This window comes from Pseudomonas sp. YuFO20, from assembly GCF_035064975.1.
In the GTDB taxonomy this organism is placed as follows: Bacteria; Pseudomonadota; Gammaproteobacteria; order Pseudomonadales; family Pseudomonadaceae; genus Aquipseudomonas; species Aquipseudomonas putida_AE.
The window spans coordinates 55,203-112,873 of the sequence record NZ_JAXDEO010000015.1 but is presented as its reverse complement, the minus strand read 5'-3'; the positions used below and the strand labels follow the sequence as shown (position 1 = coordinate 112,873).

The 57,671-nt window shown below is 60.6% G+C and carries 47 protein-coding genes and 4 tRNA genes (2 of these 51 cut by a window edge); 28 read left to right on the top strand and 23 right to left on the bottom strand.

Annotated features, from left to right (window positions below):
* Positions 1–1,570: the 5' portion of an N-acetylglutaminylglutamine synthetase gene (gene ngg / locus SOP85_RS10905; RefSeq protein ID WP_323626945.1), read on the bottom strand. Its footprint begins 179 nt before the window's first position; 1,570 of the gene's 1,749 nt are visible here — the first part of the coding sequence; it begins with the start codon at positions 1,568–1,570; its stop codon lies beyond the left edge, outside the window.
* Positions 1,571–1,573: 3 nt separating this feature from the next.
* Positions 1,574–3,346: an N-acetylglutaminylglutamine amidotransferase gene (locus tag SOP85_RS10900; RefSeq protein ID WP_323626944.1), complete on the bottom strand. Its 1,773-nt coding sequence runs from the start codon at positions 3,344–3,346 to the stop codon at positions 1,574–1,576.
* 295 nt (positions 3,347–3,641) lie between these two features.
* Between SOP85_RS10900 and SOP85_RS10895 the strand changes: the two genes are divergently transcribed.
* Positions 3,642–8,462 carry an NEL-type E3 ubiquitin ligase domain-containing protein gene (locus SOP85_RS10895; RefSeq protein WP_323626942.1) on the top strand — a complete coding sequence of 1,607 codons (4,821 nt, stop codon included), beginning with the start codon at positions 3,642–3,644 and terminating at the stop codon, positions 8,460–8,462.
* A 5-nt stretch (positions 8,463–8,467) separates the two neighbouring features.
* Here the strand turns inward: SOP85_RS10895 and mnmC are convergent, their stop codons facing one another.
* Positions 8,468–10,450 (bottom strand): bifunctional tRNA (5-methylaminomethyl-2-thiouridine)(34)-methyltransferase MnmD/FAD-dependent 5-carboxymethylaminomethyl-2-thiouridine(34) oxidoreductase MnmC, encoded by a 1,983-nt coding sequence (gene mnmC, locus SOP85_RS10890; RefSeq protein ID WP_323626941.1) that lies wholly within the window; start codon positions 10,448–10,450, stop codon positions 8,468–8,470.
* Between the two features lie 160 nt (positions 10,451–10,610).
* On the opposite strand from mnmC, the gene pap reads away from it, so the two are divergent.
* The 3 genes from pap (at position 10,611) to SOP85_RS10875 (ending at position 14,602) form a co-directional block, all read left to right on the top strand.
* Positions 10,611–12,116, top strand: a complete 1,506-nt coding sequence (pap, locus tag SOP85_RS10885; RefSeq protein WP_323626939.1) for a polyphosphate:AMP phosphotransferase — start codon at positions 10,611–10,613, stop codon at positions 12,114–12,116.
* 105 nt (positions 12,117–12,221) lie between these two features.
* Positions 12,222–13,406, top strand: coding sequence for a thiolase family protein (locus SOP85_RS10880; RefSeq protein WP_323626938.1), 1,185 nt, complete (start codon positions 12,222–12,224; stop codon positions 13,404–13,406).
* Positions 13,407–13,642: 236 nt separating this feature from the next.
* Positions 13,643–14,602, top strand: coding sequence for a DMT family transporter (locus tag SOP85_RS10875; RefSeq protein ID WP_323609068.1), 960 nt, complete (start codon positions 13,643–13,645; stop codon positions 14,600–14,602).
* Between the two features lie 121 nt (positions 14,603–14,723).
* On the opposite strand, the gene SOP85_RS10870 is transcribed toward SOP85_RS10875, so the two are convergent.
* Positions 14,724–16,118, bottom strand: a complete 1,395-nt coding sequence (locus SOP85_RS10870; protein WP_323609067.1) for a class II fumarate hydratase — start codon at positions 16,116–16,118, stop codon at positions 14,724–14,726.
* A gap of 192 nt (positions 16,119–16,310) precedes the next feature.
* On the opposite strand from SOP85_RS10870, the gene SOP85_RS10865 reads away from it, so the two are divergent.
* The 7 genes from SOP85_RS10865 (at position 16,311) to SOP85_RS10835 (ending at position 24,182) form a co-directional block, all read left to right on the top strand.
* Positions 16,311–16,835 (top strand): DUF2059 domain-containing protein, encoded by a 525-nt coding sequence (locus SOP85_RS10865; RefSeq protein ID WP_274073013.1) that lies wholly within the window; start codon positions 16,311–16,313, stop codon positions 16,833–16,835.
* 12 nt (positions 16,836–16,847) lie between these two features.
* Positions 16,848–17,147, top strand: coding sequence for a BolA family protein (locus SOP85_RS10860; protein ID WP_323626937.1), 300 nt, complete (start codon positions 16,848–16,850; stop codon positions 17,145–17,147).
* Positions 17,148–17,355: 208 nt separating this feature from the next.
* Positions 17,356–18,297 carry an oxygen-dependent tRNA uridine(34) hydroxylase TrhO gene (gene trhO, locus SOP85_RS10855; protein WP_323626936.1) on the top strand — a complete coding sequence of 314 codons (942 nt, stop codon included), beginning with the start codon at positions 17,356–17,358 and terminating at the stop codon, positions 18,295–18,297.
* 3 nt (positions 18,298–18,300) lie between these two features.
* The gene (locus SOP85_RS10850; protein WP_274073016.1) at positions 18,301–18,936 is read left to right on the top strand and encodes a DsbA family protein; all 636 of its coding nucleotides are present in this window, start codon (positions 18,301–18,303) and stop codon (positions 18,934–18,936) included.
* Positions 18,929–20,746, top strand: coding sequence for an ABC transporter ATP-binding protein (locus SOP85_RS10845; protein ID WP_274073017.1), 1,818 nt, complete (start codon positions 18,929–18,931; stop codon positions 20,744–20,746). The genes SOP85_RS10850 and SOP85_RS10845 overlap by 8 nt, the downstream gene beginning before the upstream one ends.
* 136 nt (positions 20,747–20,882) lie before the next feature.
* A complete protein-coding gene (locus tag SOP85_RS10840; protein ID WP_274073018.1) occupies positions 20,883–23,342 on the top strand; it encodes an EAL domain-containing protein in 2,460 nt (819 codons plus the stop codon).
* Between the two features lie 45 nt (positions 23,343–23,387).
* Positions 23,388–24,182, top strand: coding sequence for a TenA family transcriptional regulator (locus SOP85_RS10835; RefSeq protein ID WP_274073019.1), 795 nt, complete (start codon positions 23,388–23,390; stop codon positions 24,180–24,182).
* A 72-nt stretch (positions 24,183–24,254) separates the two neighbouring features.
* Here SOP85_RS10835 and sugE read toward each other — a convergent pair whose 3' ends face one another.
* From sugE to rdgC, 3 genes are all read right to left on the bottom strand, one after another.
* Positions 24,255–24,569, bottom strand: coding sequence for a quaternary ammonium compound efflux SMR transporter SugE (sugE, locus tag SOP85_RS10830; RefSeq protein WP_128608063.1), 315 nt, complete (start codon positions 24,567–24,569; stop codon positions 24,255–24,257).
* A 122-nt stretch (positions 24,570–24,691) separates the two neighbouring features.
* Complete coding sequence (locus SOP85_RS10825) at positions 24,692–25,657, bottom strand: bile acid:sodium symporter family protein (protein WP_274073020.1); 966 nt, start codon at positions 25,655–25,657, stop codon at positions 24,692–24,694.
* A 157-nt stretch (positions 25,658–25,814) separates the two neighbouring features.
* Positions 25,815–26,735 carry a recombination-associated protein RdgC gene (rdgC, locus tag SOP85_RS10820; protein WP_008060875.1) on the bottom strand — a complete coding sequence of 307 codons (921 nt, stop codon included), beginning with the start codon at positions 26,733–26,735 and terminating at the stop codon, positions 25,815–25,817.
* A gap of 159 nt (positions 26,736–26,894) precedes the next feature.
* Between rdgC and SOP85_RS10815 the strand changes: the two genes are divergently transcribed.
* From SOP85_RS10815 to SOP85_RS10800, 4 genes are all read left to right on the top strand, one after another.
* Positions 26,895–26,970, top strand: a tRNA-Val gene (locus SOP85_RS10815).
* Positions 26,971–26,989: 19 nt separating this feature from the next.
* Positions 26,990–27,066 (top strand) — tRNA-Asp (locus SOP85_RS10810).
* Positions 27,067–27,264: 198 nt separating this feature from the next.
* Positions 27,265–27,340: transfer RNA gene (locus SOP85_RS10805), tRNA-Val, on the top strand.
* 19 nt (positions 27,341–27,359) lie between these two features.
* A tRNA-Asp gene (locus tag SOP85_RS10800) sits at positions 27,360–27,436 on the top strand.
* An 83-nt stretch (positions 27,437–27,519) separates the two neighbouring features.
* Here SOP85_RS10800 and SOP85_RS10795 read toward each other — a convergent pair.
* Positions 27,520–28,662, bottom strand: coding sequence for a catalase family protein (locus SOP85_RS10795; RefSeq protein WP_323626935.1), 1,143 nt, complete (start codon positions 28,660–28,662; stop codon positions 27,520–27,522).
* On the bottom strand, positions 28,659–30,467 hold the full coding sequence (locus SOP85_RS10790; protein WP_323626934.1) for a di-heme-cytochrome C peroxidase: 1,809 nt from the start codon (positions 30,465–30,467) through the stop codon (positions 28,659–28,661). The genes SOP85_RS10795 and SOP85_RS10790 overlap by 4 nt, the downstream gene beginning before the upstream one ends.
* A gap of 255 nt (positions 30,468–30,722) precedes the next feature.
* On the opposite strand from SOP85_RS10790, the gene SOP85_RS10785 reads away from it, so the two are divergent.
* The 5 genes from SOP85_RS10785 to SOP85_RS10765 all read left to right on the top strand — a co-directional run bounded on the left by SOP85_RS10785 (position 30,723) and on the right by SOP85_RS10765 (position 33,415).
* Positions 30,723–31,436: an FKBP-type peptidyl-prolyl cis-trans isomerase gene (locus tag SOP85_RS10785; RefSeq protein ID WP_008060887.1), complete on the top strand. Its 714-nt coding sequence runs from the start codon at positions 30,723–30,725 to the stop codon at positions 31,434–31,436.
* Positions 31,437–31,727: 291 nt separating this feature from the next.
* Positions 31,728–32,183 (top strand): YkvA family protein, encoded by a 456-nt coding sequence (locus SOP85_RS10780; protein ID WP_274073023.1) that lies wholly within the window; start codon positions 31,728–31,730, stop codon positions 32,181–32,183.
* 114 nt (positions 32,184–32,297) lie between these two features.
* Positions 32,298–32,639, top strand: coding sequence for a helix-turn-helix domain-containing protein (locus tag SOP85_RS10775; protein WP_323607015.1), 342 nt, complete (start codon positions 32,298–32,300; stop codon positions 32,637–32,639).
* Complete coding sequence (locus SOP85_RS10770; protein ID WP_003223109.1) at positions 32,636–33,007, top strand: hypothetical protein; 372 nt, start codon at positions 32,636–32,638, stop codon at positions 33,005–33,007. The genes SOP85_RS10775 and SOP85_RS10770 overlap by 4 nt, the downstream gene beginning before the upstream one ends.
* Positions 33,008–33,415, top strand: a complete 408-nt coding sequence (locus SOP85_RS10765; RefSeq protein ID WP_323626933.1) for a sel1 repeat family protein — start codon at positions 33,008–33,010, stop codon at positions 33,413–33,415. It abuts the gene before it with no gap.
* Positions 33,416–33,793: 378 nt separating this feature from the next.
* Here the strand turns inward: SOP85_RS10765 and SOP85_RS10760 are convergent, their stop codons facing one another.
* From SOP85_RS10760 to SOP85_RS10750, 3 genes are all read right to left on the bottom strand, one after another.
* Positions 33,794–34,468, bottom strand: coding sequence for a DUF3313 domain-containing protein (locus SOP85_RS10760; protein WP_274073027.1), 675 nt, complete (start codon positions 34,466–34,468; stop codon positions 33,794–33,796).
* A gap of 196 nt (positions 34,469–34,664) precedes the next feature.
* Positions 34,665–36,440 (bottom strand): bifunctional diguanylate cyclase/phosphodiesterase, encoded by a 1,776-nt coding sequence (locus SOP85_RS10755; protein ID WP_323626932.1) that lies wholly within the window; start codon positions 36,438–36,440, stop codon positions 34,665–34,667.
* A 131-nt stretch (positions 36,441–36,571) separates the two neighbouring features.
* Positions 36,572–38,653 carry a carboxy terminal-processing peptidase gene (locus SOP85_RS10750; protein WP_274073029.1) on the bottom strand — a complete coding sequence of 694 codons (2,082 nt, stop codon included), beginning with the start codon at positions 38,651–38,653 and terminating at the stop codon, positions 36,572–36,574.
* Positions 38,654–38,791: 138 nt separating this feature from the next.
* On the opposite strand from SOP85_RS10750, the gene SOP85_RS10745 reads away from it, so the two are divergent.
* A complete protein-coding gene (locus SOP85_RS10745) occupies positions 38,792–39,754 on the top strand; it encodes an NAD(P)H-quinone oxidoreductase (RefSeq protein ID WP_274073030.1) in 963 nt (320 codons plus the stop codon).
* Between the two features lie 96 nt (positions 39,755–39,850).
* On the opposite strand, the gene SOP85_RS10740 is transcribed toward SOP85_RS10745, so the two are convergent.
* The 6 genes from SOP85_RS10740 to SOP85_RS10715 form a co-directional block, all read right to left on the bottom strand.
* Positions 39,851–40,504 (bottom strand): HAD family hydrolase, encoded by a 654-nt coding sequence (locus tag SOP85_RS10740; RefSeq protein WP_323626931.1) that lies wholly within the window; start codon positions 40,502–40,504, stop codon positions 39,851–39,853.
* A gap of 34 nt (positions 40,505–40,538) precedes the next feature.
* Positions 40,539–41,528 (bottom strand): ABC transporter ATP-binding protein, encoded by a 990-nt coding sequence (locus tag SOP85_RS10735; protein ID WP_323626930.1) that lies wholly within the window; start codon positions 41,526–41,528, stop codon positions 40,539–40,541.
* On the bottom strand, positions 41,525–42,325 hold the full coding sequence (locus SOP85_RS10730; protein WP_274073033.1) for an ABC transporter permease: 801 nt from the start codon (positions 42,323–42,325) through the stop codon (positions 41,525–41,527). Before SOP85_RS10730 ends, SOP85_RS10735 begins: the two co-directional genes overlap by 4 nt.
* Positions 42,312–43,148 (bottom strand): ABC transporter permease, encoded by an 837-nt coding sequence (locus SOP85_RS10725; RefSeq protein WP_274073283.1) that lies wholly within the window; start codon positions 43,146–43,148, stop codon positions 42,312–42,314. Before SOP85_RS10725 ends, SOP85_RS10730 begins: the two co-directional genes overlap by 14 nt.
* 5 nt (positions 43,149–43,153) lie before the next feature.
* Positions 43,154–43,960 (bottom strand): alkaline phosphatase family protein, encoded by an 807-nt coding sequence (locus SOP85_RS10720; protein ID WP_323626929.1) that lies wholly within the window; start codon positions 43,958–43,960, stop codon positions 43,154–43,156.
* A 177-nt stretch (positions 43,961–44,137) separates the two neighbouring features.
* Complete coding sequence (locus SOP85_RS10715; protein WP_323626928.1) at positions 44,138–45,202, bottom strand: ABC transporter substrate-binding protein; 1,065 nt, start codon at positions 45,200–45,202, stop codon at positions 44,138–44,140.
* Between the two features lie 351 nt (positions 45,203–45,553).
* Between SOP85_RS10715 and phnR the strand changes: the two genes are divergently transcribed.
* Entirely contained in the window at positions 45,554–46,267 is a 714-nt protein-coding gene (gene phnR / locus SOP85_RS10710) for a phosphonate utilization transcriptional regulator PhnR (protein WP_274073036.1), read from the top strand.
* A 26-nt stretch (positions 46,268–46,293) separates the two neighbouring features.
* On the opposite strand, the gene SOP85_RS10705 is transcribed toward phnR, so the two are convergent.
* Positions 46,294–47,061 carry a DODA-type extradiol aromatic ring-opening family dioxygenase gene (locus tag SOP85_RS10705; RefSeq protein ID WP_323626926.1) on the bottom strand — a complete coding sequence of 256 codons (768 nt, stop codon included), beginning with the start codon at positions 47,059–47,061 and terminating at the stop codon, positions 46,294–46,296.
* 103 nt (positions 47,062–47,164) lie between these two features.
* On the opposite strand from SOP85_RS10705, the gene SOP85_RS10700 reads away from it, so the two are divergent.
* The gene (locus SOP85_RS10700; RefSeq protein ID WP_323626925.1) at positions 47,165–47,818 is read left to right on the top strand and encodes a thiopurine S-methyltransferase; all 654 of its coding nucleotides are present in this window, start codon (positions 47,165–47,167) and stop codon (positions 47,816–47,818) included.
* Positions 47,819–48,008: 190 nt separating this feature from the next.
* On the opposite strand, the gene htpX is transcribed toward SOP85_RS10700, so the two are convergent.
* Both htpX and SOP85_RS10690 read right to left on the bottom strand, forming a co-directional pair.
* Positions 48,009–48,899 carry a protease HtpX gene (gene htpX / locus SOP85_RS10695; RefSeq protein WP_008059113.1) on the bottom strand — a complete coding sequence of 297 codons (891 nt, stop codon included), beginning with the start codon at positions 48,897–48,899 and terminating at the stop codon, positions 48,009–48,011.
* A gap of 316 nt (positions 48,900–49,215) precedes the next feature.
* The gene (locus tag SOP85_RS10690) at positions 49,216–50,427 is read right to left on the bottom strand and encodes a pyridoxal phosphate-dependent aminotransferase (protein ID WP_034151309.1); all 1,212 of its coding nucleotides are present in this window, start codon (positions 50,425–50,427) and stop codon (positions 49,216–49,218) included.
* Between the two features lie 226 nt (positions 50,428–50,653).
* Here SOP85_RS10690 and msrB point away from each other — a divergent pair, with 226 nt between their 5' ends.
* The 3 genes from msrB (at position 50,654) to SOP85_RS10675 (ending at position 52,173) form a co-directional block, all read left to right on the top strand.
* Positions 50,654–51,049, top strand: coding sequence for a peptide-methionine (R)-S-oxide reductase MsrB (msrB, locus tag SOP85_RS10685; protein ID WP_323607032.1), 396 nt, complete (start codon positions 50,654–50,656; stop codon positions 51,047–51,049).
* A 180-nt stretch (positions 51,050–51,229) separates the two neighbouring features.
* Entirely contained in the window at positions 51,230–51,715 is a 486-nt protein-coding gene (locus SOP85_RS10680) for a glutathione peroxidase (protein WP_323607034.1), read from the top strand.
* On the top strand, positions 51,712–52,173 hold the full coding sequence (locus SOP85_RS10675; RefSeq protein WP_274073041.1) for a MarR family winged helix-turn-helix transcriptional regulator: 462 nt from the start codon (positions 51,712–51,714) through the stop codon (positions 52,171–52,173). The genes SOP85_RS10680 and SOP85_RS10675 overlap by 4 nt, the downstream gene beginning before the upstream one ends.
* Here the strand turns inward: SOP85_RS10675 and SOP85_RS10670 are convergent.
* Entirely contained in the window at positions 52,157–54,520 is a 2,364-nt protein-coding gene (locus SOP85_RS10670; protein ID WP_442967902.1) for a response regulator, read from the bottom strand. The two genes, SOP85_RS10675 and SOP85_RS10670, sit on opposite strands and share 17 nt — an antisense overlap.
* A gap of 117 nt (positions 54,521–54,637) precedes the next feature.
* On the opposite strand from SOP85_RS10670, the gene SOP85_RS10665 reads away from it, so the two are divergent.
* Entirely contained in the window at positions 54,638–55,528 is an 891-nt protein-coding gene (locus SOP85_RS10665; RefSeq protein ID WP_274073043.1) for an ATP-binding protein, read from the top strand.
* Positions 55,525–56,007: a GAF domain-containing protein gene (locus SOP85_RS10660; RefSeq protein ID WP_323626924.1), complete on the top strand. Its 483-nt coding sequence runs from the start codon at positions 55,525–55,527 to the stop codon at positions 56,005–56,007. Before SOP85_RS10665 ends, SOP85_RS10660 begins: the two co-directional genes overlap by 4 nt.
* On the opposite strand, the gene SOP85_RS10655 is transcribed toward SOP85_RS10660, so the two are convergent.
* On the bottom strand, positions 56,008–57,671 hold the 3' portion of the coding sequence (locus tag SOP85_RS10655; RefSeq protein ID WP_323626923.1) for an HD domain-containing phosphohydrolase. It continues 1,282 nt past the right edge of the window; the window shows 1,664 of its 2,946 coding nt (coding positions 1,283–2,946); the start codon falls outside the window, past its right edge; the stop codon is at positions 56,008–56,010.

The following is a 57,671-nucleotide window of genomic DNA, read 5'->3' as shown; positions in this document are numbered from 1 at the left end:
CCGCGCGCACCGCGGCGTCCACCAGCGTGGGATGCAGGATCGCGGTGACGTCTTCGAGAATCCCGCCTGTGTGAAGATTCGCTGTACGACGTACGAACAGATGCTCGCCCGCGGGCAGAATGCTGCCGAAGTCATAGCCCGCGGCGTGAACGGTGCGTTCGGTCTCATGATCCAGCGGGATCTTGCTTTCGCCGCTCGTGGCTGCCTGCCGCCGCCGACTCTGGGCTTCGATCAGCGCGCCGATGGAGTGCTGGCCATCGCCCACCACCTCAGCCGGCCGACGAATAGCCGCGGCCACCACTTCAAAGCCGATCACCAGGATCCGCAGGTCGAGGCCTTCGTGAAAGCTTTCCAGCAGCACTCGAGTGTCGAATTGGCGGGCCGCTTCGATGGCTTGCTGGACCTCTTCGATGGCCTGTAGATCTACCGCCACCCCTTGTCCCTGTTCACCGTCCAGCGGTTTGACCACCACCCGATGGTGTTCGTCGAGAAACGCCAGGTTGTCATCGGCGTTACCTGCCAGTTGCTGCGCCGGCAGGTTCAGGCCGGCGGCCGTGAGCACTTTATGGGTCAGGCTCTTGTCCTGGCACAGGCTCATGCTGATGGCGCTGGTCAGGTCGCTGAGGGACTCGCGACAGCGTACCCGGCGGCCACCATGGCTGAGGGTGAACAGGCCGGCTTCGGCATCGTCGACCTGGACATCAATGCCGCGCCGGTGTGCTTCTTCGACGATGATCCGCGCATACGGATTGAAATTCGCTTCAGGACCCGGGCCGAGAAACAGCGACTGGTTGATGCCGTTCTTGCGCTTGATGGCGAACGTCGAGAGGTTGCGAAAGCCGAGCTTGGCGTACAGGTTTTTCGCCTGGCGATTGTCGTGCAGCACGGACAGGTCAAGGTAACTCAGCCCGCGACTCATGAAATGTTCAATCAGATGCCGCACCAGCACCTCGCCGACGCCGGGCCGTGAACAGCACGGATCGACCGCCAGGCACCACAGGCTGCTACCGTTTTCCGGATCGTTGAAGGCCTTGTGATGATTGAGGCCCATGACGCTGCCGATGACCGCGCCGCTGTCCTCGTCTTCCGCCAGCCAGTACACCGGCCCCCCCAGGTGCCTGGGGGTCAGCAGGCTGGCATCGATCGGCAGCATGCCCCGTGCGTGGTAAAGCTGATTGATCGCATTCCAGTCGGCGTCGCTCTGGGCGCGGCGGATGCGAAAACCGCGAAACACCCGGGTGGCCTGACGGTAATCGCTGAACCACAGGCGCAAGGTGTCGGACGGATCGAGGAACAGCTGGGTCGGCTCGAGTCCCAATACTTGCTGGGGCGCGGCGACGTAGAGGGCGATATCCCGTTCGCCCGGCTGCTCGTTGAGCAACTCCCGGGCGAGGCTGGCGGCATCGGCGAAGGTATGGCCGATCAGCAAGCGGCCCCAGCCGCAATGCACGGCAATCGGCTCGGCTCCCAGTGCGCTGCCGTCTTCGGCCAGGCGCGCCTGCAAGCGTTCGTAGGAGGGCGCCTGACCGCGCAACAAGCGCTGACTGAAAGCCGTGGCGTGAGGTTTCATCGGTCAGATTCCTTGTTCGCTGAGCCACAGGTTCAGGGCCGCCAGTTGCCACAGCTTGGAGCCGCGCAACGGCGTCAGTTGACCTTGTGGGTCCGTCAGCAGGCGGTCGAGCATCGCGGGTTTGAACAGGCCGCGATCCTGGCTTGGATCGAGCAGCAGTTCGCGCACCCAGTTCAGCGTGTCGCCCTGCAAGTGCTTGAGGCCGGGTACCGGAAAGTAACCCTTCTTGCGGTCGATCACTTCACTGGGGATCACCAGGCGCGCCGCTTCCTTCAGGACTTGCTTGCCACCGTCGGGCAGTTTGAATTTGCCGGGCACCCGGGCCGACAATTCCACCAGGCGATAGTCGAGAAACGGCGTGCGCGCTTCCAGGCCCCAGGCCATGGTCATGTTGTCGACGCGCTTGACCGGGTCGTCCACCAGCATCACCGTGCTGTCCAGGCGCAAGGCCTTGTCCACCGCGGCATCGGCACCCGGCTGTGCGAAATGTTCCTTCACGAAGTCGCCGGCAGCGTCATTGGCCGTCAGCCATTTCGGTTGCACGGTGGCGGCGTAGTCGTCGTAGCTGCGGTCGAAAAACGCTTCGCGATAGGCCGCGTACGGATCGCTGGCACCGTCGACCTGGGGATACCAGTGATAACCGGCAAACAGTTCGTCGGCACCCTGGCCGCTTTGCACCACTTTGCAATGCTTGGCCACTTCCCTGGACAGCAGGTAAAAGGCGATGCAGTCGTGGCTGACCATCGGCTCGCTCATGGCACGGAACGCGGCGGGCAGTTGTTCGATGATCTCGCTTTCGTCGATGCGCAGCTGGTGGTGCTGGGTGCCGTAGTGCTTGGCGATCAGGTCCGAGTACTGGAACTCGTCGCCGCGCTCGCCACCGGCATCCTGGAAACCGATGGAGAAGGTCGACAGGTTTTCCACGCCGACCTCCCGCAACAGCCCGACCAGCAGGCTCGAATCGACTCCGCCGGACAGCAACACGCCGACATCGACTGCGGCACGTTGGCGGATGGCTACCGCCTCGCGCGTACTGTCGAGTACGCGGTCACGCCAGTCCTCAAGTGTCAGATTTTTCTCATCGTCGTGTGGGCCATAGGGCAGGGTCCACCAGGTTTTCTGCTCGGTACGGCCATCCGCTTCAATGCGCATCCAGGTCGCCGGCGGCAGTTTTTCGATGCCGGCCAGCAAGGTGCGCGGCGCCGGGACCACGGCATGGAAATTCAGGTAATGATTGAGCGCCACCGGATCGAGGATCGGGTTGATGTCGCCGCCCTTGAGCAACGCCGGCAACGCCGAGGCAAAACGCAGGCGCTGGCCGGTGCGCGACAGGTACAGCGGCTTGACGCCGAGGCGGTCGCGGGCGATGAACAGGCGTTGGCTGTCGCGCTCCCAGATGGCGAAGGCAAACATGCCGTTGAGTTTCGGCAGCAGTGCTTCGCCCCAGGCATGGAAACCCTTGAGCAGCACTTCGGTGTCACCGCCGGAATAGAAGGCATAACCCAGGCTTTCAAGTTCGCTGCGCAGTTCCGGGAAGTTGTAGATCGCGCCGTTGAAGGCCAGGGACAGTCCCAGTTGATTGTCGATCATCGGCTGCGCCGAACCGTCCGACAGGTCCATGATTTTCAGGCGGCGATGGCCCAGGGCAATCGGCCCCTGGCTGTGAAAACCCCAGGCGTCGGGGCCTCGAGGTGCCAGGTGATGGGTGATTCGCTCAATGGCTGCAAGGTCTGCAGGTTGATTGTCAAAACGTAACTCGCCAGCTAATCCGCACATAAATTCCTTACCGGTTTTTCCGTTGGGGAGGGGCAATCGATACCGCGCCAAAACGACGGGTACTCAGAAACTGACCCGTCTCGGTAGTTGGAGTTTTAGAACGATGGGTTATAAGCAGGCGTGTACTGGCTAATGCCGGGGGTACACAAGTGTGCAGTGCCAGGGTGGTAATTAATGCTGGGATGCATAGGAGAAGCTGTTAGGACGGTGCCAGATTCGTTCCGCTTTTCGAATTATCAATTGCCCATTGAGCTTCATAAACTGAGGGTCTCCCCATGCAATAAGGATATTGCTCATGCCAGCCACAACACCCAAGGCCGCCCCCGCGGCAGTCCCCTTGACCCCCGCAGAACGTCTCGAGGCTCTAGTGGAGCACACAGGCGACCTGGACAAGGCTGAAGCCCTGCAAGCGTCGATTCCGCCATGGTTGGCCACTGCGGATCTGCCAGTGGTGCAGGCGTTGAACGCTGCATTCGAGCAGTCGTTTCCAGCCCAAGGCAAGGTGGCGACGGCGCTTGAACAACTCAAGCCGCTGAACGAGTTCTGCAAAGAGCAACTGACTGACCTCTTGAAAGAAAAATGGGCGATCGAGGTCGACGTCGAGCGGGACACACTGGAAATCGAAAAAAAAACCTGCGAAGCAATGGGGCTGGCCCCGTTCTGTCGCCTGATTGAAGAAAAAACCATTGCACGCAGCCTGCTCCAGGCGGCCATGGAAAACTTCACCTTTGGGGAAGCAACGAGCGGCGGCGTTCTGAAGGGCGCGGTGATTCGAATCGATGCAAAGGCTCAATCAGGAACTGAAGTTACCGCTGAAAAATTCGCAACGCTCTGTCGTGAGCTCGATCTCGGTGCCCGCTATCAACGTCACATCACTGAAGCCCTGGCCTTGCCGGCCAAGCCTGCAGACGATGCGCCCATCGATGATCGGGCGGGTACCGCGGACATCCGGCGGCTGAAAGCGCTGGACATGCAGGTCGCGGTGCACATGGCCTACCTGAAAAAGGACATTACCCACGCCGTTTATACGATGCTGCTGAGTGTGCTTGAGCAGGATGTCCCGGCGGCTCAAACCAAGGACGCCCTGTTGGATGGCGCACCGGTGCGTTGGCAAGGGCTGAGAATTCATGACGCCTGCATGTGTGGAGTCCTGGTGTTCAGCAAGGTCTCCATCGAGACCGACGCGAAGGCCAGGTGCGTGGTCTACATGCCGAACGAACCGCGTCGACCGCTGTTTGAATACGCCTCGCGGGAGGAATTCGAGAGCTACCTCACCCTTCATCTGCAAAGCAAAAGCTACAGGAAGTTTTTCGGTGGGCAATACCTGCACGGCCATGACAGGACCGGTTTTTTTACCGGGTTCGACAAGGACAAGAACCTGGGAACGCTGACTGCCACACCCGCCGACACCTGCCTTGCCGATTTTTTCTTCAGTTCGTTTGTCAGCAAGATTGAAGAAGACACACGAATCCTTGCTGTCCCGACCGAAGACGTCGATGCACAACAAAGAGAAAAAACCTATCAGGTATTGGAGGGTGCGGGTCTTGTGCTATTGACCGCATTCTCGTTTTTCGTCCCGGTGATCGGTCATCTGATGCTGGCGGCGGCTGCAGTCGATATCGTCAGCGAGGTGTTCGAAGGTGTGCAGGATTGGACACACGGTGAGCGAAAACAGGCGTTGTCGCATTTGCTCAACGTCGTGGAAAACCTCGGGCAGATGGCGGCATTCGCAGCGGGCGGCAAAGTGATCACGTCAGCCGTTAAAGGCGTGAAAGAGCAAGTGGCATTCTTCGACGGTTTCGAGGCCGTCACGCGCACGGATGGCAAGGCAAGGTTATGGAAGCCCGACCTCGAACCCTATAAACGGACCACGACACTGCCAGCCGACGTGCAAGCGGATTCGCAAGGGCTTTACCGGCATGCCGGGCAGACGTCGATCGTCATGGATGGAGCACCCTATGGCGTGACCCGCAATGCTGCGGACTCGGCATGGATCATCAACCACCCGGCGCGAACGGATGCCTACCAGCCTGCCGCCCTGCGCAACGTGCACGGTGGCTGGCGGCATGTCCATGAGCACGCGCACGAGTGGCGCGATGGTGCTTACGCATTGGAACGCACGGATCAGCACCTGAGTGATTTGGGCAGTGATCTGGAAGCGATTGCCGAAATCACCGACATAACCCCTGAAAATTTGCACCCTTTGCATGAAAGCAACCTCAAGTTACCGCAGCGGCTGTATGACTGTGTCCAGCGTTTCAGGATCGAGCGGCGCATTACCAGGCTGGTCGCAGCGATGGCGCGGGGAGAGACCTCGAATACGGACTTCATCCAGGAGCAATTGCATACGCTGCCGAGGCTGCCCGGCTGGCCGAAGGAACGCTTCATCGAAGTGCGCAACGAACAAGGCGGGGTCGTGTCCCGCTTCCCCGAGACTGCACCACAGGACGACGACGTCAACAGCGTGCAAGTCAGTCAGAAACAACTGGATTCGGGGCAACTGCTCGATACCGTTATCAAAGGCCTCTATCCGAACGAAGTGGAAAACATCGTCGGTAAAGCATCGACTGAATCGGACTCGCATCTGTTGGCAAAGAAGATCGCGACAAGCCTCGAGGGCGATCGTCAGTCGCTGTTCGAGTGGCTGTATAAAACCTGGGACGGCAGCGCTACCGGCGACGTCGCGATACTGCGCGAACACGCCGCTGACCTTCCCGTCCGAGTGGGTCAGGAGTTGCTGGAAAACGCCTCTGGCAGGGATCGAAGTTTTCTGGGTGATCGCAAGATAGCTGGCGTCGACCTCGCCCGGCAGGTTCGTGAGGCGCAGGCCATGATCAGGCAGGACCGTGCACTCACGGGGCTGCATCTGCCGCCACTGGCCAATGCCGATACCGACAAACTGGCGCTCGGACTGATGAACCGGGTGCAAGGCTGGAATGGCGACGTTCGACTCGAAGTGCGACAGGGATCGACAACCGGCACCTTGCTCGACAGCGTGGGCAAGGCAGAGGCGAAGTCGTGTGGAGTGATCGTCAAGATACCCACCGGCTATCAGGTCATCCAAGGCACTGGCAATGTGGTCTCCACGCTGACGAGCGAAACGCTGCTGCAGTCGATACTGGATGCACTGCCTGCTTCACAACGCTCCGCCATGGGCTTGACTGGCAGCGATACCCTGGATGTCCCGACACTGCGATCACGCCTGTCGAGGGCCGCCACGGCTGACCCGGCGCACACCGGGCGGCTGCTGCGGGGTGAGCGCAATGAAACACCGGAACACCTGTCTGCCTGTGTCCAGGCCGATCCTCCCGCTGCCAGTGCTTATGCAAGAGGCATGATTCGTAAAGTCAAAAAGCTCTACCCGCTGTTCACCGAGATCCAGGTCTTGGCGTTCCTGGACGCGGCCGGCAGTACGCAGATGCAGCGGGGAAATCGAATCAGGGTTTTGGAACAGCAATTGAAGAAACTGCGCCAGGTGCTGCACGATTGGCGTGACGATGAAATGCAAATGAAGTCACTTGGGGGGCAACTTGATGTTATCCGGGTCAACCGTCGTCAGGTGGCCATGACCATCGAGAACTGCTGGCGCCGGATAACGCCTGCAGGTTGGCCGCCACATGACCCCTTCACCTCGCTCACGCTGATTCGCAACCCGGTGGGCCCATTACCGACCCTGACCGAGGACGATGTCGCCCATGTGCGCAGCCTTTCCATCATGGACATGCAGGCCGGCGATGAACTGGAGTATTTTCTCAAGCCGTTCAAAGGCCTTGTCAGCCTGGAACTGGACCGCAATCGACTCACACGATTGCCTGAAGTGCTGTCACACATGCCTAACCTTCAACATTTGAGGCTGGACGGTAATGGGATAGCGCTGACCGAGCACACGTTGCGCAAACTGGCCGACATTCGCACATTGCGTACCTTGGGGCTCAGCGGCAATCGGTTGGGTGCCACCATCGATGTCAGCAAGATGCTGGATCTCAGAGACCTGTTCCTGCGCGATACCCATGCCACGGAACTGCCCGTCGGTCTTAACCGTTTGCCGTATCTGAATTTCCTCGACCTGCGTGGTAATCAGATAATGGAATTGCCCGCCTGGCTGTTCCAGGTCCCTCGGCGTTTCGCCGAAGCGATCAATCTGCGTGATAACCCGATATCCGAGACAAGCCGTACGCTGCTGGAAACCTATCGCAACAATAGGGGGGTCGGGATGGGGTTGCTGGATGATAAAGCCGTGGTGATCAGTGAACAAAGGGCTAGAGACCTGTGGCTGCCAGAAAATTCTGAAGAGACCTATACCCGTCGTAATCGTCAATGGCTGGCGCTGACGAACGAACCCGGCGCGAATGGATTCTTTGAACTGCTGGCAGAACTGGGTGGCAGCGCAGATAACCGCTTTGTCCACGAAGACATGACCCGTCGGGTGTGGAGTGTCATTGATGCGATCCAGACTGATTCGGCGTTGCGCGACCAATTGCTGGCGATGGCAGTGAGAGCCAATTGCGCTGATGCGGCGGCCACGATCTTCAGTAACCTTGAGGTGGCCGTGAATATCGATACGGTGGTTCGCCAGTCCGCCAATGCCCATGATCGGGCTGCTCGGCTGTTGAGTCTTGGGCGCCGCTTGTTCCGCCTGGATTGCCTGACCAGGCTCGCCCGGGAACATGCCCGGCCCCATCCCGACCTCGAACCGCTGGAAGTGGAGTTGGCCTATCGCACCGGCCTGGCAGACAGGCTCGACATTTTCGGTCAGCCCCGGCATATGCGCTATGCGTCCAATAGCGGCGTTACAGCCAAGGACCTGGAAACCGCCTACAGCAAGGTCATCACCGCCGAAACATCCCCCGAATTATCGACTTACATACAGGGCCGCACGTTTTGGAGTGAATTTTTGCGACAGCATCATGGCAAGGACTTCACTGATGTGGCCGCGCCTTTTCAAGAGCAAATGCAGGCGGCCATTGATAGCGAGAAGGAGTTTGGCGCGGACTATCTCGCCACGGTCGACGGCATCGTCGCTAACATGAAGACAGAGGAGAGCAGGTTGTTGAAGCGCCTGACCGAGGCGGCCATGAAGGCCGTCGAGTCAGAGACTTGTTTTGCCCTGGATTGAACGCCTCAGGCCTTGCCGCGTATCAAGCGCCGCAAAGCGAAGCGGTTGGGATGGCAGGCCTCGGCCACGGCCCTGGGCAGCGGCAGCGGTTCGTCATCCAGCCAGGCGGCGATCAATTCGCCTGACAATGGCGCGGTGATCAGCCCTCGCGAACCGTGGCCGCTGTTGACGTACAAGCCATCCAGCCAGGGGCAGGGGATGTCCGGGGTTTGCCGGGCATCCTTGCTCAATACGCTGTAGGCGTCGGCGAAGGCCTGGCTGTCCGCCAATGGACCGACAATCGGCAAGTAATCCGGGCTGGTGCAGCGAAACGCTGCGCGGCCTTCAAGTTCATCGGCCTGCAAGGCGTGTGCGCCGAGACGGGCGACCAGATCCAGGGAGATTTCTTCGAGCAACTGCAAGTTGCCCAGATGTTCGGCAGTGGTAGGGGTCAGGTCGTCGTTGTTGAAGTCGAAACTCGCCCCCAGGGTATGTTCGCCCAGGCGTGCTGGCGCGACATAACCTTCAGCGCACACCACGGTACTCAGTGACTGGCTTGCAGGGGTTTGCGGCAGGCGGGTGATTTGTCCGCGAATGCGCTTGAGCGGCAACTCGCGGCTGTAGGTGAATCGCTTGATCTCGGCAGCGCCGGCGAGCACCACGGTGGGGGCGTCGGCCAGCAGCCTGTCGCCATCCCAGGCTTGCCAGCCGCCATCCACGCGGCGCAGCTCCAGCACATCGTGATGGCTCAGCAGCTCTATGTTCGATTGCGTTGCCTGCCATTGGCACAACGCGGGTGGATGCACCCAACCGCCTTCGGGGTAGAACAGGCCCCCCGATGGCAGCGCGATACCAGCACGAGCTTCGGCGTGGGTTTGATCGAGTACATGCAGCAAGCCTTCGGGAAACGCTATGGCCAATTGCGCCTGACGCTCGGCTTCCTTGGCATTGAAGGCCAGCTGCAACACCCCGCAATCGTCCCAGTCGACGCCCCGTTGCAAATGCTCTAGCAAGCGCCGGGTGTAACCGAATCCACTGATGATCAACTGCGACAACGCGGTGCCATGGGCGGAAAGCTTGAGGTACAGCACGCCCTGGGGATTGCCCGAGGCTTCCTGCGCCAGCCCGGCGTGACGCTCCAGCAGACTCACCTGCCAACCGCGAGCCGCCAGGCTCGCGGCCGTCGCACAACCGGCCAGCCCGGCGCCGATCACCAGGGCGCGGCGTTCGCCGGTTGCCGGTGTCGGGCGAGCGAACCAGGGTTTGGTTACAGCGGGCATCGGGACTTCTTCGGGCCAGCCGAGAAACGTACCGCGCAGGATTTCCCATTTGTGGCCAATGCCTGGCGTACGTTTCATCTTGAAGCCCGCGGCATTGAGCAGCCGGCGCACCCAGCCGGTACTGGTGAAGGTGCTGATGGTCGAACCGGGTGCCGCCAGACGGGCCAGTTCGGCAAACAGTTCGGCGGTCCACATGTCGGGGTTTTTCGCCGGGGCAAAGCCGTCGAGAAACCAGGCGTCGATCTGCGCGTCCAGTTGCGGCAGTTGCTCCAGGGCATCGCCGATCAGCAAGGTGAGCGTGACGCGGCCGCTATCCAGGACCAGGCGCTGGAAACCCGGGTGGATCGCCCGGTATTGCGCCAGCAGTTGATCGGCGAACGGCTTGAGTTCGGGCCATAACGCCAGCGCTCGTTGCAGGTCGGGCAGGCTCAGCGGGTATTTCTCGACACTGACAAAATGCAATCGCGCACCGGCCTGCGCATGCTGTTCGAACAACTGCCAGGCACAGAGGAAATTCAATCCGGTGCCGAAACCGGTCTCGCCAATCACCAGTCGCCCGCCCACCGGCAACGCGGCAAAGCGTTCACGCAAGGCGTTCTGTTCGAGGAACACGTAGCGGGTTTCATCCAGCCCCGACAGGTCGGAAAAATACACATCGTCGAACACCCGCGAGCGCGGGAGGCCTTGGTCGTCCCAGTCGATCTGGGCGTGGGGCATTACAGGTTTCATGGCAGGCTCGGTCACGGCAAGGCGCACATTCTATCCGATCGCGGCCGGGGTGCTTGATCCACGGCAAGGCCGGCAACGGCCCCGGCGATGAAAATGGGATTTCTCCCCCGCAGGAGAGGTCAATCCACTAGTCTTGCTCACATCTGCCAGGGAGCTGCCCATGTTCGAATCCGCTGAAATCGATCACGCCATCGACAAAGAAACCTACGACGCCGAGGTCCCGGCCTTGCGTGAAGCCTTGCTCGACGCGCAATTCGAACTGCGCCAGCAGGGCCGGTTTCCGGTGATCATCCTGATCAATGGCATCGAAGGCGCCGGTAAGGGCGAGACGGTGAAATTGCTCAACGAATGGATGGACCCGCGCCTGATCGAGGTGCGCACCTTCGATCAGCAAACCGACGAAGAACTGGCACGGCCACCGGCTTGGCGCTACTGGCGGATGCTCCCGGCCCGGGGTCGCATGGGCATCTTTTTCGGCAACTGGTACAGCCAGATGCTGCAGGCCCGGGTCCACGGCGTGATCAAGGACCCAAGGCTCGATCAAAGTATCAACGCCGCCGAACGCCTGGAAAAAATGCTCTGCGACGAAGGCGCGCTGATCTTCAAGTTCTGGTTCCACCTGTCCAAGAAACAGATGAAGGCACGCCTCAAGGCGTTGGCCGACGACCCGCTGCACAGCTGGCGCATCAGCCCGCTGGACTGGCAACAGTCCGAAACCTACGACCGCTTTGTGAAATACGGTGAGCGCGTCTTGCGGCGCACCAGTCGCGACTATGCGCCGTGGCATGTGATCGCGGGCATGGATGCGCATTATCGCAGCCTGGTGGTGGGGAAGATTCTGCTCGAAGGCCTGCAGGGCGCCCTGAAACGCCCGAAAATCCGCCCGGAAAAAGTCAACGCCGCCCCCGTGTTCCCCAGTGTTGATCAATTGAACCTGCTGGACAGCCTCGACCACACCTTGCATCTGGCCAAGGACGATTATGAAGAGCAACTGATCACCGAGCAGGCCAGGTTTTCCGGTTTGATGCGCGACAAACGCATGCGCCGCCACGCACTGATTGCTGTGTTCGAAGGCAATGACGCGGCAGGCAAGGGTGGGGCGATTCGCCGGGTTGCCGCTGCCCTGGACCCGCGCCAGTACAACATCGTGCCGATTGCCGCGCCCACCGAAGAGGAGCGGGCGCAGCCGTATCTCTGGCGTTTTTGGCGGCACGTGCCCGCGCGGGGCAAATTCACCATGTTCGACCGCTCCTGGTATGGCCGGGTGCTGGTGGAACGTATCGAGGGATTCTGCACCCCGGCGGACTGGCTGCGCGCCTACAGCGAAATCAACGACTTTGAGGAACAGTTGACCGACGCCGGGATGATCGTGGTGAAATTCTGGCTGTCCATCGACAAACAGACTCAACTGGAGCGCTTCCAGGAGCGCGAAAATATTCCGTTCAAACGCTTCAAGATCACCGAGGACGATTGGCGCAACCGCGACAAGTGGGACGACTATCGCACCGCTGTCGGTGACATGGTCGACCGCACCAGCACGGAGATCTCGCCCTGGACCCTGGTGGAGGCCAATGACAAACGCTGGGCGCGGGTCAAGGTGTTGCGCACCATCAACCACGCCCTGGAAGAGGCGTTCGAAAAGTCGGGCAAGCGCAAGGGCAAATAGTCAGGCGATGGTTACGCATACGCGGGGTGAATGATTGTCGCGGTCGGTAATTGAGTGGGCTTATGCTCGGTTCACTCTCAACTGACAACAACAATGAGGTATGCCATGCGTGAAGTGGTGATCGTCGACAGCGTGCGGACCGGCCTGGCCAAATCCTTTCGCGGCAAGTTCAACATGACCCGTCCCGACGACATGGCGGCGCATTGTGTCGACGCCTTGCTGGCGCGCACCGGCATCGACCCGGCCAGCGTCGAGGACTGCATCGTCGGTGCCGGCTCCAACGAAGGCTCCCAGGGCTATAACATCGGGCGCAACGTCGCGGTCTTGTCGCGCCTGGGCATCGGCGTCGCCGGCATGACCCTCAACCGCTTCTGCTCGTCGGGCTTGCAGGCGATCGCCATTGCCGCCAACCAGATCGCCTCCGGTTGCAGCGACATCATCGTCGCCGGTGGCGTCGAGTCCATCAGCTTGACGATGAAAAGCATCAACACCGATCACCTGATCAATCCGCTGCTCAAGGAGCAGGTGCCGGGGATCTACTTCCCGATGGGCCAGACCGCCGAAATCGTCGCGCGTCGATACGACGTCAGCCGCGAAGAACAGGACCTGTACGCCCTGCAAAGCCAGCAGCGCACTGCCCAGGCACAGGCCGCCGGATTGTTCGACGATGAAATCGTGCCGATGGCGGTGAAGTACCGGGTGGAAGACAAGGCCAGCGGCCAGGTGCAGATTCTTGAGGGGGTCGTCGATCACGACGACTGCAACCGTCCCGAGACCACCTTGCAAAGCCTGGCCGGATTGAAGCCGGTGTTTGCCGAGGGTGGCTCGGTCACCGCCGGTAACTCGTCACAGCTGTCCGACGGCGCCTCCATGACCCTGGTGATGAGCCTGGAAAAAGCCCTGGCGCTGGGCTTGAAGCCCAAAGCGTTCTTCCGCGGATTCACCGTGGCGGGCTGCGAACCGGACGAGATGGGCATCGGCCCGGTGTTCTCGGTGCCGAAACTGCTCAAGGCCAAGGGCTTGCACATCAACGATATCGATTTGTGGGAACTCAACGAAGCCTTCGCCTCGCAATGCCTGTACGCGCGTAACCGGCTGGAGATCGACAACGAGCGGTACAACGTCAATGGCGGCTCGATTTCCATCGGCCACCCGTTCGGCATGACCGGTTCGCGCCAGGTCGGGCACATCGTTCGCGAGTTGCAGCGACGCAACCTGCGTTACGGCATCGTCACCATGTGCGTGGGGGGCGGGATGGGGGCGACCGGGTTGTTTGAGGCGGTGCGTTAGGTCTTCAGGATTTGTATTGATTGTCAGATAGCTTTCGCGAGCAAGCCCGCTCCCACACTGGATCAGCGTCACATAGATCCCTGTGGGAGCGGGCTTGCTCGCGAAGGGGCCGCTGGGCCATTAGATAACTGCTGCGACCTGCACAGTTTCATTCGCGGCCAGTCCTTAACTGTCCCTGTGTCCGAAGCGACTCAGCGCCTAGAATGGCGCTACTTGTTTTCCGGATTGGGGTTCGCATGCACATTTCATCGGGTCGCTGGGTTTATGGGCTGTTCCTGGCCTTGCTGACCGCGCTGTTGTGGGGAATCCTGCCGATCAAGCTCAAGCAGGTGCTGCTGGTGATGGACCCGGTCACCGTGACCTGGTTTCGCCTGATGGTCTCCGGTGGCTGCCTGTTCATTTACCTGGCGGCGACCCGGCGCCTGCCGAGCCGCAAGGTGCTCGGCCCGCGTGGTGGCTGGCTGGTGCTGATGGCGGTGCTCGGCCTGGTGGGCAATTACGTGCTGTATCTGATGGGGTTGAACCTGCTCAGCCCCGGCACCGCGCAACTGGTGGTGCAGATGGGACCGATCATGTTGCTGATCGCCAGTGTGTTCGTGTTCAAGGAGCGCTTCAGCCTGGGGCAGGGGATTGGCTTGCTGGTGTTGCTGGTCGGTTTCGTGCTGTTTTTCAACCAGCGCCTGAGTGAACTGCTGACCTCGTTGAGCGACTACACCGCCGGTGTCCTGCTGGTGTTGCTGGCCTCCACGGTCTGGACATTTTATGCGCTGGGGCAGAAGCAGTTGCTGACCGTGTGGAATTCGTTGCAGGTAATGATGGTGATCTACCTGTTTTGCGGGCTGTTGCTGACGCCGTGGGTGCATCCGCTGGAGGCGCTGCAATTGACCCCCGTGCAAGGCTGGCTGCTGCTGGCGTGCTGCATGAACACCCTGATTGCCTATGGCGCATTCGCCGAGGCGCTGGCGCATTGGGAGGCATCGCGGGTCAGCGCGACCCTGGCGATCACGCCGCTGGTGACCTTGGCCGCCGTGGCCGTGGCTGCCTGGTGGTGGCCGGAGTATGTGCATGCCGAGACCATCAATGGCCTGGGATATGGCGGGGCGGTGTTGGTGGTGTTGGGGTCGGCGTTGGTGGCGTTGGGGCCGTCGTTGATTGCAGGGTTGAAGGCGCGAAAAGCCCGAATGGCGGTCAGTTAGACCGCGTTATCGTTTTTCGTCGGAACGCCGCCCGGAGCAAGCCCGCTCCCACATGATCCGTGCATGGTCCATTGTGGGAGCGGGCTTGCTCGCGAAGGCGAACTGTCGGGCGCTACAGAACTCAGCCCTTGGCCCCAGCCTCCAGCATATTCTCCGGCCTCACCCAGGCATCGAACTCTTCATCCGTCAGATACCCCAACTGCAACGCCGCCGCCCGCAGGGTCAACCCCTCGGCATAGGCTTTCTTGGCGATCTCCGCCGATTTGTCATAACCAATATGCGGGTTCAGCGCCGTCACCAGCATCAACCCTTGTTCCAGGTGCTCGGCCATTTTCCCGGCATCCGGTTCCAGGCCGGCGATGCAATGCTGCTGGAAGTTGCTGCAGCCATCGGCCAGCAGGCGGATCGATTGCAGCAGGTTGTGGATGATCACCGGCTTGAACACGTTCAACTGCAGGTGCCCCTGGCTCGCCGCGAAGCCGATGGTCACGTCGTTGCCCAGGACCTGGCAGGCCAGCATCGACAGCGCTTCGCACTGGGTCGGGTTGACCTTGCCCGGCATGATCGAACTGCCCGGTTCGTTGGCCGGCAGTTTCACTTCGGCAAAGCCGGCGCGGGGGCCGGAGCCGAGCAAGCGCAAGTCATTGGCGATTTTCATCAAGGTCACGGCGAGGGTTTTCAGCGCGCCGGACAAAGTGGTCAGCGGCTCGTGGCCGGCCAGGGCCGCAAACTTGTTCGGCGCGGTGATGAACGGCAAGCCGGAAAGGGCGGCCAGTTCCGCGGCGATGGCTTCGCCGAAGCCGTGGGGCGAATTCAGCCCGGTACCGACCGCCGTGCCGCCCTGGGCCAGTTCACAGACCGCCGGCAGCGCACTGCGGATCGCCCGTTCGGCGTAGTCGAGCTGGGCGATGAACGCCGAGACTTCCTGGCCAAAGGTGATCGGCGTGGCGTCCATCATGTGGGTGCGGCCGGTCTTCACCAGCTTCATGTGGCGGGCCGAGAGCTCGGCCAGGCCGCCGGACAGTTCGCTGATCGCCGGCAGCAGGCGCTGTTGCACGGCCTGGGCGGCGGCGATGTGCATGGCCGTGGGGAAGCAGTCGTTGGAGCTCTGGGAGCGGTTGACGTGATCGTTGGGATGCACCGGAGACTTGCCGCCACGGGGGTTGCCGGCCAGTTCGTTGGCGCGTCCGGCGATCACTTCGTTGACGTTCATGTTGCTCTGGGTGCCGCTGCCGGTCTGCCAGACCACCAGCGGGAACTGATCGTCATGCTCGCCGTCGAGCACTTCGTCGGCCGCCTGCTCGATCAGCCTGGCGATGTCGGCGGGCAAATCGCCGTTGCGGTCGTTGACCCGTGCCGCGGCTTTCTTGATCAGCGCCAGGCCGTGCAGTACCGCCAGCGGCATGCGTTCTTCGCCGATGGCGAAGTTGACCAGCGAGCGTTGCGTCTGAGCACCCCAATAGGCCTCTTCCGGGACTTCAACCTGGCCCAGGCTGTCGGTTTCGATTCGGCTCATCATGCACACTCCTGTAGGTCTGGTTGCGCAGTTTAGGCCGTGATCGACGGCCGTGGTTCCATCAGTCTCGATTCTGCCCATTCAACCCCTCTAAATCAGGCGCGACAAGGCTTGGGGTTGAGCGACACACTTTTTTAGGCGCAGAATGGTCGTCCTTGGGGTTTTACCTCGCCTGCTAGAAAAGGAAACTCGATGACTCGTCTTCGTGCCATCTGTACCGCGGTTGCACTGGTCTGCGCCAGCGGCCCTGTTTTTGCCGATACCGCCAGCCACAACGCCAGTGCCGAGGCTTTCCTGACCCTGGCGCACGCTGACAAACTGGGCACTCCGGTGTACATGCAAGTACAGCAGATGTTCGCCCAGCGCTTCCAGCAAACCAAAGCCCCCGAGTCGAAAAAAGCCGTACTGGAAACCTACCAGGCCAAGGCCAACGCCGCTCTGGACCAGGCCATTGGCTGGAACAAGCTGAAACCGGACATGGTCAAGCTCTACACCACCAACTTCACCGAGTCGGAGCTCAAGGACCTGGTCGCGTTCTACCAGTCGCCACTGGGCAAGAAAGTCCTGGAGAAAATGCCGCAGCTGACCCAGCAATCGGCCCAGATGACCCAGGCCAAGCTGGAAAGCGCGGTGCCTGTGGTCAACAAGCTGCTGGCTGACATGACGGCCGAGCTGGATCCGAAAGGCGCCGCCGCTCCAGCCAAGAAAAAGCCTTAAGCGGAGTTCGGCATGACCATGCAACAACGTATCGAATCGACGCTGGGCCTGTTACAGCCCGAGCATTTGCAGGTGCTGGACGAAAGCCACATGCACAGCCGTGGGCTTTCAACCCACTTCAAGGCCGTGGTGGTCAGTGCGCAGTTCGAAGGCCTGAACCGGGTCAAGCGCCACCAGAAGGTCTACGGCACGCTGGGCGAGCTGATGAGCGAATTCCATGCGTTGGCGTTGCACACCTACACGCCTGAGGAATGGGCGCAGATCGACGCGGCGCCGGCTTCGCCGACCTGTGCCGGTGGCAGTAAATCCTGAATCACCTTGTGGCGCTGGCTTGTTGGAGCTGGCTTGCCAGCGAGGGCGTCCATGAGATCGCTTTCGCTGGCAAGCCAGCTCCTACACAAGCCAGCTCCTACAGGGATCGTGTAATTTTTGTTAGAATGTCCAACGCGCCGCTCCTGCGGCGCGTTTTTTTTCGCATCCGGTTCACCCCTTACGAGGGTAGCCACCTGGAGATTTACCCATGACACAACAGATTGTCGTGGCGGCACTGTATAAGTTCGTCACCCTGCAAGATTACGTCGCCCTGCGCGAGCCACTGCTGCAAGCGATGGTCGACAACGGCATCAAAGGCACGCTGCTGATCGCCGAAGAAGGCATCAACGGCACCGTGTCCGGCAGCCGCGAAGGCATCGACGGGCTGATGGCCTGGCTCAAGAACGACCCGCGCATGGACGACATCGACCATAAAGAGTCGTACTGCGACGAGCAGCCGTTCTACCGCACCAAGGTCAAGCTCAAGAAAGAGATCGTGACCCTGGGCGTCGAGGGCGTGGACCCGAACAAAAAGGTCGGCACCTACGTCGACCCACAGGACTGGAACGCGCTGATCAACGACCCGGAAGTCCTGTTGATCGATACCCGCAACGACTACGAAGTCTCGATCGGCACCTTTGAAGGCGCGATCGACCCGAAAACCACCAGTTTTCGCGAATTCCCCGACTACATCAAAGCCAACTTCGACCCGGCCGTGCACAAGAAGGTGGCGATGTTCTGCACCGGCGGCATTCGCTGTGAAAAAGCCTCGAGCTACATGCTCAGCGAGGGCTTCGATGAGGTCTACCACCTCAAGGGTGGCATCCTGAAATACCTCGAAGAGGTGCCTCAGGAAGAAACCAAGTGGCAGGGCGACTGCTTCGTGTTCGACAACCGCGTGACCGTGCGCCACGACCTGAGCGAAGGCGACTACGATCAATGTCATGCCTGCCGCACACCGGTCAGCGTGGACGACCGTGCGTCCGAGCATTATGTGCCCGGCATCAGTTGCCCGCATTGCTGGAATACGCTGAGCGAGAAGACCCGTCGCAGCGCCATCGACCGGCAAAAGCAGATCGAACTGGCCAAGGCGCGCAACATGCCGCACCCGATCGGCTACAACTACAAGCAAACATCCACCGAGGCCTGAACCATGTCTGCACGCCTGCTCTATGTGATGGACCCGATGTGTTCCTGGTGCTGGGGCTTCGCGCCGGTTGCCAACGCATTGGTCGAGCAGGCGCAAGCCGCCGGCGTGGACGTACACCTGGTGGTGGGTGGTTTGCGCACTGGCAGTGGTTCGGCGCTGGAGCCGACCACCCGCCGCTACATTCTCGAGCACTGGCAGGCGGTCACCGAGGCCACGGGCCAACCCTTCAAGCTTGAAGGTGCTTTGCCCGACGGCTTTGTCTATGACACCGAACCCGCTTGCCGGGCGCTGGTGACGGCACGTGGGCTGGCGCCGGATTGCGCCTGGAAGCTGCTCGGGTTGATCCAGCATGCGTTTTACGCCGAAGGTCGCGATGTCACCCACGCCAGCGTTCTGGTGGAACTGGCGGAGCAGGCCGGGGTGCCGCGCATCGAGTTCGCCGCCGCTTTCGACCGTGCCGATACGCACGTCGCGACGGCTGCCGATTTCACCTGGGTCCAGGACCTCGGCATCGCTGGCTTTCCGACCTTGCTGGCTGAGCGTAATGGTCAATTGGCGTTGCTGACCAATGGCTATCAGCCCCTCAGTGTCCTGTCCCCGTTGCTCGGCCGCTGGCTGGAGCGCGCTGCCTGTGCATGACCAGCCCGACGACACCCCAGCCGTAAAGCGTGTCGACCGACTGAGCTGGGCAGAAATCCGTCGCCTGGCCCTGCATCACAAGAAATCCCTGTGGATCGCCAACGGCGTGGCCGTGCTGGCGACCCTGTGCAGCGTGCCGATTCCCTTGCTGCTGCCGTTGCTGGTGGACGAAGTGTTGCTGGGGCACGGTGACGCCGCGCTGAAAATCATGAACCTCGCGCTGCCAGAGGCTTGGCAGAAAGCTGCGGGTTACATCGGCCTGATGCTGGTGGTGACCCTGGCCCTGCGTTGCGCGGCCTTGCTGTTCAACGTGGTGCAGGCGCGCCTGTTCGCCGCCCTGGCCAAGGACATCGTCTACCGCATTCGCATCCGCCTGATCGAGCGCCTCAAGCGTATTTCGCTGGGGGAATACGAAAGCCTGGGTAGCGGCACGGTGACCACGCACCTGGTGACCGATCTCGACACCCTGGACAAATTCGTCGGCGAAACCCTCAGTCGTTTCCTCGTGGCCATGCTGACGCTGGTGGGCACCGCCGCCATCCTGGTGTGGATGCACTGGCAACTGGCGCTGCTGATCCTGTTGTTCAATCCGCTGGTGATCTACGCCACGGTGCAACTGGGCAAGCGGGTCAAGCACCTGAAGAAACTCGAGAACGACAGCACCTCGCGCTTCACCCAGGCATTGACCGAAACCCTGGACGCGATCCAGGAAGTGCGTGCCGGTAACCGCCAGGGCTTTTTCCTCGGTCGTTTGGGGCAGCGCGCCCGGGACGTACGGGATTACGCGGTGAACTCGCAATGGAAAACCGATGCCTCGAACCGGGCCAGCGGTTTGCTGTTCCAGTTCGGCATCGATATTTTTCGGGCGGCGGCCATGCTCACCGTGCTGTTTTCCGACCTGTCCATCGGCCAGATGCTCGCGGTATTCAGCTACCTGTGGTTCATGATCGGTCCGGTCGAGCAACTGCTCAACCTGCAATATGCCTACTACGCCGCCGGCGGCGCGCTGTCGCGCATCAATGAGCTGCTGTCGCGCGCCGATGAGCCACAGTACCCGAACGGCGTCGACCCGTTCATCGGGCGCCAGACCGTGGGCATCGAGGTTCAGGGCCTGAGTTTCGGCTACGGTGACGAGCTGGTCTTGAACCAGATGAACCTGTCGATCGCCCCCGGTGAAAAGGTCGCGATCGTCGGCGCCAGCGGCGGCGGCAAGAGCACCCTGGTGCAATTGCTGCTGGGCTTGTACACGCCGTTGGCCGGGACCATTCGCTTTGGCGGCTCGACCCAGCAGGAGATTGGCCTGGAGACCGTGCGGGAAAACGTCGCGGTGGTCCTGCAACACCCGGCGCTGTTCAACGACACGGTGCGGGCGAACCTGACCATGGGCCGCGAACGCAGCGACGAGGCCTGCTGGAGCGCCCTGGAAATCGCCCAATTGCACAACACCGTGCGCGAGTTGCCCAATGGCCTGGACAGTGTTGTCGGGCGTTCCGGCGTGCGCCTGTCGGGCGGCCAGCGCCAACGCCTGGCCATCGCGCGGATGGTGCTGGCCGATCCCAAGGTGGTGATTCTCGACGAGGCCACCTCGGCGCTGGATGCCGCCACCGAATACAACCTGCACCAGGCGCTGGCGCGATTCCTCAGCCACCGCACTACCCTGATCATCGCCCATCGCCTGTCGGCGGTGAAGCAGGCTGACCGGGTCCTGGTGTTCGACGGTGGGCAGATTGCCGAAGATGGCGACCATCAGCAGCTGATTGCCGAGGGTGGTCTTTACGCCAAGCTTTATGGGCATTTGCAGCAGCACTGAGGCAATGCCAAGGCAGGTCGCGTGGACTTTCCCGCATTGGCAGGAGGCTCTAGCTTGCCGGGATGCAGAAGGCCCCCTAGTCTAGCGGTAGCGATCACGTGGATGATGATCTGGCAGTGCTAAAACAAGGGACCCCATGAATCAAACCCGGACTCTCGGAACGCCGCGGCTATTGGGCATCGTCTGGCCTTTTATCGCCGTCGTGTTATTTCAGGCCCTGTTGGGGGGCGTCAGCCTTTATGTACTGTCGGCGGTTCGCGGCTATGTTGCCGGTGAAAGCCTGTGGTCCAAGGGCCAGAAAGACGCCATCTATTACCTCAACCTTTATGCCGACGGCCGCGACGAGAGCAAATTCCTCAAATACCAGGAAGCCATTGCCGTCCCTCAGGGAGGACACGAGTTGCGAGTGGCACTGGATCAGCAGCCACCCGATCTCGAGGCGGCCAGGCAGGCGATCCTCAAGGGTGGCAACCACCCCGATGACGTTCCCAGCCTGATTTGGCTGTACCTCAATTTCCGCCATTTCAGCTTCCTCGAAAAAGCCATCGACCTGTGGACCGTGGGTGACGGGTACCTGGTGCAACTCGATGACGTCGCCAGGGACATGCATCAGCACATCAGCGTCAGGCAGACCACCCCGGCTGACATCCAGCGCTGGAAGGAACAGATATTCGCCATCAACGACGAGGTGACGCCGGCGGCCAAGGCCTTCAGCGATGCGCTGGGCGAGGGCTCGCGGATGATCCTGCGGCTGCTGCTGGCGACAAACCTGGCCACCGCCCTCGGCCTGATCGCCTTGGCGCTGCTGCGCACGCATAAATTGCTCAAGCAGCGGCATGCGTTCGCCGACGCCCTGCAACTGGAGAAAGAGCGGGCGCAAATCACCCTGCAATCGATCGGCGATGCAGTGATCACCACCAATGTCGAGGGCGCGATCGCCTACATGAATCCGGCCGCCGAAGCCTTGACCCACTGGAAAGCCGACCAGGCGACCGGCTTGCCGCTGGCGGCGCTGTTCAATCTGCTGGACGACAACGCCCAGGCCGATGGCTTCACCTTGATCGAGCACATCCTGAGCGGTCAGCTCAGTGGTGGCAGCGAACACTCCAAGCTGATTCAGCGCCTCGATGGCAGCACGGTGTCGGTCACCCTGGTCGGGGCGCCGATCCACAATGCCGGCAAGGTCAGCGGCACCGTGCTGGTGTTGCATGACATGACCCAGGAGCGGCAATACATTGCCAACCTGTCCTGGCAGGCGACCCATGATGCCTTGACCGGGCTCGCCAACCGCCGCGAGTTCGAATTTCGCCTGGAACAGGCATTGCAGGCCCTGACGCGACAATCGGGGCGCCACGCCTTGATGTTCCTCGACCTGGATCAGTTCAAGCTGGTCAACGATACCTGCGGTCACGCGGCGGGTGACGAGTTGCTGCGGCACATTTGTGCGCTGTTGCAGTCCGGGTTGCGCGAGGGCGACACCCTGGCCCGGTTGGGCGGTGACGAGTTCGGCATCCTGCTGGAGAACTGTGGGCCGGAGGCGGCCGAGAAAATTGCCGAGGGGTTGCGCCAGACCGTGCAGAACCTGCACTTCGTCTGGAAGGGCCGGCCGTTCGTGACCACCGTGAGTATCGGGCTGGTGCATATCGCGCAAAATCCGACCACCCTCGAAGTCTCCCTGCGTGCTGCCGACATGGCCTGCTACATGGCCAAGGAAAAGGGCCGTAACCGGGTTCAGGTGTATCACCCGGACGACTCGGAGCTGTCCCTGCGCTTTGGCGAAATGGCCTGGGTGCAGCGCCTGCACATGGCCCTGGAAGAAGACCGCTTTTGTCTGTACGCCCAGGAAATTGCCCCGCTCGGACATGTCGAACAGGGTGGCGGGCATATCGAGATCCTGCTGCGCCTGCATGACGAAGCCGGACGCATGATATTGCCCGACAGTTTTATTCCGGCAGCCGAACGTTATGGGCTGATGACTTCGTTGGATCGTTGGGTTGTACAGAACGTATTCAAGATCATTGCCCAATGTATTGCCGAAGAGCACAAAGGGCCTTTAGCGATGTGTGCGATTAATCTGTCAGGCACAACTATAGGAGATGACGCGTTCCTCGACTTCCTGCGTCAACAGTTCATTACTTACCAAATACCACCTGAAATAATTTGTTTTGAAATCACTGAAACCAGCGCTATTTCAAATCTTGGTAGTGCAATTAGATTTATCAATGAACTCAAAAGCTTAGGTTGCCTGTTTTCCCTGGACGACTTTTGCGCCGGTATGTCCTCATTCGCCTACTTGAAACATTTACCTGTAGACTTCCTGAAGATCGACGGAAGTTTCGTAAAGGATATGCTGGACGACCCGATTAACCGCGCCATGGTCGAAGTGATCAACCACATCGGTCATGTCATGGGTAAGCGTACGATTGCCGAGTTTGTTGAAACACCCCAGATCGAGCAGGCATTGCTGGAGATCGGGGTTGATTACGCTCAAGGGTATGTTATTGAACGCCCGCATCTGTTTACCTGCGATAGTTTGCAAAGTCGTCCAGCCAGACCGCAGCCCTTGTTGTTCAAGGCGCCCGGTACGTTCCGTTGAAGTCTCTCGTCGATCAGAACAATCACAATCAAAAGGAGCCCGACAGTGATCGAGACTTTCAACCGCACCGGACCACTCATGGAAGCTGCAAGTTATCCCGCCTGGGCCCAGCGCCTGATTCAGGATTGCAGCGCGAGTAAGCGCCGGGTTGTCGAACACGAACTGTATCAACGCATGCGAGATAACAAACTCAGCGCCAAGACCATGCGCCAGTACCTGATCGGTGGCTGGCCCGTAGTCGAACAGTTCGCTTTATACATGGCACAGAACCTGACCAAGACCCGTTTTGCCCGCCACCCCGGCGAGGACATGGCGCGTCGCTGGTTGATGCGCAATATTCGTGTCGAATTGAACCATGCCGACTACTGGGTGAACTGGAGCCGTGCCCACGGCGTCAGCCTGGAAGATCTGCAGGCGCAGCAGGTGGCCCCTGAACTTCACGCACTGAGCCATTGGTGCTGGCACACCAGTTCTTCCGACTCGTTGATCGTGGCCATTGCCGCCACCAACTATGCCATTGAGGGCGCGACCGGTGAGTGGTCGGCGCTGGTCTGTTCCAATGGCCTCTACGCGGCGGCGTTCCCTGAAGAGGATCGCAAGCGGGCCATGAAGTGGCTGAAGATGCATGCCCAGTACGACGATGCCCATCCGTGGGAAGCGCTGGAAATCATCTGCACGCTGGCCGGGATGAACCCGAGCCAGGCATTGCAGGTGGAATTGCGCCAGGCCGTGTGCAAGAGCTACGACTATATGTTCCTGTTCCTCGAGCGTTGTATGCAGCTCGAACACGCCGAAAAAGCCCCGGTGGCGCGTGAGCGCATGGCACTGGCCGAAACCTGATCGGAAGACGCCCATCAAAAAGCCCGCCCCCTGATGCCAGGGGGCGGGCTTTTTCGTAAGGGCAGCAAAGGATCAGGCGCTGACTTTCAGCCCCACCAGCCCGGCAATGATCAATGCCACGCTGGCCAGCCGGATCAACGCCATGGATTCACCAAACAGAATGATCCCGGCGATCACCGTGCCGACGGCACCGACACCGGTCCAGATCGCATAGGCAGTGCCCAGCGGCAATTCCTTCATCGCAAGGCCAAGCAAGCCGAGGCTGACGGCCATGGCGGCAACGGTCAATGCAGTGGGAAGAGGGCGGCTGAACCCGTCGGTGTATTTCAGGCCGACGGCCCAGCCCACTTCGAACAGGCCGGCGAAAAACAGAATGATCCAGGACAAGGAAAACCTCCATCGATTGACGGGGTCGTCCCCAGGTTAATGACTCGATCGAGCCGCGAGGTCGTCCTCGCGTTTGCGCAATATAGTGCCCAGCATTAACCCGGGGATCAAGTTTTCACGTATCAGTCAGTCGCTTGCCGAGCCGCGGTGCGCCCATCTTCTTTCTCGCTCATGCGGCGGAAATAGGTCGAGAGCAGCGCCCCGGAAATGTTGTGCCATACACTGAACAGCGCACTCGGCACCGCCGCCAGCGGCGAGAAGTGCGCGCTGGCCAGGGCCGCGCCCAGACCGGAGTTCTGCATGCCGACTTCCAGCGCCAGGGATTTGCGCTGGGCCAACGGCAACTTGAACAGGCGCCCGGTGAAGTAACCCAGCAGGTAACCGAAGCTGTTGTGCAGCATGACCACGGCCATGATCAACAGGCCCGACTCGGCGATCTTCGCCTGGCTGGCGGCCACCACCGCCGTGACGATAATCACGATGCTCACCACCGATACAAGTGGCAACACCTCCACCGCGTGACGAACCTTGTCGCCGAGCACCCGCTGGGCAACCACACCCAGCACGATCGGCAGCAGCACTACTTGCAGGATCGACCAGAACAGCTCCATGAACGACACCGGCAGCCAGGCCGAAGCCAGCAGCCAGATCAAGGCCGGCGTCAGCAGTGGAGCGAGGAGGGTGGTCACGGCGGCGATGGCCACCGACAGTGCCAGGTCCCCGCGGGCCAGCCAGGTCATCACGTTCGACGAAGTGCCGCTTGGGCAGCAGCCGACCAGGATCACCCCGACGGCAATTTCCGGCGGCAAATGGAACGCCTGGCAGAGTAACCACGCCACGCCGGGCATGATCACGAAATGCGCGACTACGCCCAAGGCCACGCGCCACGGATGGCGGGCGACTTCGGCGAAGTCCTCGAGCTTGAGGGTCAGGCCCATGCCGAACATCACCAACCCCAGCAACGGCACGATGGCGCCCTTGAGGCCGATGAACCACGCCGGTTGCAGGAACGCCACGACGGCGAAAATCAGTACCCAGTAGGCAAAGGTATTACCGACAAAACGACTTAATGCAGCCAGTGCGCGCATGGCCTGATCCTTATTGTATGAAAGCGTTAGGGAGCTAAGCATACGCTGACTGCAAAAAAAGATCGCAGCCTACGGCAACTCCTAGATTTGGAATGTGATCCCCTGTAGGAGCTGCCGCAGGCTGCGATCTTTTTTCAAACGCCGCCGATTCAGATAATCAAATGCCCTGCGGAGTCTCTTCCCCACCCAACGCCTCAACCAGCGCCGGCAGGAAGTCACCGAACGTCAGCATCATCAGGGTGAAGCTGGCATCCAGTTGGCCGAGGGCTTCGTCGCCACCGTCCTGTTCCGCCTGGTCTTGCAGCAGGTCTTCGAACTTCAGGCGCTTGACCACCATCTTGTCGTCGAGGACGAACGACAGTTTGTCCTGCCAGGCCAGCGACAGCTGGGTGACCACTTTGCCGGTGCTCAGGTGCAGCTGGATTTCTTCGCTGGTCAGGTCCTGGCGCTTGCAACGCACGATGCCGCCGTCTTCGTGGGTGTCGCGCAGTTCGCACTCGTCCAGCACAAAGAAGTCGTCCGCGGCTTTCTGGGTGGTGACCCACTCGGTCATGGTCGCGGTCGGCGACATTTTTACGGTCAGTGGGCGCACCGGCAGGGTGCCGATCACTTCGCGCAGGGTCGACAGCAGGTCTTCGGCGCGTTTCGGGCTGGCCGAGTTCACCAGGATCAGGCCCTGTTTCGGCGCGATGGCGGCGAAGGTCGACGAGCGACGGATAAAGGCACGCGGCAGGAAGGCCTGGATGATTTCATCCTTGATCTGGTCGCGTTCCTTTTTATAGACCTTGCGCATTTGCTCGGCTTCGATCTCTTCGACCTTTTCCTTCACGGCATCGCGCACGACGCTGCCCGGCAGGATGCGTTCTTCCTTGCGCGCGCTGATCAGCAGGAAATCACCGCTGACGTGCACCAGCGGGGCATCTTCGCCCTTGCCGAACGGCGCGACGAAACCGTAGGTGGTCAACTCCTGGCTTGCACATGGACGCGCCAGCTTGGTGGCCAGTGCAGTCTCCAACGCCTCGGCATCAACAGGCAGATCTTGGGTCAGGCGATAGATAAGCAGGTTTTTGAACCACATGGGGTGAGTCTCTCCTTTATACAAAGGGGGGCATTATTGTCTTCGCCGGGTCATAGGCCAACCCTTCTCTAAGCCTTTGGAAGGCATCAGAAAATTAATTAAAAAAGTGCTTGCCAGAGGTAGGGCTGCTCCGTAGAATGCGCGCCACACCGAAGCGAAGGGTGATTAGCTCAGCTGGGAGAGCGTCTGCCTTACAAGCAGAATGTCGGCGGTTCGATCCCGTCATCACCCACCATTCGTTTCAAGTGTTTAGCGCAGCGGTAGTTCAGTCGGTTAGAATACCGGCCTGTCACGCCGGGGGTCGCGGGTTCGAGTCCCGTCCGCTGCGCCATATTCGGTAACCTGGAACACTGAACGCCAGGTCACCACGGAAAAGCCCGCTGAAGCGGGCTTTTTTCTGCCTCAAGTTTGTACCTTGTTCCATCGGGTTGTGTCGTTTCACCGGTTTTCAGATTTATTTGAAAAAAACTTCAAATAAATCAACACATTACGAAAACCTGTGGCATAATGCGTCCCGTAACGAAGCGAAGGGTGATTAGCTCAGCTGGGAGAGCGTCTGCCTTACAAGCAGAATGTCGGCGGTTCGATCCCGTCATCACCCACCATTCGTTTCAAGCGTTTCGCGCAGCGGTAGTTCAGTCGGTTAGAATACCGGCCTGTCACGCCGGGGGTCGCGGGTTCGAGTCCCGTCCGCTGCGCCATATTCGGTCACCTGGAACACTGAACGCCAGGTCACCACGGAAAGCCCGCTTAGTGCGGGCTTTTTGCTGTCTGGCGTTTGGGTTTAGCGCCGGTCTTCCCCGGCATTCCGGTCGTGACGGTAATCGCTGACAGCCTCGTAAACGGCCTTGCGCAAGCGGTTGATGCCGCCGATGGGGCGATGCGCTTCAATTCCGAACCATGGGTTGAAAGACAGGTTGTCGCATTGCAGGTTCTGCGCCGGCGTGTCGAAGTCCTGGGCCGGTACCCTGACCCGCGCTACCGTCTGGAACGGCGCGTCACTCTCTTGCCATTCAATGCTGGTGTCTTCGATCGGCATGTACTTGCTCGCGTCCTGGCGCTGGATCTGCAGGACGAAGCAGGCGGGCATCCGATCGGTCGACAGCTGCTGGTACAGTGCGCTGCGCAGGAAATTCGGCAACTTCTGATTCTGCGCGGGCAGGGTGTAGGCCGGGCAGCTGTCAGGGTCGGGCATCACGCGAAACTTGGCATTGGCCTCGCCAAACTTGTAGGGCGAAACCGAAAAGTAGGTCGTGCGCGTCGGGCTTTCCGGGGCAGGGGAGAGTGTCGCCAGGGCAATGAACAGATGGCGCACCTGCCAGCTGCGCGGGTCCCAGGACGGGAAGAAGGCCATGGCCTTCTTCCCGTCCGCCTGGGCGGCCACATTCTGACGGTACTCGGCGACATCGCTGACAAAGAAGTTCGGGTGGCTGAACATCACGAAGTCCTGTTCAGCTCGGCCCGCTTGATCGCCGAGTAGCTGTTTGTCCGGCACATCGTGCAGCTTGATCGCCATGCCCCGGGCATCACGGATGCTGTCGAATTGCGGGTAAGCGTTGCCATTGGACAGGCGCATCGTCGCTTGCCAAGTCTTGCCGGGTTCGCTGAACACACCTTGACGCAGTTCGCCCGCCAGTTCCGGCAACACCTGCACTTCGGCATGCACGCAGCCGTGCGCCTTGGCATGGGCGTCACGCAGGTAACGGGTGCTTTCGCGGTGCTGGTCGACGATGCGCACCGCGGTCTGGATGATGGCCTGGGTCATCGCGGCTTCACCAGCGGGGACCAGCTCCTGATTTGAGACCGGTCCACGGTGTTGCCAGGCGAACCACGCCGTGGCCACTGCCCAGCCGAGCAAGCCCAGGCCGAGCAGCCAGAGCAGGGTTTTGCCGAGAAAGGCGCCCAGGCGCATCCACAGAATTTTCATGGCAATTGCGTCTCCAGAGGGCCGCCCAGGACTTTCAAATACTCCAGCAACGCCCAGCGCTCTTCGGGTTGCAGCAAGCGCCCGATCACGCCGTTGCCTCTTTTGCCGGCGCGGAATTCATGGCCGCTGTTGTGATTACCGGTGATGCGCGTGTCGAACACAAAACCATTTTCGAAGGCTTCGATGCGATAGCCCAGGTGCCTCGGGTCGTACTCGAAGGTGCCTTTGTAAAAGGTCGTGGCGCGTTCGTCCTGGGGCGAAAGCAATTGGTAGATGCTCGGCACCGAACCGTTGTGCAGGAAGGGCGGCGTCGCCCAGATGCCCGCCAGCGGTCGGGCCTTGTAGGCGCGCAATTCCTGGACCCCGATCGGCAGGCCGAAGCCATCCATGTCCGCGCGCTCGGCGGGCGTGATGGCGGCCTCGCGATAGGCGCGGTTGCCAACGAAAGCGGTGACGTAGGCCAGGCCCTTGGCGACCGACAGCTGGCTCAGGTCCAGGGGTTCGCTGGGGGTGGGATGCAGTTGTACGTCCAGTTGCGCCAGCTCGGCCGGGTCCCACCGCAAGGCCGTCAGGTCGAAGCGATGATCGGCGATATTGTTGGCGGCGCCAGGGTCGGTGCCGATCACGTGCACGGGCAGCATTTTCAGCTGTTGCACCGGCCGCCCCTCGCTGGGGATGACCTGCGGTACGTGGCAACCGGCGCAGTTCTGCGTGAACAGCACGCGACCTTTGGCGGCCAGCGGTTTGTCGATCACGCCTAGCAAGTCTTCCGGCCAGGCTGGCGGCTTGAGTCGTTGCAGGGTTTCTTCGATCAGGTGCAAGTCACGCACCCGGACGCTGGAGGGATAACGATCGTCGCCCTTGAGTGGCTGCCCGTTGCCATCGAAAAAGTTCAGCGTGGCGCCCACGCCTAGGGCTTCGCCGATATTGCGCGCCATGGGCTGCTGCGCCGATCCATTCCACTGCACCCAGTCGAACGTCCACATGTCCCACAACTGTGGGTAGTCGACGGGGGCGTTGGCCACGCGGTAGTTGGCCGGGGAAATGGCGTCACCGAAGCTGGCATTGGCAATGCGCCCGAACGCATCGGTGCGCCCGGGACCTTCTTCGGTCGGGTACAGCCCGCGATGGGTGTCGTTCCAGGCCACCTTGAGGAAGGTATCGAGGGAGCCCTTGAAGGCCTCGCGCAGAGGCTGCTTGCCGGCCTCATAGTCGGGGCCCAGGACCTTGCGGGCGAAACGTTCAAACTTCCATGGGTTGTAGTAGGTGGACACCAGGCTCGCCACCAGGGCCTGTCCGAAACTGCCGCCTTGCAGGGTGGGCACGCTGGAGGGCAACACATGCTGCGCGGCGCCGCCGTCGATACGCACGGCTTGACCCTTCAGGTGCAGCTCACCGGTATGACAGGCAGCGCAGGTAATATCCAGAAATGTATCCGCACTGCCCGGATTCTGATGCCGGGCGAAACCCGCGGGCAGGTTGCCGGGGTTGTCCGATGTGGCTTTCTGCGCGGGATCGATCAGGAAACCGAAGCGTGCGAGGTACTCGGGGGCGGCGAATCGTTGCTGCGAAAAGGGCAGTTCCAGGGCGGTGAACCAGTCGTAGCGCAAACCCTTGACCTGGGTCCCCTGGGGCGTGAAATAGTAGCGCTGGCGCTCTTCGGCGCTCCATTGATCCAGGTAGTGCACCTGTTGCGCGGCCGCGTGGCGCGGCAGTTTCGGGTTGGCGACGTAGTACAGGACCACGGCCAGGGCGAGGGCCACCAGGGCCACAATCAGGCCCAACAAACGGAGCAAGAGGCGCACGTAGACCATCCTTGTCGATCTTTTCTTCCGTTATGCCTCAGCCCCACGTAGGCGGCAAGAGGCCATTACGCCATATGTTCGGCCTCCCTGAACGCAAGATGACAGAAGTTTCATCGTCAGCAGGTCCAAATGCGTTTAAACACCTGAACTTATCGCCAGTTTGTGGCTCTCATGCCGGTAGCCATTGGTCGTGGCCGCCTGATAAGCTCGCGACTTTACTCGATTGCCCTTTAGGCGCATGAACAAGGAAATAGCATGAAACAGCATCGGTTGGCGGCGGCGGTGGCCCTGGTTAGCCTGGTACTTGCGGGTTGCGACTCGCAAACCAGCGTAGAGCTGAAAACCCCGGCGCAAAAAGCTTCCTACGGAATTGGCCTGAACATGGGCAAGAGCCTGGCTCAGGAAGGCATGGACGATCTGGACTCCAAAGCCGTCGCCCAGGGCATCGAAGATGCGGTCGGCAAGAAAGAGCAGAAGCTCAAGGATGAAGAATTGGTCGAAGCCTTCGCCGCGCTGCAAAAGCGTGCCGAAGAGCGCATGGCCAAGATGAGCGAAGAGTCGGCAGCCGCCGGCAAGAAATTCCTCGAAGAAAACGCCAAGAAAGCTGGCGTCGTGACCACCGCTTCCGGCCTGCAATACGAAGTGGAAAAGAAAGCTGATGGCGCCCAGCCTAAGCCGACTGACGTAGTGACCGTTCACTACACCGGCAAGCTGACCAACGGCACCGTTTTCGACAGCTCCGTCGAGCGCGGCAGCCCGATCGATCTGCCGGTCAGCGGTGTGATCCCGGGTTGGGTCGAAGGCCTGCAACTGATGCACGTCGGCGAGAAGTACAAGCTGTACATTCCTAGCGAACTGGCTTACGGCGCGCAAAGCCCAAGCCCGGCGATCCCGGCCAACTCGGTACTGGTGTTCGACCTGGAACTGCTGGCCATCAAGGATCCAGCAAAAGAAGACGCCGCCAAGTAATTCGCGTCTGCTTTGACAACAACGCCTCGCTCATGCGGGGCGTTGTTGCATCTGGTGCTGCATGGTAAACAAAGCGAACAGTTGCCGCATGCTGAAGTCATAGACAGTGTGGGGGCCGGCCCTAACCTTCGGCAGACCTCCAAGTCAATGAAATATTAGGATTTTTTAGATGGGCAAAAAACGCCCGATCTGAGTTAAGCCCTTATGAAACGGGCCTTTCAGCCATGAAAAGTGGCTCTGTTCACAAGGTTATCCACAATTTGTGTGGATAACATTCTTGCCGGAGGCATCATGAAAGCACCCTGGAATTTTGCTCGTTTCCTGCCCCTGGCCGGACGCCTGCTCGCCCGTGGGCGCTTGCCGACCTTGCTGTTCGCGGTGGCCAGTAAAAGTGCCAGCCAAGGCAACCGGCTCGGCAAACTCAAAGACGATCTGCGCCTGTTGCAGGCACTGTGCCTGGCCTATTGGCGCGGTGAATACCGCGCCATAAGTCCCAAGGCACTGATCTCGGTCGTCGCCGGCCTGATGTACTTTCTCAGCCCGGTCGATGCCATTCCGGATTTTCTGCCGCTGTTCGGCATGATCGACGACATCGCCGTGCTGGCCTGGCTGATGAAAGTCCTCGACGATGAACTCAACGCCTTCCGCGCCTGGCGCAAACGCCAGGTGCCGGAAAAGCTCGCCGTGGTCGAGCGCCTGCCCGATACCCCTGAGAAACTGAAACTTCAAGGACCGAAAAAGTCCTGATTTGGTCCAGTCTGCGCCGCAGATAGATAGCCCCCGCGACCTTAGCGGCTGTTAGGATTACACTTCTAGGGAAAAGTGCCGACTCGCTAAGTGTTTTTGTCCTACGGGGTAGTCATGGATATTCAGATAATTACACGCGAAGGCGAGCCCGAATATGCGGTTCTGCCATGGGCTCAGTATCAGGCTTTACTCAAAGCAGCAGGCATCAACGAAGCACCGTCGCGTCCGGCCCCGGCGCCGCTCGCGACCACCCCGGACCCCATTCTTCCAGGTCTGGATCAACTCCGCAGTTTGCGCGAAGGGAAGGGCATCGCCATCGAGGCGCTGGCCCGCACGGTAGGCATCAGCCCGTCATACCTGGCCATGATCGAAAGTGGCGAGCGTCTGCCCGACGCCGCGATTCGCCGCAGCCTGGCCTGGGAATTGACGGTGCCAGGGTGGAGGGATGAATCGTGAGCGTACGCATCAGTCGTCAACATTGGGACGGTCTGTTAGGCGAACTGGACCAGGCGCGCCGACAGCGCCATCTCCTGACCTACCGCGCCTTGCTGGAGCGCTTGCAGCTGCCGACGCCCGCCATGCAAACCCTCACCGCCGCGCTCGAACACCTGGCCGCACTGGACGCCAAGGCCGAACAGCCACTGCGCAGCTCGTTGGTGATCAGCCAGGGCGCCAGCCGCTTGCCACGCACCGGTTTCTTTGAATGCGTCGAGCGCCTGGGCCGTTTCTCCGGCCCCTCCGACGGCGTCGCCGCCGCCTCCTGGCACGCCTCGGAAGTGGTTCGCGTGTTCGAATACGAGTACCCCGAATCGGCGGAGGCCTGAGTGTTCCTGAAGCTCAAGGCACGGGCCGGCTACTGGCTGGCCCGCCGGTTGTTCCACTGGCCCTGGTTCGTGCGCCAGCCCCGCGGCTGGAGCTGGATGGAGGGGCAGTTCGCACGCATGGCGAACCTGGGCGATGTCGGCGCGCAGAGTTTCTATGGTCACATCCTGACCTTTCGTGGCGTCGGCTTCGGAGCGCGGGAAGAGGGTGTCCGCCTGTTACGTCTGGCCGCATTGGCCGGTGATGGCAAGGCAGCCTACCAAGTGGGTGTGATCAGCCTGGCTGGGAGCCCGAGCAAGGCGCCGGACCCGGCGGAAGCGGCGCGGTTCTGGGAGATGGCTGCCAAGGCCGGGCATCCGTTGGCCGAGATCAAACTTAAAGAGTTGGATGCTGGCGGTTCTTCGCAGTAATTCGTTTATTTTTCGATACACACAGGTGGCGTGAGGGAAACCTCGTGCCTCGTTGCTTTTTATTGGGCGAATTTTCTGGGTAAGGTCCTCGGAAATTTCCTTCAAGTTGTGGCGGTCTTCGTGAACTGGACGAAAAAGCGAAAAAGCGAAAAAGGCGAAAAAGGGGACGGATTTATTTTTCCAACAAAGGGATGGGAAAATAAATCCGTCCCCTTATCACTTATCAGTCGTCCCCTTATCAGTCCATGTAAACCTGATGGCTGACTAGGCTGCCGTATTCACGTTTCTGGCCTGAGTGGGCGTTTCTAGTGTGTTGCTGGAGCTAGCGGCCAGGTGGTCCTGCCCGACCACCGCCGTGATGCGCAAACTTTTTAAGTACTAATGAACGAACGCACTCAAGTCGGCGCCCAATCCATTGATTGCTTGCGTAAAATCCTCAGCCTTGATTGGCGTTGAAGCATTTTCCAGTTTGTTTCCAAATACCTTGCGCACGACTCTGGCTACCGGTTCGTTGGTCGCCGGGTCGAGCAAGACTGCCTCTACATACAACTCGGTGTCTTGATCGCGGTGCCCGGTGACGGCACCCACGCCTCCTACCACTGCCGCTACGGGAATGATTTCATACCACTTCATGCCTTCGTTGGAGGCGTTCACGCCGGTAATGGCAGCTCTCATGACCAAAGGACGTGCATTGGGGGGCAGGGGCTGCAAGGTATTGGATACCCTGTATCGCTTTGACAATGCGCTAACAACAGCCTGGTTGGTCGTCTGTTGAAGTTGCGTGAATGCCTGCATGTTTATGCGATCCGTCGCCGTGGGCGCAGGAAACAATTCCAACCCATCGAAGTTCACCGTATCAAATGCCGCAGGACTAAAGCCTGGGGAAACCCAGCGCAGTGTCGACGCGCCTGTGGCAGAAACCGACGGCTGCAAAACATCATAACGATCCAGGTACCCAGAGTACTGGTCTACTTCAGTGACCTTGGAAGCGCAGCCATTGAGCATCATTGCGCTCATGACCAAACCAGAAAGCCAATAGCGTGATTTATCCATGTTGAGTCCTGTATTGATAAGCAGGATTGACCCTTGAAGCAGGCCTGTCCTAGATTTCGCCGTTGGCCGGAACATCAAAATGACCGTTATTCAGCATAGTCAGGTAGGGGCGCTGCAACCGATTCATTTCTCCATGGTTTGTAGAGAGAGGGGGTAAATAACCAGGCGACACATGATGAACCGATGAAATCGGTGGTCAGTTCGAATGCAATCGCCCCGTCCCCGCCATGCTATCAATCACATGCACGCTATACCCCTGCACATTCTTCGCATGATGCTTCGCCTGCGAAGCCATCTCCGCCAACTGGCTCGCATCGAGCTGCCCACAAGCCTCCGGGTGTAAATGCACCACCCCAATCGACAGCGACAACAAGGGAAACTCTTGGCGCACGCCCTGGCGGTTGGGGGCGGTGAAGCAGCCGGCTTCCAGGTGTTCGCTGCGGTAGAAGCGTCGGCATTGGCTGTGGAAGTCGTCGAGCAGTTGGTTTAAACGTTTACGCCAATCGTCCGGGCCCAGCACCAGCAGGAAGTCGTCGCCGCCGATATGGCCGACGAAGTCGCGGGAGGGGTCGATGCGGTCGTTCAGGCATTGCGCCAGGCACAGCAGGACTTCGTCGCCACGGCCGTAGCCATAGATGTCGTTGAAGGGTTTGAAGCTGTCGATGTCGACGTAGCAGATTATCGATTCGCGCTGTTGTTGCAGCAGGCGTGTGAGGCATTGCTGGATGGGCACGTTGCCCGGCAGCAGGGTCAGGGGGTTGGCGTAGCGTGCTTGCTGGATTTTCAGTTCGGTGATCAGCTTGAGCACGTCGATCACCCGGCCCAGGCCCAGGTAATGGCCGTTGAGGGTGATGATGAAGTCTTCTTCGATGCGTTGCCGGGCGCGGCTGGTGATCAGTCGGCTGACCTGTTGCAGTGACTGGCTGATCTCGACGGCCAGGAAGTCGTCGCTCATCAGGCGGCTGATGGGTTTGCGGGCGAACAGGTCGGTGGCGAACGGCTTGAGCAGGGCGTCCGAGAGCGAGTGCCGATGGACGATGCCGCAGGGCTGGTCGTGCTCGTCCAGCACCGCCAGGGAGTTCAGGTTGGCTTGGCGGCGGAAGGCTTCGAGCACGGTGGCGGTCGGGGTGTCGCGGGGCACGGCGGGCTGGTCGTTGAGCAGGGCGCTGAGGTCGCTGCCGTCGTCGCCCAGCACCACGGCGCTGCTGTCGCGCCGGGGCATCAAGGTGCGGGCATCGCGCGGTGGATGCTCCTGGGGACGGCAGAGGAGATAGCCCTGGACCAGGTCGATGCCCATTTCGGTCAATACCGCCAGTTCCTCCGGCAACTCGATGCCTTCGGCGATCACTTGGGCCCGGGAGGCTTTGGCGATCTGCAGGATTGAGCCGACGAATTCACGCTTGAGGGCATCCTGGTGGATGCCGTCGATGAAGTGTCGGTCGATTTTCACGTAGTCGGGGCGCAGTTCGGACCACAGGCGCAAGCTTGAGTAACCCGCGCCCAGGTCGTCCAGGGCAATGGAAAAGCCCATGGCCCGATAATGATGCAAGGCGGTGTGCAGCAGCTGGAAGTCGTCGGTCGGGGTCTGCTCGGTGAGTTCGATCACCACCTGGTTCGGTGCGATGCCGAAATCCTGCAGCAGCTGCAAGGTCCGACCCGGCTGGTGGGCCGCTTCGAGCAATGATTCCGGGGAGACGTTGAGGAACAGTTTGCCGGGCAGCTTCTGTTCGTTGAAACGCCGGCAAGCGCTCTGCCGGCAGGCGATTTCCAGTTCGCTCAGGCGACCCGCCTGGCGGGCGACGGCGAACAGGGCGACAGGAGAGTGTAACGGGCTGTTGGAGGGGCCGCGGCTCAGGGCTTCGTAGCCTAGGATGCGTCGTTCAGAGAGGCAGATGATGGGTTGGAACAGGCTGTGCAAACCGCTTTGAGCCAGTATTGAACTCAAGGCACTCAGCTGTTCGGTTGTGGTCATGGCGATCTCTGGCGAAAAAAAAGGACCGGAGCGCTCTTGGGTGCAAGAGGGCTACCGGTCCGTTATTTCACGACAGAATGATGACTGTTTGATGACGCTCCGGGGAGCGTCAGCATTAAATTGCCATCAGCTTAGTGCTTGGCGACCGCGGTATTGAGCTTCAGGTAATCCAGGAGGATGCGCCCGGTTTCGCTCAGGTAGGCATCGTCTTCCGGCTTCGTCTTGTCGTCCTCGGCCGCGATAGCGTCTTCGTCTTCTTTCTTCAGCTCCTTGAGCGGCTCTTCGCCCTTGGCCTTGCGACGGATGTTCTCCATGGCGAGCTGCTTGGCTTCGATATCGGCGTGCTGGGCACGACGCTCGGCTTCATTGAGGCTGACGGTTTTTTCCGCCATCAGTTTCTGCGCCAGGGCCAGTTTGTCGCGGATGAACACGAACTCCGCGTCCTTGGCCGTGCGTACGTCATGCTCGGACTTGAGCTGGGTGATGTACGGTTTGAATGGGTCGAGCGCAGGCTTGATCGCCGCCTTGATGGTGTCCCACGGCATGGCTTCGGGCAGGGCGCTTTCGCCGATTTCCTTGGTGTCGATGATCGACGGGTAATCGATGTCCGGCAGTACGCCCTGATGTTGGGTGCTCTGCCCGGAAACCCGGTAGAACTTGGCCAGTGTCAGCTTGAGCTCGCCATGGTTCAGCGGCTGGATGGTCTGCACGGTGCCTTTGCCGAAGGTCTGGCCGCCGATGATCAGCGCGCGATGGTAGTCCTGCATGGCACCGGCGAAAATTTCCGAGGCCGAGGCGGACAGGCGATTGACCAGCAACGCCATCGGGCCTTTGTAGAAGGCACCCGGGTTTTCGTCTTCGAGGACATCGACGCGGCCGTCGGCGTTACGCACGAGCACGGTAGGGCCCTTGTCGATGAACAGGCTGGTCAGCTCGGTAGCTTCCTGCAAGGAGCCACCGCCATTGTTGCGCAGGTCGATGACCACGCCGTCGACCTTGTCTTTCTGCAACTCGGTCAGCAGCTTCTTGACGTCGCGGGTGGTGCTCTTGTAATCCGGATCGCCGGCACGGAAGGCCTTGAAGTCCAGGTAGAAGGCCGGGATCTCGATGACACCGAGCTTGTAGTCCTTGCCGTCCTGCTTGAGGTTGAGGACCGACTTCTTCACCGCCTGGTCTTCAAGCTTCACCGCTTCGCGGGTGATCGGCACGACTTTGCTTGTCTGGTCGTTCGGTGCATTGCTGGCCGGGATCACTTCCAGGCGCACGATGGTGCCTTTCGGACCGCGGATCAGCTTGACCACTTCGTCCAGGCGCCAGCCGACCACGTCGACCATTTCCTTGTTGCCCTGGGCTACGCCGATGATCTTGTCGGCCGGTGCGACCTGCTTGGTCTTGTCGGCAGGGCCTGCCGGCACCAGGCGCACGATTTTCACCTGGTCGTTATCGCTCTGCAACACGGCGCCGATGCCCTCGAGGGACAGGCTCATGTTGATGTCGAAGTTTTCCGCGTTATCCGGCGACAGGTAGTTGGTATGCGGGTCGTAGGACATGGCGAAGGTGTTGATGTACGCCTGGAAGATGTCTTCCGCACGGGTCTGGCCCAGGCGCGCCAGCTGGTTCTTGTAGCGCTTGGTCAGGGTTTCCTGGATCTGCTTGGAGTCCTTGCCGGCGATCTTCTGCCGCAGCACTTCGTCCTTGACGCGTTTGCGCCACAGGTCGTCGAGTTCCGCGGTGGATTTCAGCCAAGGGGCATCCTTGCGGTCGACCAGCAAGGTTTCCTTGGAGGTGAAGTCGATCTTGTCGACGCCCTTGTTCAGCTCGGCAAGGGCAAAGTCCAGACGCGCCTTGACGCGGTCCAGGTAGCGCTTGTAGATGGTGAACCCGGCGTTGAGGTCGCCGCTCTTGAGGAAGTCGTCGAACTGGGTCTTCCACTTGTCGAATTCGGCGATGTCGCTGGCCATGAAGTAGCTGCGCGACGGGTCGAGCAGTTTCAGGTAGCTGTCGTAGATGATCAGCGAGCGCGCGTCATCGAGCGGCGGCTTACTGTAGTGGTGGCGCTTGAGCAGTTCCACGACATTCAGACTGGCGATGACTTCGTCACGGTCGGGCTGAAGCTTGTCCCAGCTATTGGCTGCGAAAGTATTGCCGGACATCGGCAACAGGCCGATACCGATGAAAAGGGCGAGGGCAGTGCTGGGGAACAAACGCTTCATGTTGATTCGACGCGGGGACAATTGATAACGCATATTAGGCCGTCTTTGAAGTCGCCGGTTCCACATGGGCCGGTCGCATAATGCAAAAAGCCCGGCGCTACAGCTTCGGGCTCAGTCCAGACTCACTATGGAGGCACTGTGAAAGCATTGCAAGGCGTTGACGGTCAAGTGGTGTGGGATGAAGAGCCCAGTCCTGCGTGTGATGCGGGGCAAGTTCGGATTCGAGTGGCAGCAGCGGGTCTCAATCGCGCCGATCTGTTGCAGAAGGCAGGCCTTTATCCACCACCGCCGGGGGCCAGCCAAGTGCTTGGGCTCGAGTGTTCCGGGGTGATCAGCGAGGTGGGCCCGGGCTCGTCCTGGCAGGTGGGCGATCGGGTTTGCGCCTTGCTGGCCGGGGGCGGGATGGCCGAGGAGGTGGTGGTCGACGGGCGGCATGTGTTGCCGGTTCCCGACGAAATGTCACTGGCCGAAGCGGCCGCGCTGCCGGAAGTCTATGCCACCGTCTGGCTGAACCTGTTTCAACTGGCGGCACTCAAGCCGGGTGAAAAAGTGCTGTTGCACGCCGGAGCAAGTGGAATCGGTTCAGCTGCCATTCAGCTTTGCAAGGCGTTCGGCAATCCGTGCTGGGTCAGTGTCGGCTCTGCCGAGCGCCTGGCCTACTGTGAAGCGCTCGGCGCCCAGGGCGGCGTGGTGCGCACTGACGACCTGGACAGCCTGCGCGACCTGGGGCCGTTCGACGTCATCCTCGACCCGGTGGGTGGCAACTACGCAGCGCTGAACCTGAAACTGATGGCGGCCGATGGCCGTTGGGTGCTGATCGGCTTGATGGGGGGGCGTGAAGCGAAGCTGGACCTGGCGCAGGTGCTGGCCAAGCGCGTGCAGTTGCTGGGCTCGACCCTGCGCAGTCGTAGCGATCAGTTCAAGGCGGATCTGTTCAGGGATCTGGGCCAGCATGTCTGGCCGCTGTTTGCCGATAAACGCTTGAGCCCGCAGCTGGCAAAGGCCTTCCCGATCAAGGATGCCGAAGCGGCGTTTGCGGAGCTGGCGAGTAATACGGTGGCGGGGAAGTTGGTGTTGGTGATTGACGAGAGCCTGAGCTGATATCGGGTTGGGCCTGAAAAGATCGCAGCCTGCGGCAGCTTCTACAGGGGATCGCATTCTCCTGTAGGAGCTGCCGCAGGCTGCGATCTTTTGCTTTTACTTCCAGTTATGGATCGGCCAGCCGGCTTTTTGCGCCTGCTCGAGCAATACCGGATCGGGATTGACCACATGGGGGAAATCCACCTTCAGCAGCAACGGCAAATCATTGCGTGAGTCGGAGTAGAAACTCGCGCCCTCCAGGTTCTCCTCCTCCGCATCCAGCCACTCCAGCAGCCGGGTGATCTTGCCTTCGCGATACGTCAGCGTACCGACGGTCTTGCCGGTATAGGCCCCGTGCGCCACTTCCAGCTCGATCCCGAGAATCTCGTCGATGCCCAGACGTTCGGCAATCGGCCTCACCAAATGCGTGCCCGAGGCCGAAATCACCAGGATCCGGTCGCCGGCCTTGCGGTGGGCGGCGATGGTTTTGGTGGCGTCGCTGAAGATGATCGGTTCGATGAAATCTTCCACCCACGGGCCGACCAGGTGCTCGACTTCTGCGGGGGTACGGCCGATCAAGGGTTCCAGGCTGAAGGCCATGTAGTCCTCCATGGCCAGGTGCCCCCTGCCGTAGGCGTCCATCAGTTCCTTGTCGCGACGCAGGAAGGATTCGCCGTCGACCCAGCCGAGGCGGACCATTTGCTCACTCCACAACGAGGCGCAGTCGCCGTGGATCAGGGTTTCGTCCAGATCAAAAATTGCCAGGGCCATCAGTGCAACTCTCTCTTCAACGTCAGCAAAGGCATCAGGCTACCTCACACAGGGCGGTCGGATCGATGGAAAGTGCCAGGCGCTGACCATCGGGATGCAGGTCGGACGCCGAGCGGTTCAGCACATCCACCACCAGCTCCACGCCGCGGGCTTCGATGCGGTAGCGAATCACGTTGCCCAGCAGGCTGTGACTGCGTACCTGGGCGTCGAGATCGCCGTCCAGGCTCAGTTCGATGGCTTCCGGGCGAATGGCGATGCGGTGGTTGATCGGCCGTTGCAACAGCTTGGATGCGCTGGCGGCGTCCAGCAGGTTGTAGTTGCCGATGAAACCGGCGGCGAAGACGTCTACCGGTGCCGTGTACAGGGTTTCGGCGTCACCGCTTTGTACGATTTTGCCCTGGTTCATCAGGAAAATGCGATCGGACATGGTCAGCGCTTCTTCCTGGTCGTGTGTGACGAAGATCGTGGTCAGGCCCAGCTCGCGCTGGATCTGACGGATCTGTTCGCGCAGGTGCTTGCGAATCCGCGCGTCCAGGGCCGACAGCGGTTCATCCAGCAACAGCAGGCGCGGGCGGGTGACCAATGAACGAGCCAGGGCGACACGCTGGCACTGGCCGCCCGACAACTGGTGCGGGTAACGGCTGGCAAAGTCGTTCAGTTCCACCAGCTGCAACACCTCGGCGATACGCTTGTGGCTGTCGTCGGCGTTGACCTTCTGCATGCGCAGGCCAAACGCGACGTTCTGTTCCACGGTCATGTTGGGGAACAGCGCGTAACTCTGGAACACCATGCCGATCCCGCGTTTTTGCGGGCTCAACGGGACGATATCGACGCCATCGAGCAGGATCTTGCCGCCATCCACCGGCGTCAGCCCGGCGATGCAGCGCAGCAGGGTGGATTTGCCGCAACCGGACGGGCCGAGCAGGGTGACGAATTCGCCTTTGTGGATTTCGCAGTTGATGTCGTTGAACACCGTGGTGCCGGCGTAATTCTTTTGCAGATGTTGGACGCTGACATAGCTCATTCGCTTTTGTCCCTGTTCAAGATGTTGGCGATCCAGGTCAAGACCAGCACAAAGAGGAAATAGGAAATCACCAGCGCACTGGTGAAATGACCGCTGCTGTTGCGCATGTTGTTGAGGTAGACCTGCAGGGTTTCGTAGCGGGTGCCGACGAGGATGTTGGCGAACACGAACTCACCGAACAGGAACGAGAAAGACAGCAGCAACGCCACCATCAGGCCCTTGCGCAGATTCGGCAGCACCACCAGGAACGCTGCCTGAAAAGTGCTGGCACCGAGCAGTTGGGCGGCGTCCATCAGGTCGCGCAGGTTGATCGCTTGCAGGTTGTTGGTGATGGCGCGGTACATGAACGGCAGCGCCACGGTGAAGTAGCAACCGATCAGGATCCAAGGCGTACCGACCATGGCGAACGGCCCGGAACCGTAGAGCTGCAGCAGCCCCACCGACGACACCACCGGCGGCACGGCGAAGGGCAGCAGGATCAGGATGTTCATCAGCGCATCGAGTCTGGGGAAGTGGTAATGCACCACGAACAGCAGCGGCAGGATAAGTACCACCGCTAGAACCAGTGCGCCGACGCAGACCAGCAGCGACTGGCCGAAAGCGCTCAGGAACCGCGGATCGCTCCACAGTTGTACGTACCATTTGATGCTGAAACCGCTGGGCAGGATGGTGGCCGACCAACTGCTGGAAATCGAATAGATGAAGGTGCCGACCAGCGGCAGCAACATGATGGCAAACAGCAGGTAGACCACCACCCGATGGTAGACGCCGGCAGGCCCCAGTTCAGCGCGAGACATGGTAGCTCCTCTTCAGCAGCAGTTGATGGACGATGGTCACCAGGGTCATCAACGCCACCAGCACCACGGCCAGGGCACTGGCCAGGTTCGGGTCCAGGGAAATATCACCCGAGACCATCGCGGCGATCCGGATCGTCAGCACGTTGAAGTTGCCGGTAGTCAGGGCGTACACCGTGGCGTAGGCGCCGAGGGCGTTGGCCAGCAGGATCACGAAGGTGCCGAGCAGCGCCGGGGTCAGCACCGGCAGGCCGATGTGCCGCCAGTACTGCCAGCCGTTGGCGCCGAGCAGCTCGGCGGATTCGCGCCAGTCTTCGCGCAGGGCGTCGAAGGCCGGGTAGAGCAGCAGCACGCCCAGGGGAATCTGGAAGTAGGTGTAGAGGATGATCAGCCCGGTTTTCGAGTACAGGTTGAAGTCCTGAATGATCCCGGCCTGCTTGAGCATGATGGTGAAGCTGCCGTTGAAGCCCAGCAGAATGATGAACGCGAAGGCCAGCGGCACGCCGGAGAAGTTGCTGGTCATGTTGGCGAAGGCGTTGACGAAGTTGCGCAGCCTGGAGTCGACCCGGCGCAGGGAATAGGCACCGAGCACGGCGATGATGATGCCGAACACGCTGGACCAGAAGCTGATCTCGAGGCTGTACTGGATCGCCTGCCGGTAGAACTTCGAGCTGAAGACCTTGGTGAAGTTGGCAATGCCCCAACCGGACTCTTCCGATTCCAGGCTGTTGATGATGACCCATGTCAGTGGGGCGATTTCGAACACGATGAAGAACAGGGCGAAGGGCACCAGGCACAGGGCTGCCAGCCATTTGCCGCGAGTCATGGAGGTCACTTGAGCAGCTCCCGGCACACGGGCTTGTCGTGGGGGACGCCGAGCAATTCGCAGACGGTGCCGCAGAGGTCGGTCTGTTTCGGCGTCGCGTCGGCATTGAAGCTGAAGGCATCGCCGAGTACGAACAACGGCACTTCGCGTTCCTCGGGCAGCAGGCCGTTGTGGGAGCGGTCGTTGTTCATGCCGTGATCGGCGGTTACCAGCACCTGATAACCGGCGTCGAGCCAGCCTTGCAGGTAGTCCGCGAGGTAGATGTCGGCAAAGCGCGCGCTGTTGCGGTACTGCGGGGTGTCGAGGCCGTGCTTGTGCCCGGCGTCGTCGATGTTCATCGGGTGGATCAGCAGGAAATTCGGCGCGTGAATCAAGCGCAGGTTTTCCGCGTCGGCGAACAGGTGCGAGTCGGGATAGTGATCGCTCCAGTAGAAATGCCCGTGCTGGATCGGCAGGTCGGGGTTGTCGGTATGACGATCCCGGGACGCTACGAAGGGCGAGCGGTTGTACAGCTCACTGACCCAGTGATAAGCCGCGGCTGCGGTTTTGAGACCTGCGTCGGTGGCGTAGTGATAGATGCTGCGCTGGTTGGACAGGCGCGAGACGTTGTTGTGAACGATGCCGCTGTCGATCGGCTTGACGCCGGTCAGGATGCATTCGTAGAGCGGTCGCGACAGGGCCGGCAACTCGCACTCCAGTTTGTAGAGCGCTGCGCGTCCTGCGCCGACGTAAGCCTGCAGGTGCCCCATGGCGTGACGCGCGACTTCGTAATTGAGGCCGTCGAGCACGACCAGGATGACGTTGTGTTTCATGGGGGCAAACACTCCGGGAAACAGTAATTGGAAATTCACTCGGTCCACTGTGGGAGCGGGCTTGCTCGCGAAGGCGGGCTGACATTCGACATTGATGTCGACTGACACATCGCATTCGCGAGCAAGCCCGCTCCCACATTTGGATCTCCATCAGATCCCCAAATGGGACCTATCGCGTCATTTCATTTCTACGATGACTTCTTCGTTCCACTTCTGCGGCAAGGCCTTGGAGGTTTTTTCCCAGGCATCCGCGTCCTTGATCGGCGTGACGTTCTTGTACTGCTCGTTCGGCAGCAGATTAGCCTTGACGTCATCCGGCAGGGTGATGTGTTCGGCGCGGATCGGACGCGCATTGCCCTTGGCCAGGTTGATCTGGCCAGCGTCGCTGAAGATGTATTCGCGAGCTAGCTTGGCTGCGTTCGGGTGCTTGGCGTATTTGTTGATGATGGTGGTGTATCCGGAAATCACCGCGCCATCGGAAGGGATCAGCACGGTGTAGTCATCCGGGTTCGCCATCTTGGCTTTGTAGCTCAGACCGTTGAAGTCCCAGACCACGCCGACTTCGATTTCTCCTTTTTCCATGGTGGCAATCACCGGGTCGGTCATCGACAGACGACCTTGCTTGGCGATTTCGGCGAACATCAGCAGGGCGGGCTCAATGTTTTTCTCATCGCCACCGTTGGCCAGCGCGGCGGACAGAACGCCGTTCGCTGCTTGGGCCGAGCTGCTGACGTCACCAATGGACACTTTGTACTTGCCGTTTTTAAGGTCGGCCCATTTGGTCGGTGCATCCGAACCGTGCAGCAGCTTGTTGTTAATGATGAAGGCGATGGTGCCGGTATAGGCCAGTGCCCAGTTGCCATCCTTATCCTTCGCCCAGCTCGGGATCTGGTCCCAGGTGCTTGGCTTGTAAGGTTGGACAACCTCTTGTTTGACCGCAATCGGACCAAACGCAGCACCAACATCGCCGATGTCCGCGGTGGAATTGTCTTTTTCCGCTTTGAACTTGGCGATTTCCTGAGCCGAACTCATATCCGTGTCGATGTGTTTCAGGCCGTAGTTCTTGGCCAGATCATCCCAGGTGCCTTTCCAGTTGGCCCAGTTGTCGGGCATGCCGACACTGTTGACCTCACCTTCCGCTTTCGCAGCGGCCTCGAGAGTTTTCAAATCATCAGCCGCCATGGCGGCGGTGCACATGGCAATGGTCGAGCCTAACAGTGATGCCAGGAAAAGCTGTTTCATTCCGAAGCTCCTATGGGCGTTTTCAACGCTGCGATTGCGATTGTGTTGGTCTAGGTCAGCAATACCTGAGCCAATCTAAGGCGGCTCGATGACACTTTGATGTCGTTCGTCGCCCCGACGGACGTTTATTTGCCCGGTATCGGCGGGTGCCAAGTAAGCGTAGACCATGGGCGAAGCCCCATAACACAAGGGACTTGGCCGATGTCTTGCACGTTGTCGGGATGACCGTCGGGCGGCTGTGTCATCTCTCGGTCATCTGCATTGCCTACGCTTGCAGGATCTTGAAAGAACCGTTTTTTCCAGCGGTTGCGCCCCGAAAGTGTGCTGGTCTAGTCCAGATAGGTAACGTTGATGCGCGATGAGGCAACAAAAGCGGTGACAGCCATAGGCCAGGTGCTTCAGGAGCAGCTCGATAAGGGGCTGTTGGCGCCTGGGAGCAAGTTGCCAGCCGAACGCAAGCTCAGTGAGTTGTTTGGGACGACCCGGATTACCGTGCGCGAAGCATTGCTGCAGCTCGAAGCCCAAGGCCAGATCTATCGCGAGGAGCGTCGTGGCTGGTTCGTGTCGCCGCCGCGCCTGGCCTACAACCTCATGCAGCGCAGTCACTTCCACGCCATGGTCAGCGCCCAGGGGCGGGTGCCGTCCACCGAGGTCATTTCGGCGCGATTGTTGCCGGCATCGGCGGCGATCTGTGCCTGGTTACAGCTGCCGGCGTTGTCGAGCGTGATTCAGGTCTGTCGTTCGCGGCGTATCGATGGGCGACTGGTGCTGTACGTGGAGCACTATCTGAATCCGCAGTATTTTCCGGGGATTCTGGATTTCGACCTGAATCAGTCGATCACCGAGCTGTATGCGCGGCACTACGACCTGCACTACGGGCGGGTGCGCTTCGAGATCGTGCCGACGGCATTGTCGGCAGACGCGGCGGCCGCTTTAAGGGTGTCGGTGGGCAGTCCCGGATTGCGCATCGCCCGGGTCAATTACGACCAGCACGGGCGGCTGATCGATTGTGACCTGGAGTTCTGGCGCCATGATGCGATTCATGTCGGGGTCGATGTGGCCTGAACCGGGCCACCGCGGGCCTCGCAGCCTTATCCGAAACGGTAGATGTCCATGCCCAGCGCGCCCAGGGTGAACCCTATGTGGGCGATGCTGAACTGCCCCCCGGCACTGCGGGCAAAGTACAACGGCAGCAAGTGTTCATCGCTGGGATGGTTGCGCACGGCGTTCGGTGCCTGCCGGCGATAGTCGTGCAGGGCGGCCTCATCCTTTGCCGCGAGCTTGTCGATCATCCAGTCGCGAAATTCCCGGGCCCAGGGTTCGACACTCTCCGGGCCGGCATGCCAGTCCAGCTCTCGCAGGTTGTGGGTGATGCTGCCGGAACCGATCAACAGCACGCCCTGTTCGCGCAAGCCGGCCAACGCCTGGCCCACACGGGCCTGCAAGGCCGGGCCGCCTCGAGTAGGCAGTGAAACCTGGACAATCGGGATGTCGGCCTGGGGATACATCAACGACAGCGGCACCCAGACGCCATGGTCGAACGGTCGTGTGCTGTCGATGCGGGCGGGAAGGGCACTGGCGCGCAACAGTTCGACCACCCGTTCGGCCAGCCCGGGGTTACCAGGAGCCGGATATTGCACCTCGAACAAAGCCTTTGGAAAACCGCCGAAGTCATGCCAGGTGTCCGGCTGCGGGTTGCCGCCCACCAGCAGTTCATCGCTTTCCCAGTGTGCGGAGACAATCACGATGGCATCCGGCCTGGGCATCTCTGCGGCTAGGCGAGCCAGGGCCGGTCCGCTGGCGCCCGGTTCCAGGGCCAGCATCGGCGAACCATGGGATATGTACAGGCTGGGGAACATGGATGAGCTCCTGGGAGTTAAGATGGCGTCATCTTCTGTCAGATCATTGATCTAAATCTAATATAAGTTTTAGGGTGTTTTGATCGAATTTTCGGGGTTATTTATGCAGCCGGAGTTTTGGCACAAGAAGTGGGCGTCGAATCAGATCGGCTTTCACTTGCCGCAAGTTAATCCTTATCTGCAACGGTTTTGGCCGCAGTTGGGTGTGGAGGACGGCGCTCGCGTGCTGGTGCCGTTGTGCGGCAAGAGCCTGGATTTGTTGTGGCTCGCCCGCGAAGGTCATGAGGTGTTGGGCATCGAGTTGTCGGAGAAGGCCATCGAGGACTTCTTCAATGAGCACCATTTCGACCCTGATGTCAGTGAGCAGGGCCCGTTCAAGGTTTATCGGGCTGGCTCGATCGAGCTGTGGTGCGGTGACTTTTTCGACCTGACGGCTGGTGATGTGGCCGATTGCGCCGCGCTTTACGACCGTGCCGCGCTGATCGCGCTGCCGTCACCCATGCGTGAGCAATACGCCGCGCACCTGACGCGGATTGTGCCGAAGGATGCGCTTGGGTTGTTGATCACGCTGGATTACGACCAGGCGCAGATGCCCGGTCCGCCGTTTGCCGTGCTCGATGAAGAGGTGCAGCGCTTGTTCGGTGCTGCGTGGACGCTGAAGATCCTTGAAGACCAGGATGTGCTGAGCGAGAGCGGGAAGTTTCTGGAGGCAGGCGTTACGCGGCTTGAGGAGCGGGTGTATCGGGTTTCCAGCTGATAGGTTGTATCGCCAGTGCCGGCCCCTTCGCGAGCAAGCCCGCTCCCACAGGAGACCTCATTCATCTTGATGACTCGGTCAACTGTGGGAGCGGGCTTGCTCGCGAAGGGGCCCTGATAGCACCGCATAAATCAGCAGACAAAAAAAGGCCCGCATTGCTGCGGGCCTTTTCATTTTGCCGTGAAGCTTCTTAGCCGCGACGACGCGCAAGTGCGTCAATGCGCTCTTCCAGCGGCGGGTGGCTCATGAACATGCGGGCAAAGCCCTGTTTGATGCCACCGTTGATGCCGAAGGCGTTCAAGGTGTCAGGCATGTGCACCGGCAGGCCCTGTTCCGCACGCAGGCGTTGCAACGCGCCAATCATCGCGGCGGTGCCGGCCAGGTTGGCACCGGCTTCGTCGGCACGGAATTCGCGTTTGCGCGAGAACCACATGACGATGGCGCTGGCCAGGATACCCAGGACCAGTTCGGCGAAGATGGTCGCCACGTAGTAGGCAATGCCCTGGCCTTCTTCGTTCTTGAAGATCACCTTGTCGACAAAGTTGCCGATGATCCGTGCGAAGAACATCACGAAGGTGTTCACCACGCCCTGGATCAACGCCAGGGTGACCATGTCGCCATTGGCCACGTGGCCGATTTCGTGGGCCAGGACGGCTTTCACTTCATCCGGCGAGAAACGTTCCAGCAGGCCCTGGCTGACGGCGACCAGTGCGTCGTTCTTGTTCCAGCCGGTGGCGAAGGCGTTCGCCTCATAGGCCGGGAAGATCCCGACTTCGGGCATCTTGATCCCGGCTTCGCGGGACAGTTGCTCGACCGTTTGCAGCAGCCATTGCTCGTGACGCGTGCGCGGCTGGCTGATGATTTGGGTGCTGGTGCTCATCTTCGCCATCCACTTGGAGATGAACAGCGAGAACAGGGAACCGGCGAAACCGAAGACCGCACAGAAAATCAGCAGCTGATTGAGGTTGAGATCAACCCCATTGGCCGCCATGAACCCGTTGAAGCCGAAAAGGCTCAGGGTGATGCTGGCAATCAGCACGACCGCCAGGTTAGTGGCCAAGAACAGCAGGATGCGCATCATGGTTGTAGAAATCTCCTCATGCTAAAGATGTAGCGTACTGCGGGGTATATAAGGTGCTGCACCGGGGTATTCAACCAAGTGACTATTTCAAACTGTGTCCTACAGCAAAAGCGTAGCTGGTTGCAGGGCATTTCCGACGTGGGACGGCGAAGTTGTTTGTCAGGCCACCGGCGGCTGGGTGCCCGTGGTTACTCGACGTGACCAGGCAATGTGGCATTGCACAGGCATCGAGGCAGCAGTCATCGGTAGGACGTAATCATGTGTTGCAGAATGAATCACCGTGCGATGTTTCCGCCATCGCACGGTGACAGGCCGCTTACTGGCGGTAGGACTTGAGGAAATTGCCGATGCGTCCGATGGCCATGTCCAGGTCATCGACGCGCGGCAGGGTCACGACGCGGAAGTGGTCGGGCCATGGCCAGTTGAAGGCTGTGCCTTGCACCACCAGCAGCTTCTCGGAGAGCAGCAGGTCGAGGACGAACTTTTCGTCGTTGTGGATCGGGCAGACCTTCGGGTCGATCCGCGGGAAGGCATATAGCGCGCCCATCGGCTTGACGCAGCTCACCCCGGGAATGTCGTTGAGCAGTTCCCAGGTGCGGTTACGCTGTTCCAGCAGGCGCCCTTGCGGCAGCACCAGATCGTTGATGCTCTGATAGCCACCCAGCGCGGTCTGGATCGCGTGCTGGCTCGGCACGTTGGCGCACAGGCGCATGTTGGCCAGCATGTCGATGCCTTCGATGTAGCTCTGGGCGTGTTGTTTCGGTCCGGAAATGGCGATCCAGCCGGAACGGAAACCGGCCACTCGATAGGACTTGGACAGGCCGTTGAAGGTCAGGCACAGCAGGTCCGGCGCCAGCGAAGCGGTGCAGATGTGCACGGCATCGTCGTAGAGGATCTTGTCGTAGATCTCGTCGGAAAACACCACCAGGTTGTGCTGGCGGGCCAGTTCCAGCATGCCCAGCAGTACTTCTTTCGAATACACCGCACCGGTCGGGTTGTTCGGGTTGATGATCACCAGGGCCTTGGTGTTCGGGGTGATCTTGGCCTTGATGTCGGCCAGGTCCGGCCACCAGTTGGCCTGCTCGTCGCACAGATAATGCACCGGGTTACCGCCCGACAGGCTCACCGCGGCGGTCCACAACGGGTAGTCGGGAGCCGGTACCAGCACTTCGTCGCCGTTGTTGAGCAGGGCCTGCATCGACATCACGATCAGCTCGGAAACGCCGTTGCCCAGGTAGATGTCCTCGATGCCGACACCTTCCACCTGCTTTTGCTGGTAGTACTGCATGACGGCCTTGCGCGCGCTGAACAGGCCCTTGGAGTCGCTGTAGCCCTGGGCGGTCGGCAGGTTGCGGATCACGTCCTGGAGGATTTCGTCCGGCGCTTCGAAACCAAAGGGCGCCGGGTTGCCGATGTTCAGCTTGAGGATGCGATGGCCTTCCTCTTCCAGGCGTTTGGCGTGCTTGAGCACTGGGCCGCGAATGTCATAGCAGACGTTGGCGAGCTTGTTCGATTTGCTGACCTGCATGGCGATGTGTTCCCGAAAATGAACGATCCAGGCGGCGTGTGGACAACCGTGCTGGGAAACCTGCGTTATCACACAGGCCTGGCGCCTTGAGAGGCAGCACCCATAAATCCGTTTGAATGCGCGTGGTCTGGCTGCCAGACTGGCGTTTGACGAGGCGCAATCATACGTGCCGCCCGATCCGTGGAAAAGGTACAGATCGGGCTTTTTCAGCTGCTGAGGTGTGATGATGGAAAAGTTGGAAAAATCCCTGGAAGAATGGAAGGCCATGCTCGATCCAGAGCAGTACAACGTTTGCCGGCTCAAGGGCACCGAGCGCCCGTTTTCCGGCAAGTACAACGGCACCAAGACCGATGGTGTCTATCATTGCATCTGCTGCAACGAGCCGTTGTTCGACTCCGCCACCAAGTTCGATTCCGGTTGCGGCTGGCCGAGTTTCTACGCGCCGATCGGTGACAGTGCGATGGTCGAGATCCGTGATGTCAGTCACGGCATGATCCGTACCGAAGTGGTCTGCGCCAAATGTGACGCGCATTTGGGCCACGTATTCCCCGATGGCCCGCCGCCGACCGGGTTGCGTTATTGCATCAACTCCGTGTGCCTGGACCTGGTACCCCGCGAATAAGATCACCTCGATTCTCTGTAGGAGCCGGCTTGCTGGCGATAGCGGTGGATTTGACACACCGCGGCGTGCCGATCGCCAGCAAGCCGGCTCCTCCAGGTTTGGCGCTCGATTAATTACATTGCACACAATTCAATTGCTCGCTATGTTTGTCAAATCACCCCCATCTAGAGCGCCCCAATCATGAGCGACAATCTCCTCAGCATCCCTTGCACCACCATCAAGGGCGAACAGAAAACCCTGGCGGATTACGCCGGCAAGGCCGTGCTGGTGGTCAACACCGCCAGCAAATGCGGTTTCACCCCGCAATACAAAGGCCTTGAAGAGCTGTGGCAGACCTACAAGGACCAGGGCCTGGTGGTACTGGGCTTTCCCTGCAATCAGTTCGGCAAGCAGGAGCCGGGTAACGAAGGGGCGATCAGCGAGTTCTGCGAGCTCAACTACGGAGTCAGTTTCCCGCTGTTCAAGAAAATCGAAGTCAATGGCGACGGTGCCCATCCATTGTTCGTGCAGCTGAAAAAGCGTGCGCCGGGTGTGCTCGGTTCCCAGGGCATCAAGTGGAACTTCACCAAGTTCCTGATCGGCAAGGACGGCCAGTTGGTCAAGCGCTTCGCGCCGGCGACCAAGCCGCAGGACTTGAGCAGCGAGATCGAAGCCCTGCTCAAATGAACACCTTGTCCGTTGATTCGCTGAGCCTCGACAGCCAGCTCTGCTTCAAACTGTATGCCGCGTCCCGGGCGGTGATTCGCGCCTACAAGCCGATGCTCGATCAGTTGGGCCTGACTTACCCGCAGTACCTGGCGATGCTGGTGTTGTGGGAATGGCAGGCAACAGCCCCGGAGCAGCCCACGGTCAAGGCCCTGGGCGAACGCCTGGCGCTGGATTCCGGCACGCTGACGCCGTTGCTCAAGCGTCTTGAGCAATTGCAGCTGGTTCAGCGCCAGCGCTCGGCGCGGGATGAGCGGGAGGTGCACCTGAGCCTGTCGCCCCAGGGCACGGCGCTGCGTGATCAGGTCGGCCCGCTCAAGGCCCGCCTGTTGTGCGACAGCGGCGTGGACCTGGATCGCCTGAATGAGCTGCGCGACGGCCTGGATCACTTGTTGGGGCAGATCAAGGCGCTGTCGTAGCCGGTATCCACACATCCAGCAGGGCGGCCAGCTCTTCTCGACGAAAAGGTTTGGCCAGGTAGTCGCTCATGCCCGCCGCACGGCAGCGTTCGCGCTCTTCGGACATGGCGTTGGCGGTCAGGGCGACGATGGGTAACTGCGGCCAGCGACCGCTGCGACGGATTTGCCGACTGGCCTCATAGCCATCCATGACCGGCATGTTGCAGTCCATCAGCACCAGATCGAAGTCGCGGCTCTCCAATTGATCCAGCGCTTCGGCGCCGTGCGCGGCGACGGTCACGTCGCAACCGAGTTTGCCCAGCATGCCCTTGGCCACCAGCTGGTTGACCGGGTTGTCCTCGACCAGCAGCACCCGCGCCCGACGCTGCGCGAGGGTGGCGTCGACCCGGGTATCGCTGGGGGTGTCGGTTTGCACCAGGAGGATTCGCTGCAAGGTCTGGTGTAGCGCATTGCGTGCCAAAGGACGGGCCTGCTGCTGCAAGGGGGCGAGGGCGCTGGCCTCTTCGCTGGGCAGGAAGCTGCCGTAAGCGGTCACCAGCAGGATCGGCGCGCAGATGGTGGGGCGCAGGTTGAACAGGCACTCGGGGCAATCGGTGATCAGCACATCGGGGTCCAGACCGAGCAATGAGTCATCGATCGTGCGCTGTTGATAATCGAGCCCCCAACCAGGCAATACACTTTTCAGCAGTTCCGCCAGGCCGCTGCCGGCGGCGGTAATTGCCACGATTTTGCCCTGCAGGGGGGCCGGGGCCAGTGCCCGGGTATGACTGGGCAGCGGCAGTTGCGCGCAGAACTGGCTGCCGAAACCGGCTTCAGAACTGATGGTGAGGCGACCTTGCATGGCTTCGCACAGGTTGTAGGTCAGGGCCAGGCCCAAGCCGGTGCCGCCGAATTGTCGGGTGATGCCGGCACCCGCCTGGGTAAAGGGCTGGAAGATCTTGACCTGAGCCTCCCGCGGGATGCCGATGCCCGTGTCGCAGACTTCGATGCTGACGCCATCCTTATAGGTCGACAGTCGCACATCGACCCGGCCGAAACGGGTGAACTTGAGCGCATTGGACAGCAGGTTGCTGACGATCTGCCGCACCCTTGTCGGATCGCCGAGCACCAGCGCAGGAAAGTCCGGGTCGATCAGGCAGGTCAGTTCGACACTCGGCGCGGCGTTCTGTGACAGCAGGTTGGCGGTGTCCTCGACCAGCGAGCCCAGGTCGAACGGGATGTGTTCGAGTTCGAGTTGGCCGGCGTCGAATTTCGACAGGTCGAGGATATCGTTGAGCAACTCCACCAGGACTTTGCCCGAGTCATGGGCGATGGCCAGCTGTTGCTGTTGCTCGGCATTCAGCGGGCCGTCCAGCGACAGCGCGATCATGCCCAGCAGGCCATTGAGGGGCGTGCGGATTTCGTGGCTCATGTTGGCCAGGAACACCGAGCGCGCTTCGGCCATGTCCAGGGCGGTGCTGCGAGCGACTTCCAGCTCCTGATTGGATTGACTGAGCCGGGCATTGATGGCCTTGAGCTCGGTCGTGCGCGCCGACACGATGTTTTCCAGCTGGGCAAGATAGTCGGTCAGGCGATTTTCGGCGTTGCGTCGCTGCTGGATTTCGGTGGCGATGTTTTCGAATTGCTGGTTGGCAACTTTCACCAGCACGCCGATTTCATCGTTGGCGTGTCCCGCCGGGCATTCCAGCGACGTCGGCTCCGAACTGCGCGGATCGCGGCCGCTGAGTTCGCGGATGACCCGCACCAACGGCTTGGTCAGCATCACGTAGAACAGCGCCAGGAGGATGCCACTCAGCAGCAGGCTGCGGGCGAAACCGTTGATCAGGGTGACCTCGGCCCGGCGCAGGAAGCGGTAACCGAATGAGTAAGTGTCGACGTCCAGTTGCAGGGTGCCCAGGGATTCGCCGGGCAAATGATCCAGGTACAGGCGGTCTTCGAACTGCCGATTGGCCCCGAATAGCAGGTCACTCAATACCCGATAGCCGCTTTGCAGGCCGGGACGCTTGACGTTGGCCAGGATATTGCCGTTGTTGTCGGTCAGTTTCGCACCAATGATCGCGGGCGAGCGCAGCAGGCCCAGGGTCAGTTCCTGGGCGAGTTCGGCGTCGATGTTGTAGGCGATGCGCGAGGCGGGGTTGTGGCTGATTTCGAGCAGAGACAGTATTTCACGGTTGATGGAGGCGTCTTCGCTGGCATAATCGATGCCTATTTGCAGCACGCTGAGCAGCATACCCAGGACGAAACCGACCAGCACGGTGAGCCGCGCCTGTTTGTAAGACAGGCGGTTGGTGAACTTGATATCCATGGGGTGCTGAATCACTTCCGTTTTCCTTCGCTGCTCAAGCATAGTCGATCATGCAGGGTGTTCCCATGAGCCCTGCCATAGGGCGGTTGACCGTTCATCGAACGCTGTATGTCGTATCTGTATCGCCATCATTACTGTGAACGTGCCCGAGGAGAAGACGTGGATTCCCGATTGAATGCTTTTCTTGAACGTGCCGATGCCGTTCTGGCCCGTATCGAACCGCTGCTGCCCACCCCTCGGCAAGCCATCGACTGGACCCATTGCCTGGCTGCGCGCTGGCAGCGCGAGGGACGCAGCGGTTTTCTGCTGCCGCTGCAGGTCAGCCTGGACATGCGCCTGAGCGACCTGATCGGCGTCGATCGCCAGGTTGAGCAACTGGGGCGTAATACCCGCCAGTTCCTCGATGGCATGCCGGCCAACCATGCGCTGCTCTGGGGTTCGCGCGGCACCGGTAAATCGTCGCTGGTGCGCGCCTTGCTGGCCGAGCACGCCCAGGCCGGTCTGCGCCTGATTGAAATCGAACGCGATCACCTGGCGGACTTGCCGCGGGTGGTCGAACAGATCGCCAAGCTGCCGCAGCGTTTCGTGCTGTTCTGCGATGACCTGTCGTTCGAGTCGGGCGAAGGCGATTATCGCGTACTCAAGAGCGTACTCGACGGTTCGCTCGAACAGGCGCCGGACAACGTGTTGCTCTACGCCACGTCTAACCGTCGCCACCTGGTGCCGGAAAAGGAAAGCGATAACGAAAACTGGAAACGCGTCGATGGCGAATTGCACCCCAGCGAGGCGGTGGAAGACAAGATCGCGCTGTCGGACCGTTTCGGCCTGTGGCTGTCGTTCTATCCGTTCACCCAGGAGCACTTCCTGAACGTGGTCGAGCACTGGATCGGCCAGTTGGCCGACAAGGCCGGCCTGCCGTGGCAGCGCACCGAAGAGCTGGACATCCTCGCGGTGCGCTGGGCCACCGGGCGGGGCAATCGCAACGGACGTTGCGCGTATCAATTTGCCCGCTATTGGGTGGGGCTCAAACTGTTGGAGCACAAGGCATGATCGATTTACAAAACAGCGGCCAGGGGCTCGAGGGCTACGGCATGCTGCACGCGCAGCTGGAATCCTTGCTGGCGGACGAGCGCGATTTCATTGCCAACGCCGCGCAGTTTTCGGCGTTCCTGTTCAATCAGCTCGAGGGCTTGAACTGGGCCGGGTTCTACCTCAATCGTAACGAAGAGCTGGTGCTGGGCCCGTTTCAAGGGCAGATCGCCTGCGTGCGGATTCCGTTCGGTCGGGGCGTGTGCGGCACGGCGGCGGCGACCTTGCAGACCCAGCGCGTCGAAGACGTGCACGCGTTTGCCGGGCATATCGCCTGCGACAGTGCATCGAACAGCGAACTGGTGGTGCCCCTGGTCAAGGACGGTCGCCTGATCGGCGTACTCGACCTCGACAGCCCGCAACTGGCGCGTTTCACCTTGCAGGATCAGGCCGGTATCGAGCAGCTGGCGGCTATCTTCCTGCGCCTGACCGACTGCTGATCAGCCTTTCAAGCCTGCCTTGACCAGCAGGCTTGAGGTATCCACGGCATCGATCTGCCCTGGATCGAGGAAGCGCCGGGCGTACTGCAGATAGATCTGTGCGTTGATGAACAGCTCGAACAACTGCGGGTCGATGTGCGCATCCCGGCACATGTTGGCCATGATGCCCAGCGCTTCGCTCAGGGTCTTGGCTTTCTTGTAGGGGCGGTCGGCGGCGGTCAGCGCCTCGAAGATATCGGCAATCGCCATCATCCGCGCCGGCAGGCTCATCTGCTCACGCTTCAAGCGTTTCGGATAACCCGTGCCGTCCATTTTTTCGTGGTGGCCGCCGGCGATCTCCGCGACATTGCCCAGGTGTTCGGGGAAGGGCAGTTGGCTGAGCATCAGGATCGTCTGCACCATGTGGTGGTTGATGATGTAGCGCTCCTCAGAGGTCAAGGTGCCTCGGGTTATGCTCAGGTTGTAGAGCTCGCCGCGGTTGTACTTGTAGCGCGGGACATCGAGCTTGAAACCCCAGGGGTTGTCCTCGGCAATCAATTCGGCTTCGGCGCGTTCGAACAGATGCTCGGGCCGGTCCGCCAGCAACGCCTCGCGGACCGGCAGCGTGGGTGCCGGCGTACGCGCCTGGCGCTGGTTTTCTTCCCAGGAAACACCCAGCCGGTCATCCAGGGTTCGCGTCCAGGTGCGATGCGCGATGCTGCGCAAACGCTGCAGGTCGGCTTCGGCCATGGCCTCGCCGCCCAGGTTGCAGCGGGCGATGAAGGCGAAATCCTCATCGAGCGCCCTCAGGCTGGCCTCTCGCTGTTGCGCCAGCTGTTGCTCGTCGCCACCTTGGGCAATGGCTTGCCAATAGTCGATCCAGGCATCGCGCTTGAGCACTTCGAAGCGGGTGCGTATTTCGTGGATGCGGTCGTTCAGGGTTTCCAGTTTGGTGGCTTTGTCGACCACGTATTCCGGGGTCGTCACCTTGCCGCAGTCGTGCAGCCAGGCGGCGATGTGCAGCGCCTCCCACTCATCGTCCGTGGGCTGATAGCCGCGAAAGGCCGGGTCCTGGCTGGCGGCCGCGGCCTGGGCGAGCATCAGTGTCAGGGCCGGGACTCGCTCGCAATGGCCACCGGTGTAGGGGCTCTTGGCATCTATCGCGCCGGCCAGCAGTTTGATGAAGGCGTCCAGCAGCTGTTTTTGCCGGTCTTGCAAGCGCTGGCTTTCGATACTCACGGCGGCCGCACCGGATACTGCCTGGAGGAACGCGATGCGGTCGGGACGCAGTTTGTCCAGGTCGCTCTGGTTGCCGCTGTCGGCCAGCAGAAACACCAGCAGGCCCACGGTTTCGTTGTGACGATTGTGCAAGCGGATGCCGATCAGGTGAACTCGGGGACAGGCCATGGCCAGCAGGACTTTCTGCAGGTCTCCCGCCTGTTCGAAGCCCAGATGGGAGACGACGTTGTCGGCCGTCGATAGCTGCTGCAGCCAGGCGGGGCTGTGCGCATCATGAAGCCCGTGTGCGCTGAGGTCGAAAGACGACAGAGTTTGTGCCGTGTCGTTGATCACCAGGCCCTGGGGTTCCATAAGATCGCCATCCCCTTCGCGCAGGTAGATCAGGCCGGCCTGGGCCTGGCCAATCCTGACCGTTTCAAACAGCACCCGCTGCAGCAATGGGGCAA

Coding starts and splice junctions, on each gene's coding strand:
- SOP85_RS10900 (WP_323626944.1), bottom strand. CDS start 3,346: ATGTGCGGATTAGCTGGCGAGTTACGTTTTGACAATCAACCTGCAGAC.
- SOP85_RS10895 (WP_323626942.1), top strand. CDS start 3,642: ATGCCAGCCACAACACCCAAGGCCGCCCCCGCGGCAGTCCCCTTGACC.
- mnmC (WP_323626941.1), bottom strand. CDS start 10,450: ATGAAACCTGTAATGCCCCACGCCCAGATCGACTGGGACGACCAAGGC.
- pap (WP_323626939.1), top strand. CDS start 10,611: ATGTTCGAATCCGCTGAAATCGATCACGCCATCGACAAAGAAACCTAC.
- SOP85_RS10880 (WP_323626938.1), top strand. CDS start 12,222: ATGCGTGAAGTGGTGATCGTCGACAGCGTGCGGACCGGCCTGGCCAAA.
- SOP85_RS10875 (WP_323609068.1), top strand. CDS start 13,643: ATGCACATTTCATCGGGTCGCTGGGTTTATGGGCTGTTCCTGGCCTTG.
- SOP85_RS10870 (WP_323609067.1), bottom strand. CDS start 16,118: ATGAGCCGAATCGAAACCGACAGCCTGGGCCAGGTTGAAGTCCCGGAA.
- SOP85_RS10865 (WP_274073013.1), top strand. CDS start 16,311: ATGACTCGTCTTCGTGCCATCTGTACCGCGGTTGCACTGGTCTGCGCC.
- SOP85_RS10860 (WP_323626937.1), top strand. CDS start 16,848: ATGACCATGCAACAACGTATCGAATCGACGCTGGGCCTGTTACAGCCC.
- trhO (WP_323626936.1), top strand. CDS start 17,356: ATGACACAACAGATTGTCGTGGCGGCACTGTATAAGTTCGTCACCCTG.
- SOP85_RS10850 (WP_274073016.1), top strand. CDS start 18,301: ATGTCTGCACGCCTGCTCTATGTGATGGACCCGATGTGTTCCTGGTGC.
- SOP85_RS10840 (WP_274073018.1), top strand. CDS start 20,883: ATGAATCAAACCCGGACTCTCGGAACGCCGCGGCTATTGGGCATCGTC.
- SOP85_RS10825 (WP_274073020.1), bottom strand. CDS start 25,657: ATGCGCGCACTGGCTGCATTAAGTCGTTTTGTCGGTAATACCTTTGCC.
- rdgC (WP_008060875.1), bottom strand. CDS start 26,735: ATGTGGTTCAAAAACCTGCTTATCTATCGCCTGACCCAAGATCTGCCT.
- SOP85_RS10795 (WP_323626935.1), bottom strand. CDS start 28,662: ATGAAAATTCTGTGGATGCGCCTGGGCGCCTTTCTCGGCAAAACCCTG.
- SOP85_RS10785 (WP_008060887.1), top strand. CDS start 30,723: ATGAAACAGCATCGGTTGGCGGCGGCGGTGGCCCTGGTTAGCCTGGTA.
- SOP85_RS10780 (WP_274073023.1), top strand. CDS start 31,728: ATGAAAGCACCCTGGAATTTTGCTCGTTTCCTGCCCCTGGCCGGACGC.
- SOP85_RS10775 (WP_323607015.1), top strand. CDS start 32,298: ATGGATATTCAGATAATTACACGCGAAGGCGAGCCCGAATATGCGGTT.
- SOP85_RS10760 (WP_274073027.1), bottom strand. CDS start 34,468: ATGGATAAATCACGCTATTGGCTTTCTGGTTTGGTCATGAGCGCAATG.
- SOP85_RS10755 (WP_323626932.1), bottom strand. CDS start 36,440: ATGACCACAACCGAACAGCTGAGTGCCTTGAGTTCAATACTGGCTCAA.
- SOP85_RS10750 (WP_274073029.1), bottom strand. CDS start 38,653: ATGAAGCGTTTGTTCCCCAGCACTGCCCTCGCCCTTTTCATCGGTATC.
- SOP85_RS10740 (WP_323626931.1), bottom strand. CDS start 40,504: ATGGCCCTGGCAATTTTTGATCTGGACGAAACCCTGATCCACGGCGAC.
- SOP85_RS10735 (WP_323626930.1), bottom strand. CDS start 41,528: ATGAGCTATGTCAGCGTCCAACATCTGCAAAAGAATTACGCCGGCACC.
- SOP85_RS10730 (WP_274073033.1), bottom strand. CDS start 42,325: ATGTCTCGCGCTGAACTGGGGCCTGCCGGCGTCTACCATCGGGTGGTG.
- SOP85_RS10725 (WP_274073283.1), bottom strand. CDS start 43,148: ATGACTCGCGGCAAATGGCTGGCAGCCCTGTGCCTGGTGCCCTTCGCC.
- SOP85_RS10720 (WP_323626929.1), bottom strand. CDS start 43,960: ATGAAACACAACGTCATCCTGGTCGTGCTCGACGGCCTCAATTACGAA.
- SOP85_RS10715 (WP_323626928.1), bottom strand. CDS start 45,202: ATGAAACAGCTTTTCCTGGCATCACTGTTAGGCTCGACCATTGCCATG.
- phnR (WP_274073036.1), top strand. CDS start 45,554: ATGCGCGATGAGGCAACAAAAGCGGTGACAGCCATAGGCCAGGTGCTT.
- SOP85_RS10705 (WP_323626926.1), bottom strand. CDS start 47,061: ATGTTCCCCAGCCTGTACATATCCCATGGTTCGCCGATGCTGGCCCTG.
- SOP85_RS10700 (WP_323626925.1), top strand. CDS start 47,165: ATGCAGCCGGAGTTTTGGCACAAGAAGTGGGCGTCGAATCAGATCGGC.
- htpX (WP_008059113.1), bottom strand. CDS start 48,899: ATGATGCGCATCCTGCTGTTCTTGGCCACTAACCTGGCGGTCGTGCTG.
- SOP85_RS10690 (WP_034151309.1), bottom strand. CDS start 50,427: ATGCAGGTCAGCAAATCGAACAAGCTCGCCAACGTCTGCTATGACATT.
- msrB (WP_323607032.1), top strand. CDS start 50,654: ATGGAAAAGTTGGAAAAATCCCTGGAAGAATGGAAGGCCATGCTCGAT.
- SOP85_RS10680 (WP_323607034.1), top strand. CDS start 51,230: ATGAGCGACAATCTCCTCAGCATCCCTTGCACCACCATCAAGGGCGAA.
- SOP85_RS10675 (WP_274073041.1), top strand. CDS start 51,712: ATGAACACCTTGTCCGTTGATTCGCTGAGCCTCGACAGCCAGCTCTGC.
- SOP85_RS10670 (WP_442967902.1), bottom strand. CDS start 54,520: ATGCTTGAGCAGCGAAGGAAAACGGAAGTGATTCAGCACCCCATGGAT.
- SOP85_RS10660 (WP_323626924.1), top strand. CDS start 55,525: ATGATCGATTTACAAAACAGCGGCCAGGGGCTCGAGGGCTACGGCATG.